Source organism: Pedobacter cryoconitis, from assembly GCF_014200605.1.
GTDB lineage: Bacteria > Bacteroidota > Bacteroidia > Sphingobacteriales > Sphingobacteriaceae > Pedobacter > Pedobacter cryoconitis_B.
On record NZ_JACHCE010000014.1, the window covers coordinates 57,672 to 105,224 of the forward strand.

The following is a 47,553-nucleotide window of genomic DNA, read 5'->3' on the forward strand; positions in this document are numbered from 1 at the left end:
TTAGGTGGCGGTATTGGTCTGGCTATGCGGGGCGGATGTGTGATTGACGGTACAGAAGTACTGGCCCTGTATATCAGTAAAAACAGTATGTTAACCGTTGGGAATATTATTCTTATTCTGAACATCATAATTTTTGGAATCGCAGCGATCTTTCTGGATATTGAAACCGCTATGTATGCTATCCTTACCTATTTATCAGCTTCGAAAACTATTGACTTCGTAGTCAACGGACTGGAGCAGTACATCGGAGTAACGATTATATCCGAGAAGAAAGAAGACATCAAATCATTCCTGATCAACGATATGAAAAGAGGTGTAACCATTTACAAAGGTGAAGGCGGATACGGAGAGAAGAAAGAAATTGATATTTTATATACAGTAGTTACAAAACTTGAAATGGGTAAACTGCAAAATGAAATCCGTCAGATAGATCCGGATGCTTTTATTGTGCAGCAGCAAATTTCTGACATTAAGGGTGGAGTAGTAAAAAGACATGCCCTGCATTAATTTAAAGATATTCCAATGAAAATATATAACCACCTTTCTGAATTTAAAAGGTTGAATAATGCGGTTGCAACCATAGGTACATTTGACGGCGTACATTTCGGACATCAAAAAATCATTAAAAGACTTTGTGAACTGGCCAAAGCTAAGGGCGGTGAAAGTGTAATCCTTACTTTTTTCCCTCATCCAAGGTTGATTATCGATCCTGAAAACCAGGACTTGAAAATGATCAATACCATTGAAGAAAAGGCTGGGATATTAGCAGGTTTAGGAGTTGATCACTTAATTATTACTCCATTTACCCGTGACTTCTCTAACCTTAGCCCTGCTGAATATATCAAGAACATTCTCGTAGATACGATCGGAATTAAACAGTTAATTGTCGGTTACGATCACCGTTTCGGGAAAGATCGTTCGGGAGGCATGACAGATCTGGTTGCCTTTTCTGGTCCATATGGTTATGAAATAGAAGAGATCAAAGAACAGGATATCAATGATGTTGCTGTAAGTTCTACTAAAATCAGGAAATCCCTACTGGAAGGACAGGTTGGTCTGGCTGCAAAATATCTTGGTTATAATTTCTCCCTTTATGGTCCCGTAATTAAAGGTGATAAGATAGGGCGTACCATCGGTTTTCCAACAGCAAACATATTTATAGAACAGCCTTATAAAATCATCCCTTCGGACGGAATTTATGCGGTAACTGTAGATATGGGAAATGAGACCTATAAAGGCATGGCCTATATTGGTCAGCGCCCAACCATTAATGGAATGACCAGAAATATAGAAGTCAATATCTTTGATTTTGATCAGGAAATATATGGGCAATACATCAAAATGAACTTTATGGAATTCCTGAGACATGATGTAAAATTCACTGGTTTGGAAGCTCTTAAATTACAATTACAAAAAGATAAAGAAGATACCTTAGCTTATTTCGAAAGTCACCGTTAATCAGGTACACCTTTTTCAGATCAGCGCATTCATCTTTGTTGAGCTGAACAGGCTTTTATTTATCATAAAAAACTCCATATCACTAAAGAAAACGCCTCTTTTTTTGTATATTTACAATAATGAGGCGTTTTCTAATGATTATCACAATCTTTTTCATAACGAATTCATGCTTTGCCTTAAAGCCTGGGCGTATTCGGGCTACCCATAATCAGGCTTTAGAAATAAAGTCTATTTCCCTTCATCATCAGTTCAGTAAAACACAGCACGAAGATGTATCCAACTTAAACGAGGATGATTTAGAGCACCCGACACTGATACAACATGGATTAAACAAACAATCTATCGTCTGTTTACAATTGTTCCGTCTGCCTGAAAGCAAATCAGTCAGAAATACAACGGTCAAAGTATACAATGCACAAACACATCTCCATTATAACTTCATATACGATTTCTTGTATCCAAATCACGTTTTCTGGTAAAGCCTTAACAGCATAATCAATAACCCGTTTTTTTTACAATTAAATACCATGTATGTTACACCTACCCGTATTAATAACTGATTTAGGCTTAATACTCGCAGCAGCTGGAATAACAACACTGCTTTTCAAAAAAATTAAACAACCATTAGTACTAGGCTATATTCTGGCCGGTTTACTGGTTGGACCCCATATTCAATTCATACCTACCGTAACCGATAATGAAAGCATCCATATCTGGGCTGAGATTGGAGTCATCTTTTTACTGTTCAGTCTTGGACTGGAATTCAGTTTCAAAAAACTGGTTAAAGTTGGCGGTTCAGCTTCCATAACCGCGATCGTAGAAGTCATTTGTATGCTTCTCATTGGTTTTGTCGCCGGAAAAGCAATGGGATGGAAAACCATGGACAGTATTTTCCTAGGTGGGATTTTGTCCGTTTCCTCTACAACAATCATTATCAGGGCCTTCGAAGAGCTTGGTGTTAAACACAAAAAGTTTGCAGGTCTGGTTTTCGGTGTCCTGATCGTCGAAGATCTTGTTGCCATTTTACTTTTAGTCTTACTTTCTACCCTGGCCGTGAGCCAGCAATTTGCCGGGACAGAGATGGTTTTCTCGATTCTGAAACTGCTCTTCTTCCTTATTCTATGGTTTATAGGTGGTATCTTCCTGGTTCCGTCATTTCTTAAAGCCACAAAGAAATTAATGAACGATGAGACTATGCTTATCGTTTCAATTGCCTTATGTCTGTTGATGGTATTACTAGCAGTCAAAGTTGGGTTCTCTCCCGCATTAGGTGCCTTTATTATGGGTTCTATCCTGGCTGAAACTACGCAGGCAGAAAAAATTGAGCACCTCACTAAATCAGTAAAAGATCTTTTTGCAGCCATATTCTTTGTATCTGTAGGGATGTTGATTGATCCAGGCATCCTCATTGATTATGCAGTGCCGATCCTGGTCATTACAATAGCTACAGTGCTGGGTAAATTTCTGAGTTCAGGCTTAGGTGCCCTGGTATCCGGTCAGCCCCTTAAAACATCTGTACAAACCGGAATGAGTTTAGCGCAGATCGGAGAATTCTCTTTCATTATAGCAACCCTTGGCCTGACCCTGAAAGTAACCAGTGATTTCCTTTACCCCATTGCAGTAGCAGTTTCTGCGATCACCACTTTTACTACCCCTTACCTGATTAAAGCATCGGAACCTTTTTATCTTTTTCTGGAGCGCAGGCTTCCAAAAAGCTGGGTAGCTGCCATTAACAGATACAGTTCCAGTACAGCAGGAATTACAACAATGAGTGATTGGAAGACCCTATTAAAATCATATACTTTCAATACGATTATCCATTCCGTAATCCTGATTGCCATTATCTTTCTGGGCTCAAGATACCTGCATCCCTTTATCACCAAAAACCTGATTAACGGAAATAAAGGAATCATCATTAGTCTGATTATTTCGCTGATCGTGATGGCTCCCTTTTTATGGGCATTAGCTATCCGGAGGATTGAGCGGAAGGCCCATTCTCATTTATGGCTGAATAAAAAATATACCCGTGGCCCGCTAATTGCCCTCGAGGTATTAAGAGTCGCGCTTGCTTTATTTGCCGTATGTTTCCTGATCTTTCAGTTCTATAATACCTGGATTGCTATGGTCATTGCACTCGCATTGATCATCACCGGAATGATCATCTTCTCCAGAAAACTTCAGGCTTTCTATGACCGTTTAGAACACCGTTTTCTTTACAATCTCAATGCAAGAGAGGAACAAAATAAACAGCCCGAAATCCTGCCCTGGGACACCCACTTAACAGAATTAACTATTGCTCCTGAATCCTCAATGGTAGGGAAGTCGCTGATAGAACTGGCCATCAGAGAAAAGTATGGTGTAAATATTGCCCTGATCGAGAGAGGCAATATGATGATTCCTACTCCCGGACGTGACGAAAGGCTATATCCAAATGATAAAGTCATGCTGATTGGTACCGACGACCAGCTGGCAGCAGTTGGCGAACTATTTAAGGGCACAACCAACGAAAATCAGGAAAGTGCATTCCCTAAAAAAGATATGACCCTTCAAAAGATTGTAATCAGTACCTCTTCACCAGTCTTTGCCCAGACCATCCGGGAATCTGGAATCCGCGAAAAGACACAGGGTTTAGTGGTAGGTATTGAACGCAATGGTGTACGTATTCTCAATCCCGATTCTGACCTCATGTTTGAGAATGAAGATATCGTCTGGATAGTAGGTAATAATAAAAAGATACCCGATCTGTTAAAGAAAGTCTAAATTAATTTTTTGTTTATTCAATTAAACCATTAGCTTCGTTAAGCCTGAACTCTGCAAAAAAACAAAGTTCAGGCTCAACTAGCTAAAAAATGAAGATAGACCAGGAAAAGAGTGACTTTTTAGATGAAATGCTTGACCATTGGAAGGAAGAAAATCTGCTTACCCCAACCGATGTTGATAAATTAAAGGCAAGCTACGAGGCTAAATCTTTTGACTGGCGCAGGCTTGCCCAATATTCCTTCTGGGTAGCGATGGCCTGTGGGGTAATCTCTCTTGGGGCCTTACTCATCGACAATAAATTTCTCAACTACTTAAAAAATCTATATGATACTCCTAACAGTATTATAAGTTTAATCTCAGCTATAGCCGCCGGGGTGCTTTATAAGATAAGCTTTACGCGAAAAAAGACAATGCCTATGCAGGTCTTCAGTAACGATGCAATTATCTTTACTGCCGTTATGCTAACCGCTAATGCCATTGCCTATCTTGGTAAAGCCTTTGACAAAGGAGACGGGAATATCTCTCTGCTCATCCTGTTTTCAGTATTCGTCTACGGTATATTAGCTTATCTCTTTAAATCACGTCTCATCTGGATTTTCGTATTAATTTCCCTTGGTGCATGGTTCGGAACAGAGACCGGCTATATGTCCCGCGATAATCTTTATTTTCTGGGGATGAATTACCCTTTACGGTTCGTCGCTTTTGGACTTGCCTTAACAGCAATCTCATTATCCCTGAAAAACGTAAAAATCTTCAAACAATTCTACGATACCACTTATATCTGCGGGATGATATATCTTTTCATATCCCTGTGGTTAATCTCCGTATTTGGTAATTTCGGGACGCTGGATAAATGGTATGGTATCAAACAAATAAGTCTTTTCTACTGGGCTATTATTTCGGCAGTTGCCTGCGTAGCAAGTATCTTCGCCGGCCTGAAATACAGGGATGATATCGCCAGGGAATTCGGGATAACTTTCTTATTCATCAACCTCTACACCCGTTACTTCGAATATTTTTGGGATAGCTGGCACAAAGCCCTCTTCTTTAGTGTTCTGGCGGCCTCCTTCTGGCTGATCGGGCGTAAAGCTGAAAAGATCTGGAACGTAGAGTTCCTGAAAAAATAAAACGGTTACTTCAGATAGACGAGGCTCAGTTTGATCACATGATAAGCTGAAAGTGCGAAGAAAAGAAGAGCGATGGCCCTATTGACGACATAACTGCTCAATGCAAACTTTGTCTGTATATACTGTGCAAATCTGGCAAAGCCGTACAAAGCTACCCCTGCGCCAATTCCCGATCCAATACTAAAAATAGTCAGGGAAAGATAGCCAATATCAATCCACTCATGTGAAATCAGGTAGGTCCCGACAAATAACCAATATGGGATCTGCATAGGATTAAGTACTCCAAGTAACATTCCATATCTGATACTATCCTTCTTCGAATAATCAGCTTTCGGCATTTCTTTCCTCGATCTCCAGGTAATCACCCCAAGAACAGTGAACATGACAATCATCGCCACATCGATATAATTACCTACTTTAATCTCGCTAGAAAGCCACTGAACAAATCTCATTACACCGAATGTGAACAGCACTTCAATACAGGAAAATGCAAGAATAAAATATAAAGCTTGTTTTATTCCCCTGGTAATAGTGATTTGTACTACCGTAAGGTTAATGTTTCCAGGTGGGATATAACCTATTGAATTAAGAAGTACTCCAAGGAATAGGGTTAGAAAAAGCATGCGCTAATATAAAGATTTAATTGATCTGTAGTATTTATCAAAATGGGTGTCCGATCAGTATTTGATCGGACACCCATTATATAACAACCTAACTATCAGCCAGAGAAGGCTTCAAATGAGGTAGTAAATATTTCGCTGTATAAGAATTTTTAGCATGAACAAGATCTTCAGGTGTTCCTTCGAAAACAACATTTCCACCTTTATCACCACCTTCCGGACCAATATCAATCACCCAGTCCGCAGATTTAATCATATCCATATTGTGCTCAATAACCAGGATTGTATTTCCCTGTTCAATAAGCGTATTCAAAGCAATCAGCAATTTCTTAATATCATGGAAGTGCAAGCCAGTAGTTGGTTCATCAAAAATGAACATTGTTTTACTTGCACTATTTCCTTTAATCAGAAAAGATGCCAGCTTAATTCTTTGTGCTTCACCACCTGACAGCGTATTAGAAGACTGGCCTAAATGAACGTAACCTAATCCAACATCAACAAGCGGCTGCAATTTATTTAAAATCTTAGGCTCATTCTTAAAGAATGATACTGCTTCATCAATGGTCAGATCCAGTATATCAGCAACATTTTTATCCTGATAAGTGATATCAAGAATCTGCTGTTTAAACCTGCGTCCTCCACAAGCTTCACAAGGCAGATAAATATCAGCCATGAACTGCATCTCTATTTTCACTTCACCTTCACCCTGACAAACATCACAGCGTCCGCCTTCCACATTAAAAGAAAATGCTGCAGGTTTTAATCCCGCCGCTTTAGCAGCAGGCAGAGCTGAAAACAAGGCACGCACATCATCCCATGCTTTCACATAAGTAACCGGATTTGACCTTGAAGAGCGGCCAATAGGATTCTGATCCACCATTTCAACCTGGCTAATCAGTTCATAATTGCCAAATATGCCATCATATAATCCTGTTTGTTCTCCTGCATAGTTACCAATTGCTTTTTGCAGTGCAGGATAAAGAATCTTTTTGATCAGACTTGTTTTCCCTGATCCCGAGACACCACTTACAACGGTAAAGACACCTAATGGGAATTTCACCTCAATATTTTTAAGGTTATTCTCCCGGGCACCTTTGATCAGAATATGGTCAGCCCATTTTCTGCGTGTTGCAGGAATCACTATATTTTCCTGACCTGACAAATATCTCCCTGTCAGACTCTTACTATCCTTAATAATTTCTTTATAGGTACCTGTAAACACAAGGTTCCCTCCTAAAGTACCAGCTTCGGGGCCAATATCAATAATATGGTCCGCAGCACGCATCATCTCCTCCTCATGTTCAACCACAATAACCGTGTTCCCAACATTACGTAAAGACTGCAATACCTCAATCAGTTTATTGGTATCCCTTGGGTGTAAACCAATACTAGGCTCATCCAATACATAAATCGACCCCACCAAACTACTACCCAACGAAGTTGCTAAATTAATCCGCTGCGATTCACCACCAGAAAGTGTATTAGATAATCTGTTCAGAGTCAGGTACCCCAAACCAACATTATTCAGATAAAGCACGCGGCTTGTAACTTCTGCCAGTAAACGTTTAGAAATCTTTTCATCAGTTTCAGAAAGCTCCAGATGATCAAAGAAATCCTGAATAACAGACAGCGGCATTAATACCACATCTATGATAGATTTCCCGCCAATCTTTACATAAGAAGCATCTTTACGTAATCTTGAACCCTTACAATCCGGACAAATCGTTTTCCCGCGGTAACGCGACAGCATTACCCTGTACTGAATTTTAAAAGTCTGCTGTTCCAATTCTTCAAAAAAGGCATCCAAACCTTCAAAATACTTATTTCCAGTCCAGATTAATTTCTGTTCCTTTTCTGTCAGCTCATTAAAAGGCCTGTGAATTGGAAAATCAAATTTCGAGGCATTCTTGATCAGCTTATTCAACCATTCACGCATTTTCTCGCCGCGCCATGGAGCGATAGCATTATCGTAAAGACTTTTACTTTTATCAGGAATGACCAGATCTTCATCAATACCGATTACATTTCCATAACCCTCACAGCGTTTACACGCACCATAGGGATTGTTAAAACTGAAAAAATTAGGTGTTGGCTCTTCAAAGCGAATTCCATCCAGTTCAAAGCGATCACAGAAATGAGTGATTTTACCCTCATGTTCTACATAACAATCACCCTTTCCTTCAAAAAATGCAGTCTGAACAGAATCAGCGAGCCTGCTCATTGTTTCATCATCTTCATGGAAAACAATACGGTCAATCAGGATCTTAATGGTCTGGGAATCTTTTAATTCAGTATCCTTAAACTGTTCATCTTCCAGAACATTTTCAATTTTATGAACCGTATCTCCGATATAAACCCGCAGAAATCCTTTTTGCAGTAATACAGCAAGTTCTTCTTTAATTGACCTGTTGTTATGCGGATGCAGCGGGCAAAAAATCGTTGCCACACTTTCTTCACCCAATCCGGATACAAAATCGACAACCGTACTTACCGTGTCTTTTTTAACAATCGCCCCGGATTCAGGAGAAATGGTTTTACCAATTCTCGAAAAGAGTAATTTCAGGTAATCATAAATCTCAGTTGAAGTTCCTACTGTAGATCTTGGATTGGATGTGATTACCTTTTGTTCAATTGCAATTGCAGGGGCAATACCTTTAATATAGTCAACATCAGGCTTATTCATCCGGCCCATAAACTGTCGGGCATAAGAAGAGAGACTTTCTACGTACCTTCTTTGGCCCTCCGCATACAGCGTGTCAAAAGCAAGGGAAGATTTCCCTGAACCCGACATTCCAGTGATGACTACCAGTTTATTTTTAGGTATTGCAACATCAATATTCTTGAGGTTATGCACCCTGGCGCCTTTGATAATAATGTTTTTATGTGGATCTTTCTCCGTTTCCTTACTCATTTACTTCCTTATAGGATTTGCTAATATAACCCAAAAAACACAAAATTAGTTTGTAGGGAGGATGCAAAAATACGGCTCTTTAAACTAATTTAATTTTTTTTACTACTTTTATTCTTGTAATCTGATAAAAAAATGCTTCTTTTGAACTTGTAAGCCAACCAATTAAATCAATATCTTAAAAAATCATAGGAGAACCACTATAGCAAAAACATCTACTCAATCTTTTTTAGCACAACCAAGCAAGGGAATTTAGTTTAGATAATCCTATGAAGTTACAATCATATAGTGATCAGGAATTAGTGAAGTTATACCTGAAAGGAAATGAATCAGTTCTCGAAGAACTTTTAAACAGATACAAATCCAAGATATACACTTCCATATATTTATTAGTCAAAGACCAGTATTTAGCAGAAGATATTTTTCAGGACGCTTTCATCAAAGTCATCAATACACTCCGTTCAGGAAGGTACAATGAAGAGGGTAAATTTTTGCCATGGGTAATGCGTATTGCCCACAATTTAGTTATCGATTACTTCAGACGTGAAAAACGTGCTCCGGTAATTACCAGTGCAGACGGAACTACTGATGTTCTTAATATGCTGCAAATCCATGAAGAAAATGCAGAAGATAAATTACTAAGAGAGCAAACCCACGCCGATCTGAGGGTATTAATCCAGTTACTTCCCGATGAGCAGAAAGAAGTACTTATTATGCGTCATTATGCGGATCTGAGTTTTAAAGAGATAGCAGATCTTACCGATGTCAGTATCAATACCGCTTTGGGCCGGATGAGATATGCGTTAAGCAATCTTCGTAAAATGATGAAGGTAAAGGAAGTAACCTAATAAGAGCTTTAATCAAAATCTGAAATATATTTTTGCACTCATAATGCGCTTGAGTACAAGAAAAATAGGAAAAAGGAAAAACAATATGTTCAGATGAAAATAAATGTTGAATTGTTTCGTTAAATTAGAAAACAAAAACAGTTTAATGCTTATGATAACAACCTCTACTCCTATTTCAAATTCCCACTACTTAAATCAGCATGCTGAAAATATAAGTAGTGAGTTTTTCAACGACCTTGATTTAATGTTTTACGAAAGCATTAAATCACAGATGGACCTGTTGAATAAGAACCCTGATGAGGAAACTATTTCCAAAATCCTGGCTTACTCCAAGTCCCTGTAATTGATTTAAAAAACTAAGCTGCCTTCAGGGCAGCTTTTTTTGTTTTATCTTTGTCCCATTATGCTCAAAAAAGAAAGATATAAACAATTTGTAGCCTATTTTTCTGCTAAACAGCCTGACGCTGAAACAGAACTTCATTACAATAATCCTTTTCAACTATTGGTAGCCGTGATTTTATCAGCACAATGCACAGATAAAAGAATCAATCAGATTACCCCTGCTTTGTTCCAGCGTTTTCCAAATGCAAAAGCACTGGCCGGGGTTACTCCGGATATTGTTTTTGATTATATCAGAAGTGTAAGTTACCCTAACAACAAAGCTAAACACCTTGTAGGCATGGCAAACATCCTGTTAAATGAATTTAACAATGTTGTGCCGTCAGATATTGATCAATTACAGAAAATGCCAGGAGTAGGGCGCAAAACTGCCAATGTTATAGCCTCAGTCATTTATAATGCACCGGCGATGGCAGTGGACACCCATGTTTTCCGTGTAGCTAACCGTATTGGGCTGACCAATGGCAAAACACCACTGGCTGTAGAAAAAGACCTGGTTAAATATCTGCCAGAGGAAACTATCCATGTGGCGCACCACTGGCTGATCCTTCATGGAAGATATGTATGTGTTGCCCGTTCTCCAAAATGCAATATCTGTGAAATCACATCTATTTGCAGATACTATGAAAAATTGAACAAACCAGCTAAAGCTATTAGCCAAGCCGAACACTAAATTCAATATTTTTAGATATTTTATTATTAATTGAAAAATATTACTTAATATTGCTAAATAAATTAGCACAACAATTACCACATATAGTTTTAAATATTTTATATTTACGGCCTAATTAAATAAGATGATCCCAAACCCAGATAAATTAAAAGCATTACAACTTACATTAGATAAGTTAGAAAAATCTTACGGTAAAGGTGCCGTGATGAAATTAGGTGAAACTCCGACTGAAACTATTGAGTCAATCTCAACCGGATCCATCACATTAGATATCGCTTTAGGTATTGGTGGTGTCCCAAAAGGACGTGTAATTGAAATTTACGGGCCGGAATCTTCAGGTAAAACTACTTTAGCAACACACATTATTGCAGAAGCACAGAAAAAAGGTGGTGTAGCTGCATTTATTGATGCAGAACATGCTTTCGATAAGTTTTATGCAAAAAAATTAGGTGTAGATGTAGACAATCTTTTAATTGCACAACCAGATAATGGTGAGCAGGCATTAGAGATTGCTGACAACCTGATCAGATCGGGAGCTATTGACGTAATCGTTATTGACTCTGTTGCAGCTTTAGTACCAAAAGCAGAGATTGAAGGTGAAATGGGTGATTCTAAAATGGGTCTTCAGGCACGTTTAATGTCACAGGCTTTAAGAAAATTAACAGGAACAATCGCTAAAACAGGATGCTGCTGTATTTTCATCAACCAGTTACGTGAAAAAATTGGTGTGATGTTCGGTAACCCGGAAACAACTACAGGTGGTAATGCTTTAAAGTTCTACGCGTCTGTACGTCTTGATATCCGCAGAACTTCTCAGATCAAAGATGCCGATGAAGTTTCTGGTAACAGGGTAAAAGTAAAAATCGTCAAAAACAAAGTTGCTCCTCCATTCCGAATTGCTGAGTTTGATATCATGTTCGGTCAGGGAATCTCTAAAGTTGGTGAGATCATCGATTTAGGTGTAGATTTCAACATTGTTAAAAAAGCAGGTTCATGGTTCTCTTACGGTGAAACTAAACTGGGACAAGGTAGAGATGCTGTTAAGCAATTGCTATTAGACAATCCAGAATTAGCTGATGAAATCGAGAAAAAAATCAGAGAAGAAGTAACTGGTGAGAAATTAGAAGAGTTATTGTAATCAAGAATAGCTGTATAAAAAAAAGCGATATGTCTGTCTGGACATATCGCTTTTTTTATGATAAGGCCTTCAGTAATTTATCCTGACCGCTATCAGATCAGCACACAGCTTCCTGCAATAACCTGCCAGCTGCTAGTGCCGCTAATATTTTTCCAGACCCTGGTATAACGATATTTACCATCAAGGTCATGTTTTCCAAAAGTTCCTTCCAACGCTATCGTAACAGCAACTACTGCAACGTCTCCAATAATATTGATCTGCTGATCTTGCGATCCGATATGGCTAACTTTCATCTCTCCAGAACGATATCCTTCCAGATCCATTTGCTTAGTAAGCGTTTGTCCCATTGGGTTTGTAAACAGTAAATCTTCATGAAGTAAATGGTCTAGTCTCTCCAGATCACTTTCCTTAATAGCAACCAGAAGTACTTCTTCACTTACTACAATCTCCAGTATCTCCTTTGAATCTTTCATCTGATAAAAATAAAACAACAATCCGGGTTACATACCTTATAGCTAAGCACTAACTTAAGGATTCATAAACTTCATATCCACGTTAACCGCTACATAAGCAGCAATAAATATAGCAGCAACCAAAACGACAAGGCCGATATAATTCTTATTTTTATCTTGTTTAATCATCCAGATCAACAACAAAATAAAAGGGATCAGCATCATGCCGAAAAACAAAAAACTCATTGAATTCATAACAAATTATTAGTATTTAAAACTCCATTCTCGATGCAGGTGCAATATCCTGACCAACGAACTCCTTATTTATAAACTTATAATGGGCGGCTATTGCGATCATTGCCGCATTATCTGTACAATATTCAAAAGCAGGAACAAAAACATTCCAGCCGAGCTCTACAGATTTTTCCTCCAAAGCTTTACGTAGTCCTGTATTTGCAGAAACCCCGCCAGCAATGGCAATATCCTTAATATTATATTGTTTTGCAGCTTTTTTCAACTTATTTAACAAGATATGAACAATGCTATGCTGTACCGAAGCACAGATATCGTTTAAATTCTCCTGAATAAATTCTGGATTCAATTTCTCCTGCGCCCTGATAAAATACAAGATAGCGGTCTTCAGGCCACTAAAACTATAATTCAAATCTTTGATCTGAGGTTCAGGAAACTTATAAGCCAGCGGATTCCCTTTTGCAGCATGCAAATCAATCAGGGGCCCACCCGGATAAGGGAGATTTAAAATCTTAGCTGTTTTATCAAATGCTTCACCAGCCGCATCATCCAATGATTCACCTATAATCTCCATATCAAAGAAGTCTTTAACCAGGACTATCTGCGTATGTCCGCCAGAAACCGTTAAACATAAAAACGGGAACGAAGGTTTAGGATCTTCAATAAAATGTGCGAGAATATGCGCATGCATATGGTTCACAGCGATTAGCGGTAAATCTAAAGCCAGTGCAAATGATTTAGCAAATGACACCCCTACCAGTAAAGATCCCAATAATCCGGGCCCCCTGGTAAAAGCTATTGCATTTATATCCTTTTTACTAACTTTAGCATCGATTAATGCTTGTTGAATAACTGGTACAATATTTTGCTGATGGACCCTTGAAGCTAATTCAGGAATTACACCACCATAATTTTGATGAATAGTTTGGTTTGCAATAACATTGGCAGTAATTTTGCCGTTATTACAAATAGCAACAGAAGTTTCATCACAAGAGGATTCGATAGCAAGTATTACTGACACGTTGATTATTATTAAGCTACAAAACTATCAAAAAACTATTAAAAATACTTCTTTGGTTTATTGCATCGATTCTGCTGCTACTCGCGATCATCTTATTTTCGCTTCAGTTCCGGCCTGTGCAGACATTTGTGGCAAAAAAAGCAGCAGCTTATCTTTCCAGCGAATTAAATACGACCATATCTTTACACAGTATTTACGTTAAACCGTTTAAATCTGTAGTCATTGAGGACCTTTTGGTACTTGATCAGCAAAAAGATACGCTGTTAAGCACCCCTAAATTTATTGTAGACCTTAACCTTTTGTCCTTTGACAAACGGATTATTGACATCAATACTGTACAGTTAAACAACGGTGCCTTCTTTCTAAAAAAATATAAAGGAAAAAATAAAGGAACAAATCTTGATTTTATCATTGACTATTTTCATTCGGGAACAACAACACCGGTTGTTAAGAAGAAAAATCCATATAAGATCACTTTTAACCGTGTAATCCTGAATAATATTCAGTTAAAATACAAAAACCTGAATGTTGATACCGTGATCAACGGGGTTAATTTCGAAGATGTAGAACTAACTGGTCTGAATGGTATTTTTGAAAAGCTGAATACTTCTGATCACCTGTTACAGGCCGATATAAAAAATCTGACTTTCAAAGAAAAAAGCGGTTTTTATCTTAAAAACCTAAGTGCATTTACCACGGTAGATACCAATCGTATTGAACTTAAAAAACTAACCCTTATTACCAATAAAAGTCATTTGACAGACTACTTCGAAATGAGGTTCCATGACTATGACGACTTTAATGACTATGTCAATAAAGTAAGAATGAAAGCTCATTTTAAAAACAGTCACCTGGAATCGAAAGATGTAGCCTATTTTGCATCAGAGGTTTCAAAAATGAACCTGAATATTGACATTGACGGGCAGATTACCGGTCTTGTTAATAACCTGAAAGCGAAAAAGCTTTCTGTAAAAGCTGGTAAAGCGACCTATATCAAAGGTGATTTCAACCTCAAAGGTTTACCTTATCTGGATGAAACTTTTATGGAAATGAAGGTTGACATGGCCTCTACCAATAAAAAGGATTTAGATGAGCTCGTAACTAATATTACCGGAAACCGGAAAAAGGTAATCCCTGTTATCGTCCAGAAATTTGGGGATATCTATTTCAATGGAAATTTCACCGGTTTCCAAAATGACTTTATTGCCTTTGGTGAATTTAAGACTAAACTGGGAAGAATTGTTTCAGATGTAAATATGAAAATCAGTAAAAAGGGTGTACCCTCTTATTCTGGTAATGTCAAAACATATGACTTTAATTTAGGTAACCTCATTGATGAAAACAGCCTGGGCAGAATAACTGCCTCCGTGTATGTAAAAGGTAAAGGAACGGAGCTCAATAGCCTGACAGAACAAATCAATGGTGATATTCAATATATAGACTTCAATGACTACCGCTATTCCAATGTCAAAATTGATGGTACTTTTGACAAAAAATATTTTGATGGTAAGCTAAGTATCAATGATAAAAACATACAGCTTGCGTTTGACGGAGGGGTAAACTTAAATCCCAGGCTGCCAGTATTTGACTTTAAGGCTTCTATCAGAAAAGCAAAACTCCGTAACCTGCACCTGTTTAAGGATTCGCTGATGGTTGATGCAAACTTTAGCACCAATTTTTCTGGAACCAACCTCAACAACATTCAGGGAGACCTCCTTATTGAGAAGATCAGGCTTAATAATGTCAAAGGAATATATAATATTGACTCCATACAGCTGCAAGCCAAAGGCATTGGAGCTGACAGGACGTTAAAAGTCAACTCTGATGTACTTGAAGCGAGTATCCAGGGGCAGTATGACCTGAATACACTTCCATCCTACTATAAATCGCTGGCCAAAACCTATATTCCATCTCTTAAAGCCGATATCGTCAATTTCAGAAACCAGATATTCAAATTCCGGCTTAAAATTAAACGTTTCGAGCCTGTTGCCGAATTAATTGCCCCAGGCCTGGAAATAGATGACACAGCCGAATTATATGGGGATTTTGATTCTGAAAAGAAAATTGCCATCCTGAACGGTTATATCAAAAAACTAAAATATAAAGGTGTTATAGCCAATAACATCATCATAGATGAAAATACGACAAGTAATCAGCTGCAGGCTATTATTACATCAGACCGCGTAGATCTGAATGATAGTTTATATATCAAAAACGTCAATATTTCAAACGTCCTGCGTAATGACAGTCTTGCACTTAACGTAAAATTATCGAATGCAGATGATGCCAATCAGCTGGATTTAAACGGTCTGGTTGAATTTGGTAAAGACAGCACGCGGATCAGTATCCTGCCATCCTTACTTAAAATCAACAGTGAAGACTGGGCTATACAGGATAAAGTAAAGATCAGTTTTAAAGAAGGTAAAACAGAAATCAGTAATTTCGATCTGCGAAACGGCAATCAGCTGTTAACTGTTGATGGTATTTTATCCGAAAATTCAAAAGACGCCTTAAAAGTTGGCTTTAAAGCTTTCAGTCTAAAAACTTTAAATCCATTCCTAAAAACTGTAGGGGTACAATTATCCGGTAATGTCAATGGGAAGACTAAACTTTATGGATTGCTTAAATCAGTCAGGATAAATGACGATGTTAAAATTGACTCCCTAAATTTCAACGACACTTATATCGGCTCACTGACAGATACCTCTTCTTATAGCCAGGAATCTAATCTTGCTAATATATTTACGCGCATCAACAGAGATGGAAAAGAGACCCTTAATGTAAACGGAAATCTCAATCTTAAAGAGAAAAACATAGACCTTACGGTTAAAATGGATGAGAGTGAGCTTACCGTACTATCTCCGTTTGTAAGTGATCTGGTATCTAATCTTAAAGGGCTTATTTCTACCGATCTCACCATAAAAGGAGCTTTTAACGCCCCAAAAATAGATGGGAGTATCACGCTCGATAAAGCACAGCTTACAGTTAATTATTTAAAGACAGCCTATACCATCACGCACAAAGTAACAGTAGAAAACAGTGTGATCAATGTTGATGACCTTGATTTAAAAGATTCTGGTGGTAATATTGCAACAGCACATGGTACCGTAGATCTAAACAACATTAACACCCCAACCCTTGATGTTAACATTAAAGCCAAAGATTTTATGGCTTTAAATACCACCATAAAAGATAATGAGCTTTACTTCGGTCAGGCCTTTGCTACCGGTACTTTCATTTTCCGCGGGCCAACAAATAAGCTTTTTATTGGGATAGATGCAAAAACAGAAAAAGGAACGGTCTTTAATCTTCCTTTAAACAGTTCTGAAACTGTATCAAATAAAGATTTCATCACCTTCCTCAATAAGGATACAGCTACAAACGTCAAAAAAGCAATAAATTTTGATGGTATAACCATGAGCTTTAAACTGCAGGTAGACCCTCAGAGTACAACCAACCTGTTTACTAATCTGGGTAATCTAAGTGGAAAAGGTAATGCAGACCTTAATCTGGAGATCAATAGTCTTGGAGATTTCGAAATGTCCGGAGATTACATTATTGAATCAGGCAGCTTTGATTTTACAGCACAAGAAATTATCAATAAAAAATTCAATATCAGACAAGGCGGGACAGTCAGGTGGACAGGTAACCCAACACAGGCCCAAATACAGCTTAAGGCTGTCTATGAGCTAAGAGCAGGTCTTTCTGATCTCTATGGTGCAGCGAACAGAGATTTTAGCAGTAATGCTAATTTAAGGGTCCCTGTGGAAGTAGAAATGGGGCTCAGTGGATTGTTATTGCAGCCAGACATCAAACTGGATCTTTTCTTCCCTTCAAATCCATCTATCAAAGAAGAGCTGCAAGCCTATTTCAGTGATCCGAACAATCTGAACCTCCAGGCATTCAGTTTAATCATCAGAAGAAGTTTTGCGCCTGGCACTGGTAAAGAAGATTTAGGTAAACAAGTAACATCTGGTGTTGCCAGTACAGCAACAGAGCTTCTTTTCAACCAGTTCAACAACGTTCTTTCGTCACTTAACCTTGATTTCGTAGATATCAATATCCGCTCTCTGAGTGAAGCCAGTGCCTCATTCAAATTCTTCAACAACCGGGTGATCGTCAATGCAGGTGTCATCGACAACAGAAGTACGAGTGATCTTTCTCCTATAGGTTTTTCAAGAAACAGCGTGGGTAGTGAGGTTGAGATTCTGGCACTCATCCGAAAAGATGGTACACTGACTGGTAAGCTGGCTAATAAGCCACCTACACAGCAAAGTATTTTTGTAAATACCGGAATAAATCAGAACATGAATGTAACTTCATTCGGACTGATCTATTCACAGCAATTTGATAATTTCAGAGAGTTTGTTCAAAAGGTGACCGGAAAGTACCGCAAAAACCAAAAGAAAAAACTGGAAGACCCGCATCCTCATAAAAGCACAAAACAGTCTGTTAATAAAGATGCGGTCACTGAAGAACAAAAGAGGTTACTACAAAATGTAACTCCTCCTAGCCCTTCATTATAGTATGGCCCATCTTATCCCTTTTAGTTTTCAGGTAAGTTTCGTTATGGGAGTTGCTTAAAATCTCAATCGGGATATTTTCTACAACTTCTAAACCATAGCCAATTAATCCTGCTCTTTTAGTTGGGTTATTAGACATCAGACGCATTTTACGAACACCCTGCGCCCTTAAAATCTGTGCACCAACACCATAATCACGTTCATCACCTTTAAAGCCTAACTTAATATTTGCTTCAACAGTATCAAAACCGGCATCCTGGAGATTATACGATAATAGTTTATTTACAAGACCAATACCACGGCCTTCCTGATTCATATATACAACAATCCCTTTACCTTCTTTCTCGATCATCTGCAAGGCTTTATGAAGCTGAGGCCCGCAATCACAACGGCAGGAACCAAAAATATCACCTGTAACACAAGAACTATGCACTCTGACCAGGATAGCTTCATCAGCAGTCCACTCCCCCTTACTTAAAGCAAGGTGTGTTGCATTATTCTCCAGCTGTGTATAAGCAGTCATTTTGAAATCACCCCATTCTGTTGGCAGGTTAATTGTAACCTCCTCTTTAATCAGGCTATCATTTTTCAGACGATAAGCAATCAGATCTTTAATTGAAATTATTTTAAGCTGGTGCTGTGCTGCTATCTTCATCAGATCCGGCAGCCTTGCCATTTCTCCATCTTCTTTCATGATCTCTACAAGCACACCTGCAGGTTCCATTCCAGCCAGTCTGGCTAAATCCACAGCAGCTTCTGTATGTCCGGCACGTCTAAGCACACCGCCATCTTTGGCACGTAAAGGGAATATATGTCCTGGTCTGCCCAGTTCATCGGGATTAGTATCCGGATTGATTAATGCCAGTATAGTTTTAGAACGGTCTGATGCAGAAATACCAGTGGTACAGCCATGACCTATCAGATCTACAGAAACTGTAAAGTTAGTCTCATAAGCCGCAGTATTTTTACCTACCATCAGCTCCAGGTTCAATTCATCACATCTTTCTTCGGTAATTGCCGCACAAATAAGGCCCCTTCCGTGAGTGGCCATAAAATTGATTACTTCGGGTGTTGCATTGGCAGCAGCAGTAAGGAAGTCACCCTCATTTTCACGATCTTCATCGTCTACAACAATAACAACTTTACCGGCTTTTATATCTGCAACAGCATCTTCTATTGCGTTCAGTTTAATTTCCATTTTTTGTCAAACCACTTAAACAAAGGACATATCATTAAATCCAGTTTAAGATCATAAACAAAGTTACAACCTTCCACGGATAATATATATTTAAAATATCATCGTTAAGTAAGTTGTGTTTAATGGAAGCTGAATTTATAAATCCTTGATTTTAGGTTCTTTTTTCTTCTTAAACAGATTTGTGATCAGCGACTTATAATAAGTAATATCAAAGAGTGCAGAATCGACTGTAGCCTTATAAGTTAAAAATGCCCCAACAGGTGACAAGACTATAATTGCCATCCAGATCCCCACTACAGGGTGGATATTTCCCTGATTAGCAGACTTCTCTGCTACTGTAGAAATGATGTGATAAAACAAGAAGAAAACGATAGCCATAACAACTGGCAAACCAAGTCCGCCCTTTCTGATAATTGCCCCCAGTGGCGCACCTATAAAAAACAGCATCAGACAGGAAAATGCAAGTGTAAACTTTCGCTGATATTCTATTCTGATCCTGATCAGGTTTGTAACCCGGTCTTCATGATCAGGTATTCTGCCTTCGACAGTTTGTTTAATAGAGTTAGCCTGATCCAGGGCAGCCTGAACAGTATTGGCTCTTTTGTCCTCCGGAATGTTATTCAGAATAGCCGCGTCAATTTTAACAGGAGTAACTTTACGCTTTGTATATCCTTTAGTATAATTGTTCTGTTTATAATAACTGCTTACCGTAGATCTTGCATAGCGGTTTACACTATCCAGCTCTTTTGTTAAAGAGTCTCTTTTATGGTTCAGTCCTTCAAGATTGAGCATTTGGTTATTTGACCTGAAACTATTTTCATCAGTCCTGTTCATTTTAAAACTGGAAAGATCAAACTTCTGCTCAGTTTGCACAAAACGCATCCGGGTTAGATGCTGTCTGGGATCATAACCAGAATTCTGTCCGCTGGACTCTTCATACCTGACACCATTATTTAGCTTTAAGATCAGGTATTGCTTATCTTTTGTGGTATTCATCGTACCATCTTTAGCTACAATAATCTTTGCGACCCCATTATTCCCGGTATGATCGTAAATCATGATACCTTTCAAATTGGTGCCGTCTTTTCCCTTTTCATCCACACGGATTGAATATCCGGGGATACTATTATTAAATACACCTTCCTTAATCAGAAAAGACAATTTTTTATTTCTTACATCCCACAAGAGAGAGCCAAATTTAAGATTGGCTTTCGGAAGCATATATTCAGAAAACAGAAAAGAAGAAAAAGCTATACCTATAATTAGCACCAATAACGGGCGCATAGCCTTTTGAAGGGATATACCTGCCGATTTTATGGCGACAAGCTCATAGTTCTCCCCTAATGTCCCGAAGGTCATAATAGAAGACAGTAATATTGCCAGTGGCAAAGCCATGGATACATTCGCGGCAGAAGCATAAAACATCAGCTCTACGATTGTATACCATTCAAATCCTTTTCCTATGAGATCGTCAACGTATTTGAACAGGAAAAACATCAGCAAAATAAACATCACAATAAAAAATGTGACGATAAATGGTCTTATGAATGCTTTAAGAAGCAGTATATGGATCTTTTTCAATGTACAAATGTAGGCAATGCAACTGAAATACTATGCACCAATTACAATACTATGCTCCGATTACGCTATGCAGGTAAGTAATCTGGTTATCCCAAATCTGTGTTCTTTCTTTAAGTGTTTCTTCTGTTGCAAAATCAGTAATAGACAGGGCTACATCATTTGTCAATTCATCCTGTACAATTTCCATTTCAAAATAACAGTGTGGTTCGTCATCAATCCATTTGAACTTAACCATCTTATTTTCTTTAAAACTTAACATTTTCGCTTTTTGGACTTCATCATCCCAGGTAAAAGTATATACCTGATCACGAAAAACTACATCATCAGCAAACCATTGAGACAGGCCGTTCGGCTCACTTATAAAACTAAACAAAATACGCGGAGACGATTTCAACTCATATTCTAGGGTAAATTTTTTCTTTTCTGACATCTTAAATCGCTTATATCTTGTTATTTGTAAATTATTTTTATTTTTTTTCCTAAAGAAAAGTATTTTATTCTATATTTGCAACTCTTTAAAAATAAGACGCCCATGGCGGGGTAGCTCAGATGGTTAGAGCGCAGGATTCATAACCCTGAGGTCGGCAGTTCGATCCTGCTCCCCGCTACTTGATAATCAAACCTTTAGATGAAATACTCTAGAGGTTTTTTTATGTCCTAACGTTTCTTATCAAGCTTTTTCTGTGCATTCGCACCAAAAAACCCCTATTTCAAATATAGTATAATAACTGAGAAACAAGCAGAATAAACATATTTCCATATATTTAGTGCTGAGGAACTGTGAGAACCCGTTCGAAAACGGGTTCTCACAAATAATAGTTATTTATTCAAATCTGACACCCACCTGTTCTTCAAGCCAAACGATTCAGAAGGCTGATCGGCTGCAGTAATCACCAATTTTCCACCCTTCATGATTTCGTCATGCGTAATCCAGTTCCGGTCCAGTATTTTGCCGTTCAGCGTTACCTTTTCCACATATTTTCGGTTTTCCACATAGTTATCCACATATATGTTAAGAACTTTTCCTCCGGGCCATTTAAAAGAAACCGTTTTAAATAAAGGAACATTCAAATAGTAAACAGGGGACCCCACACAGGCTGGAGAAAACCCACAGGCTGCAAATACATACCAGGCAGACATTGCTCCGGCATCATCATCCATAGTACGGATATACGCATCAGGCTGGTTTTTATAAATCCTGTCAATAAAAGGATCGATCCCCCTGCTGTTATCGTTAAAATAATACTGAATAACAGTATCTACTGCCAGATGATTTACCAAAGCCTGCGATTTCCAGGGTTTAGAAGAAGCATTGTACATAAAAGGGGCCTGGATGTCTGGTTCATTTGCATGGTTATACTGATCATTATCAAAGAAATGATCCAGCTGCCTGATATAAGCAGCATCTCCGCCCATCAATTCAATCAACCCTTTCAGGTCAAAGGGAGCAAACCAGCGGTATTGCAGAATAGTCCCCTGATATAATCCTCTTGCAGATACACGGTCCACATCGTTTTTAGTCAAATCTTCAAAATCTTTCTTCCAGTGCGTCTTATATTCAGCGGCTTTCTGCAGATATTTTTTACTTAGTTCATCTTTTTTCAGCACTTTCAGGATCTGTGAAAGTGCCCATGCATCATAACTTGATTCCAGTGCTTTATCAGGTTGGCTGTAATCCAGACGGTCCACATCTTTAACCAGTGAATCGCAGATCGTTGCAAAATCAACCTGATATCCTTTACGGTAAGCATCCAGCAGTACAACTATAGCATGTTCAGTTCTCACCGTATTAGAAGGTTCATGCTGAGTTGCATAGTCCTTTTTACCATAAGTATAAAGGTTAGCTATAGAATTAACCATTCCACTATATTTTTCCGGCAATACAATAGACAATAAAGGCAGCTGTGTCCGGTAATTATCCCAAATCGCCCAGCCATTATATATCTTTTCTCTGGAATGCTGTAAACTGCCATCCGTTGCACGATAACTACCATCCTGCTCAGAGATCATATAGGGCGACTGCATTGTACGGTATAATAAAGAATAGAAAAGTTTAGTCCTTTGCTGATCTCCTTCAACCTGGATACGCCCCAGCACCTCATTCCAGCCTTGAGATGCTAAAGATTTCATCCTGGCAAATGAGAAGTTATTTAATCCTCCCTTTGCATGTGCCACATCTACAGAAGAAAAAGAGACCCTGATCTCTGCACTGCTTTCAGCTGCATTCAGTACAGCGGTCAATTTATGATTTGCACTGTCTGTCCATTTTACAGGTTTATCAACAGCAATAAAATAATATATCTTATACGTTCCTGCATTACAGGTCGTCTTCGCCTCTACATATCCACTGATACTTTGTCCATTAATTTCATGTTTCTCACTAACAAAACGGTTGGCCAGTGTATGGCTCAGATCGAAATAAAACCCTTTTGCTCCAGCCGGAAAATCATAATGTTCCAAACCCTGCTTTTCCACAACCGCAAAGGCTGCTTTAATCCCATTAGAAAAAGCGACCGCATAAGTACCTGGCGCAGCAGATTCGGAAGCCTTAATTAACGTAGAAGCCGAAGGCTGAGCGCCCAAATAAGGTTTAATCAAAATATTCCCGCCGCTTCCTTCACAGCCTACCCCTTCAAAGCGGTTATGCGTAAAACCAAGGAATTTCTTTGCGTTATATTCATATCCGGCATGTAATTTAGGATAGGTTTGCGGCCCGATACTTAACATACTAAACGGGTAACTGGCCGCAGGAGACATTTGTCCGTGATCTCCCGATGAACCTAAAAATGTATTGACCAATGCTGCAGGGTCTTTCACCGCAGCAGTTTGAGCGCTTAAACCAAACGGAAAAAGCAGCAGCATAAAAAAGTACTTCATTACCTATAAAATTAGAGTTAGGATAAAAAAATAAAACCAACCCTCCATCTGACAGTCTTTAAGCAATTGACAGTCTAAACAGAGGATTGGTTTTTAAAACTTAACCCGGATTAGTATCCCGGGTTCTGATACATTTTCTGAGGATCAAGTTTATACTCATCAAAAGGAATCGGGAAAAACCTATCCTTAGTATTGAAGTTAGCCAGTTTTGCATTTCCAAAAGTAGCTTGTGATTTTGCTTTGAAGAAAGCAACCAGTTCAGGAGTAGTAAAGAACCTGATCAGATCAAACCAGCGCTGATGCTCAAAAGCAAGCTCCACTCTGCGCTCATGTAAGATCGCCAGTTTCAGTGTAGGATATTTAGCCGAATAATTTGCATCCTTAATCGCATCAGCATATAATGGCATACCTGCCCTTGCACGTACCATATCAAGATATTGAATCGCAACTCCAGTATTACCCTGATCCATATTCACTTCAGCAAGCATCAGGATGATGTCTGCAAAACGCATCAGTGGCGTATCATTTCCTCCATAACCATTTTTACCGGCTCCATCACTCGCATCACGATATTTAGTAATAAACCAATCCTGTACCTGTGTATTTGCAGCATATTTTACAGAAAAAGTTTTCCTTGGATCATTCGCTTCATAATCATTGATTAAATCTGGTGTAACATTTCCTCCAACACCCTGACCGTCTTTAAGCGAGTTGATCGTTTCTCCGATAGGTTGGTTACTGGCAGCAATATTTGAACTGTAAGTAATATCACCCTGCTTATTTACGATTGACAGAATCGTCTCAGGATTATTTGTTTTTTTAACCACATCAAATACATCAGCATAGGGAATATCCTTCAGGTTTGCAAATGGGCGCATTGCATAAGCAGCAGTCAGGTAAGTATTCGCATTGGTCAGGTTATCTGATTTATTGTTATCCAATGTAGAAGCCATAGTTAAATATACCTGTCCCAATAATCCATTGATTGCTGCTTTAGATACCCGCCCAGCATTAGCGCCTGTCTGTAAAGGAGGCAAATTACTGGCCAGTGCATCTTTCAGATCAGCTACAATCTGTGCATATACATTTGCTTGTGGCTGACGGTAAGTATTTGCCGTAATTTCGGCAGTGGTCGTTAAAGTTTTAGTCACCAAAGGTACATCACCCCACTTTCTCACTAAATGGAAATACATTAACGCCCTGATAAATTTAGTCTCTGCCAGATACTGTACTTTAGTATCATTATTGGCGAAAGTTACTTTATCAATATTCGTTGTAATACTGTTACACTGAGCTATCGTTGCATACAAACTTGACCAGTGTGCCTTTAAATAAGTATTACTTGGTAAAATACTAAAATTACCAAACTGGAAAGGTTCCCCTGAATTTGATTGTGAATCATTCGTACCTGTATCATCAGAGCGCTCATCAGTAAATAAACCACTGTTTTCGCCAATATTATTACCACTTCTTAAGGAAGTATAAGCACCATTTACTGCCAGTAAAACACTATTTTCAGACTTAAAGAAATCAGTTACTGCTGTCGCATTTGGATTATTCTGTTCCAGGAAGCTCTTTTTACAAGAAGTTAGTGTTACAAGACCCAGGAAAAATATGACCGTATATCTTTTCATTGCTATATTTTTATATTAATTATTCTTAGAATGTTAATTTGATACCCAGATTATATGCTCTGGCTATCGGATAATTTCCATAATCCACACCCGGAGCTAAGTTTGCACCATTTGCATTAATGTTATAATCTACATCCGGGTTATACCCTTTGTATTTTGTTAAGGTGAATGCATTATCCACACTTGCAAAAACCCTGATATTTTCAACTTTCAGACGTTTACTCAATAGCTTAGGGATATTATAACCTATAGTCGCATTGGTCATTCTCAGATAAGATCCATCCTGCAGATAGAATGAAGACAAACGCGTGCTGTTACTTTGTGTTCCTGCACGTGAAGCACGATAGTTTAAACCACTTCCCGGCTGATCAGGAGATACATATCTGTCTGCAACCTGCACATACTGATTACCCGAACCTTCGAAATTATACAGGTAATAATCCTGTCCGTCCAGCACTTTATTTCCATAAGAACCATTGAATGAAGCACGGAAGTCAAAAGATTTATAAGTAGCAGTTATTGCAAACCCATAGGTAAATTTAGCATAAGGGCTACCGATAACAGTTTTATCATTATCGTCAATCACGCCATCATGGTTCACATCTTCAAAATAAAGGTCACCTATTTTAGCAGGGTTAGAAGAAGAAGCCGAAGGCGCAACTTTGCCTATATTCTCAGCTGTTATTCTTCCCAATGCTTTAAGGCCGTAAAACATACCTACCGGTTGTCCCTTTTCTGTAATGTGGGTTTTATAAGAACGTTCTGCTCCGGCAGTAATGATTGTACTTGCACCACCAAGGTCAAGAACCTTATTTCTGTTTAGCGAGATATTTCCACTCAGACCTAAAGTAAAATCCTTATTCTGAATAACCCGGCCATCTAACTGGAAGTCGAACCCTTTATTTTGAACCTTGCTGTCTTTTAGATTCGTCAGGATCGATGTAGCACCTGATACTGCCGAAATTGGCTGGTTGAACAATAAATTATAAGAACGGCTCAGGTAATAGTTCACAATAAATGACAAACGGTTTTTAAAAATCGTCACATCAGTACCCACGTTATATTGTGAAGTAGATTCCCAGCCAAGATTCTGATCTTTAACATTTCCAGTTAAAACAGCAGAAGAAATAGCACCTGCTCCAAATACTGCTCCGGTAGGAGAATTTACAGTTTGTATGGCATTATAATTACCAATATTATTGTTTCCGCTCAAACCCCAGCTGGCTCTCATTTTAACAGTTGACTGCTCACCCAAAAAGTCATGGTACCAATTCTCTTGTGACAGGCTCCATCCAGCAGATACGGAAGGGAATGTTCCCCATTTATTTAAAGGCCCGAATCTTGATGAACCATCCGTACGAAGTGATCCTGTAAGAAAATACCTTCCATCATAATTGTAACTCAAACGACCGAAATAAGACAAAAGCGTATTGACAGATTTACCCGTTAAAGGATCGAGCGTAAATAAACTCGGATCTGCCCCTTTATCTGTAATTTCCCCTATCGCATCACTTGTAAAGCCTTTAGCATTCAGCCTGATCAGATCTGTATTCGTTTGCTGCGCAGAATAACCACCCAGCAAATTAAAGTTGTGTTTACCAATTTTCTTATCGTAGTTTAAGGTAAATTCTGCCAGTTTATCTACTTGTGTCAGCGTTTGGGCAATTGCATTCGCCGCTGCAATAGCAGATGGAGAATAAGGTGGATTTCCACCTCCGTTACTTAAACTGGTAGGCAGATAATAATCATATTTTTCATTATAGGCCTGCGTACCCAGGTTAGCTTTGAAAGAAAGTCCGTCAAGGATCTGATAAGTTGCATTTGCATTGATCGTACTTCTGTAACCTAACCTGTTACTTTTGGTTTCTTCAACCGAAGCCAATGGATTTTCTATTCCCTGGAAACCAAACTGGTTAGCCAGTCCGGCCATTCCATATTTTATCGGGGCACCATTTGCATCTCTTGCAGGCAAATAAGGAATATAAAGTAATGCAGCCATCATTGGACTGAAACGTCCTTCTGCTACTTCTTTACTCGAAGTTTGTGTATAAGATATATTAGCACCTACTTTTAATCTTTTACTAACATTTGCTTCAATATTAGACCGGAAGTTCAGTGTTTTCATTGAAGTATTATCTACAATACCATCCTGATCCTGGTAACCGCCACTCATAAAATACCTGATATCACTGTTACCTCCAGAGAAGGCAAGATTATGACGCTGAAAGAATGCATTTTTATATAATTCATCCTGCCAGTCTGTATTGTATTTAGGCGCGATCTTTTGCTGGGTAGCAAAGTTGTAGATATCCTCAGGAATACTCACAGAAGATCCGTTACTTACCTTGGCAATCCTGGTATTATTATCATCAGAGTACATGGCATCGTTCCAGACATTACCTTTATTCACCCAAAGATCTTTGTAAGAGTTATTACGTGCGTTGATCACCAGGTCTTCAAACTGATCTGCATTTAATAATTTTATCTTTTTACCTAATTGGGTAATACCAGCCTGGACATCATATTCAAATCTGCCCTTACCATCTTTACCTTTTTTAGTCGTGATCATCACTACACCGCCCGAAGCCCTTGATCCGTAGATCGCTGCCGATGCCGCATCTTTCAAAATGTCGATCGTTTCGATATCCTCAGGGTTAACGAAAACATTATTTCCTGCAGGATATCCATCAATCACATATAAAGGATCTGAACTTGCATTCAATGAACCAATACCACGAACACGGATTTTTGTACCGGCATATGGGGCGCCGCTTGTTTGTGAAACCTGCACACCGGCTATTTTACCTACCAATGCCTGACCTAAAGTTGGTGCTGATAAGTTTAATTCTGCAGCTTTCACACTACCGATTGCGCCTGTAACATCAGATTTACGTATTTTCTGATAACCAATAGCCACAACTTCCTGCAATGAATTGCTTGATTCTTTCAGTTTTATATTGACAACAGTCTGATTAGTGATCAGCACTTCCTGTTTATCATAACCGATATAGTTGAAACTCAGCTTTGACCCTGAAGCTACACTGATCGCATACCTTCCTTCCACATCTGTACCTGCTTTTTTACCTGAAGACAGGTCCACAACAGTTACACCAGGCAAAGGCAGGCCATTCATATCCGTTACTACACCTCTTACCTCAACCTGTACAGTTGATACAACTGGCTTTACAGGAACTACAGCGGCTACTTCTTCCTGCTTCTGTACCTTGATTAGTACGTGGTTATTATCCACCTGGGTAATACTGCCTTTATATTCCTTCAGGAGTTGTTTTAATATAAAATAAACCGATTTAGCGTCTACAGTTAAAGAAACTTTCTTCTTAGTGTCAATCACATTATCATAACCGATCAGAAAATTAGATTTACGCTCAATAATCTTAAACACCTCTCTCAAAGTGACATTATTTGCAGTAAATGAAATATTAGTGTTATTAATAGTCTGTGCTTCGGCTGCTACCGCAGGAAGACTAAGCTGGATAAAAAACGTAATTGCCAGCATTAATTTCACCATTCCGGATTTCACACCTGATTTAGTGGATTTTAAGGATGGGATAAGATAAAATTTTTGCATTTTTGAGTTAAATAAATAATTTGAACGATTATTGAATTTTTGTGCCTTTCAGGCAAAACATCAATGGGGGTCTGGTTGCACAGTCCCCATTGTTAAACTGCTTTCTCTTTTACATTTTTCTTAAGATTTCTTAGGGTTAATAATCACTATCCTTCCATTCATAGTATAAGTCATACCGGTTAAGTTTGATAAAACATTAAGGACTTTATCTGCCCGTTCATTATAAAAACTAAGTGTATATCGCTTTAAATCATGATGTGCTGTTAGCGTAACATCCAGGTTATACCAGCGGCCCAGAGAACGGGCAATCTCCTCATAAGAAGCATTTTCAAAAATCAAATGATTGGTACGCCACGAACTGACAGAGTCCGAATTTACAGTGGTCACCAGGTGACTGTCTTTCACCCTATTGTAAACCAGTGCCTGGTTATGTGTTAAAGCTTTGGCATATAATGCCGGTTTTGAAGATGTTCCTTTGCCTTCTACCTTCACTCTTCCGGTAGCCACACTGATCTTCATCTGCTCATCTTCGGGATAAGCCCTGATATCGAAAGAAGTTCCCAGGACAGTAGTCTGCAATTTCCCCGAATGGATAACAAATGGTTTAGTGGCATCATGATGCACCTGGAAAAAGGCTTCTCCTGTTAACTTCACCTCTCTTTTGTTCTCCCCAAACCTGGAAGAAATAAAAATACTGGAACCTGAATTTAAGAAGACAGTAGTTCCGTCCTTCAGTGTGATTTCTTTTTTCACTCCTCTGAGTGAACTAATCTCAGTAAAAGTTTCCGGCTGTATAATCTTCTTTGTAAACCTGTTTCTCATTAGAAAGCCTGAAACCAGCAGCGTAAAAAATACTGCAGCAATCTGTAACCAGCGGAAATTCATTTTACGTACGGGGACCTCTTCTGCCAGAAAAGTATTTATTCTTGAATCCAGATCTTCAAAAACTGATATTTCTTCATCACGACTCAGCTTCTTACCCTGCTGCCCATCATGGTGCTCAAACCAGGTTTCTACCAAATTGCGTTCTTCGGCTGTAACTGTACCTTCCTGGTACCTCTTAAATAATACTCTGATCCTTTCGTCCAAAACTGTGCTTTATTATAGCTCGCGTTCAGGCACAGAATGTCCTTTAAGGAATTGTTAACTTTACATTAGGTTTTTGATCAGCCCGAATAAGGCCCGGGACAACGGGATTTTGCTGCCTTGCGATCCGGCAATTGTATTATTTGATAAAAAACAGGAACAACGCAAAGATCTCAGGATGGCTCTCTTTTAAAGTCAGCCTTAAGCGTTTGAGTGCTTCAGAAATATTATTGCGGACAGTTTTCTCCGAAATATTCAGCATATCTGCAATCTCCCTGTTCTTCTTTCCTTCATGTTTACTGAGCTGGTAGCACTGGCGCGTAGTTTCAGGAAGCTTTTCTACAATAACATTAATTTGCTGGTGCAGTTCTCTTGCCATCGTATTTTCCTCCGCAGAATAATCAAGTGTATTTAAACCTTCCAATAAAAGGCCTTCATTTTTTAACTGGATATTTTTTCTTCTGAAGGCAGATATGACCTGGTTTCGGGCAACGACATATAAATAAGGTTGAATATCACGGATATCTGCTAACGTATCTCTTTTAAGCCATAGCTCCAGAAAGATCTCCTGCACTACATCTTTTGCATCTTCCAGATCAGGAAGCCGCAGATTTACGATAGCAAAAACACTTTTCTTATGCTGTTGATAAAATTCTTGAAATAAGTATTTATCCATTATGATTATTCTTCAAGCCCACGTCTCTGCCAAAAGTAGATTTACCGTATATGCCCCAGATTAAATTCATGTTAACAATATGTTAATTAGATGAAATACAGTAACTTACTCAATACACGACTATACCTATAGGCCGATTTGCTCATTAAAAGCAAGTTATAAGGGGCAAATGGCTTGATTTACCTCCCGGCTTTCTGAAAATTTACTAATTTCTGTATATTTAGCCATATTGAATTAAAAATTTCAATCAGACACAGGTTCCTGTCTTCATATACTATCTTTAAAAATGCATCATCAAGAATTTGAGTCTCCTGAAGAGTTAAAAGATACCATAAAGTGTTTTTGGTACAACAAAAGAGATTCAGGAGAGCTGTCATCAAGTTTTGAGATACTGCCAGACGGTTACGCTGAAATTATTTTTCATTTCGGAAGCGTATCCAGCATTACTTACGACGGGACCTTGCAACCATTGCCATCCCCTTTTATTATGGGCCTGCTTAATCAGCCTGTTCTGCTAAGCACAAAAAACCGTTTAGAAATCATTGCGATCAGATGTTTCCCCTGGACTGTATTCGATTTGCTCGGATTACCATCCGGTAAAGAAGAAGTGTCCATACTTGAACATCCTATCGCCCATCTTCAATCCATATTGAAAAAGTTAGTCCATGCGGGTAAAATAGATGAAGCGATTGCTCAGGTAACACAGTATTTTTTAAATACACAGTCACAGATTGCTATAGAAAACAATATGCTGTTCAAAGCGGGGGTTGCTATGCGGAAAGCTAAAGGCACTGTTCCGGTAAGCCAGATAGCAGAGGCAGCTCATACTACAGTGCGTACATTAGAAAGAAAATTCAAGCAATCTTCTGGTCATACGGTAAAAGACGTGTCTGCTGTCATGCGCTTTGAGCAAGTACGAAACCAATTATGGACTTATCCGGATTCAAACCTTGCCGGCCTTGCCCATGAACTGGGCTATACAGATCAATCCCATCTCAGCAGAGAGTTTAAGCGTTACAGCGGTACTACACCAGCAGCATTTGCGCGAAAAGCGAAGAAAGAGAAACAGGCCATCAACAAAGATTTTGTCGTCTTTATACAAGTCTGACAAGGGACTATTTCAGAATTTTGTATTTCAATCATTCTATATGAAAACAACAACTGAAAATAATAAATCCATATCAGATAATTCTATTTACGACGTAATCATTTCCGGTGCTGGGCCTGTGGGACTATTCCTCGCCTGTGAACTGGCGCTGGCCAAATGTTCAGTACTGATACTCGAAAAAACAGAAAACCCACACTCGCCCCTGAAACAAATGCCTTTTGGGATACGGGGACTGTCTGCGCCTACTATTGAAGCACTTGACCGTCGTGGCCTGCTAGAAAAACTGGAACTCCATAAACGCGTTAAAAAACCACACGCAACAGCAGCACAGGGAGCTGGCCGTCAGGCAGGACACTTTGCCGGCATTCCATTTCATGAAGATAATATTGACACCTCACAGTGGAAATATCGTCTGCCAAGCTCAACAGCGCCTGTTTTAGTGTCCGAAATGGAAGAACTTGAATCTATACTTACCGGCCGTGCAAATGACCTGGGTGTAGTTATCAGGCGTGGCATTGCCATCACCGGCTTTCATCAAACCTTAGATGAGGTCACAGTTGAGTCAGGTGACCAGTCTTTTCAGGGTAAATGGCTTATAGGATGTGATGGAAGCCGCAGTATTGTCCGCAAACTGAGCGGATTTGAGTTTGCTGGTACAGAGCCGGAATTTACCGGCTATACTGCTAAGGTTGACTTTGCAGACCCGGAAAAACTCAGCCCGGGCCGGAACGTGACACCAACAGGCATGTACCTTCAATCTCAGCCGGGTTATCTGGCTATACAAGAGTTTGATCACGGCGCATTTCATAATTCAAAAAACCCAATCACGCCTGAACATGTGCAGGAGGTTTTACGCCGCATCTCGAACACTGATGTTACGATCACCGCCTTACATATGGCCACCACCTGGACCGACCGGTCAAGACAAGCGACCAGCTACCGCAAAGGGCGGATACTTTTAGCCGGTGATGCCGCGCACATTCATGCACCATTGGGTGGCCAGGGGCTTAACCTTGGATTAGGTGATGCCATGAACCTTGGCTGGAAACTCGCAGCAACTATCCAGGGTAAGGCCCCGGAAGGTTTACTGGACACTTATTTCACCGAAAGGCACCCCATTGGTTCAAAGGTGCTGGATTGGTCACGCGCTCAGGTTGCCATCATGAAACCAGATCCGGACTCGCGTGCGCTTTATGCAATTGTCCGTGACCTGATGAACACCCGCGATGGTGCCACCTATTTTGCAGCAACAGTATGGGGTGTTTTAACAAAATATGATTTTGGTACAGGCCACCCTGTAACAGGTCACAGCATTCCCAACTTTGAGTTCGGAGATGGTGTAACAATTAGCAGCTTAATGCACAATGGCCAGGGCATATTACTTGATTTTGAAAAGGATGCTTCACTTCAGGCTTTAGCAGATCAATATAGCGGCCAGATCAGGTATATTTCAGGCAATCCAAAAATTCGATTGGGTATAAGCGCCCTCTTAATACGTCCTGATGGGGTTATCGCCTGGGCATCTGACCAGCATCCGGATTACAGCGAACTCAAAAAGGCTGCAGATCGCTGGTTTGTTTGCAATTAGAAACGGGTTCCTGTTTTATCTATTCATTTCGTATTTTTGAATCTGAAATTCAGCTGATGAAAACACAACAAGAGCTATCAAACGGAGAGAACATAATCGATACGATCGAGATCTCCACCCCGCTGGGCCCCATGCTGGCTGGGGCTACATCTCAGGGTGTTTGTATCCTGGAATTTATTAACCGGATTAAATTGGAAAAAGAAATCCTTGATTTGCAAAAACTGCTCAATGCAGTTATGCTACCCGGAAATAACCCCCATTTAGATCAATTAGCAAATGAACTGACAGAATATTTTGAAGGCAGGCGAAAAGTATTCTCAGTTCCTTTACATATACCAGGAAATGAATTTTCACAGGCCGTCTGGAAGACATTGCAGGAAATTCCATATGGGCAGACCTGTTCCTATAAACAACAGGCCGATAAAATGAATAATCCAAAAGCGATCCGTGCAATTGCAACAACCAATGGCCGGAACCGCCTGGCCATTATCGTCCCCTGTCATCGTGTAATAGGCAGTGATGGCAAAATGATTGGATATGCCGCTGGAGTAGAAAAGAAAAAGTGGCTGCTTAAATTTGAAAGAAGTCATTCAGAAATACCGGCAGATAGTTTATTTTAGTAAAATGCAAACTTACAAAGACTTCAAAATCGGCCAGTGGGTAAAATCATATGGAAAGGGATTTCACAGAATAGAAGAGTTCATCCCTATTGAATATGAAGAATATCATTCTTTTGTTATGGGAGATTGGGAAACAGGTGCAATTACCAAAAGTCAGATTGGGACCTTACAGGAAGAACCCCTCGTTAAATTAAAACGTCTTTTTAACTCAAAATTCAAGAAGCAGCTTGGTGCAGACTATTGCTCGGGGTATTATTTAAAGAATTTAACAAAAGACGAACTGAAAAACATTGAAGAACAACTCCAGTTAAATCCAAAATATATAACCGATTTTGACCGGTATGTTCTCCCGAAATTTGAAACCCGTTACGGATTAAGTTTTTTATTAACAGCAGAAACTATTCCCATGGTTAAAGAACTGGCACAATTGCTCAGGAAGGATGAAGGTAAGACCTTTACCGAAATCTTTGATTGGCTGGATCATAAGAATTACAAACAGCTTCTTTATAAACAGCAATCACCAGCCGATAACAAAGGATATTACCTGCAATTCATCAATTGGGATTACCAGGTAAAAGACAACAGGTTATTATTTACCGATCTGCTTGCCTTCACGCCAGAATTTGCAAAAATAGACACCATTTAGTACCTATTTAAATGAGGAAAATAATATTAATTGCGGGATTTCTAATTGCAGGAATTACTGTATCTGCTCAGACGCGGCCAGACTTACAACAAATCGCTCTTTGGGGCAACCGTATTCCTGATGGGCCAGGCCCGCAGGGAGAAGAAAAAGTATCAGCTTCCGGTTCGGTAACGAATGTATCAAATCCCAGGCTGATTGTCCATAAACCAGTCAGACCAAATGGGACAGCCATATTAGTTATCAGTGGTGGCGGCTATGCCCATATTGAATTAGGAAAAGAAAGTACACCGGCAGCAGACTGGCTTCAATCTCATGGTATCACTGCCTTTGAACTTGTTTACCGATTACCGCAGGAAGGCTGGAGAACAACCAATGTACCTTTTCAGGATGCACAGCGGGCAATGAGAATAATCAGAAGTTTAGCTGCACAATATGGAATAGACCCTGCTAAAATTGGCATACTGGGCTTCTCGGCAGGCGGACATCTGGCTGGAATGACTGCAAGTCAGCCAGATAAAAAATTCTACAAACACCAGGATGCTACAGATGCTTTATCAGCGAGACCAGATTTTGAAGGGCTCATTTATCCTGTCATCACCATGCTTCCTCCTTTCAATAAGACACATTCCAAAAAGAGCATTCTGGGAGCAGATCCTGGCCGCCCAAAAGAAGAAGAATACTCAGTAGAAGTTCAGGTTACAAGTAATACACCCACAACTTTTATTACCCAGGCCATTGACGACCCTATTTCTCCAATAGACAATACTTATTTAATGAGCGCAGCTTTAGAAAAAGCAGGTGTACCGGTTGAAAAACATATTTTTCAAACCGGTGGCCATGGCTGGGGTATGGGTAAAAAAGATTCACCCGTTTCGGCATGGCCAAAGCTTTTCCAAACGTGGGCGAAATCTAATGGATTCTGGAAATAATTCTCATTGTGTGTTTCACACCTGAGATAAAAAAAGGCCGGAGAAAAATTATTCTCTGGCCTGGGGAGCCTGGTTTATATTCTGCCAGGCAATTTTGATACGTTTCTAATTTGCATATGCATGAAAAGCTATTCCTTCTTTTCTAAAATTAACATCATTTCCAATAAAAGGTTGATCGTTAGGGGTAAAATACCGGTCACCATTTCTTGAATTACGATAAGCAAAAACAGGAACAGTTCCTTCAGCTGGCGCCGCAAACGCGTAAAAAGCTATTCCCTCTTTTCTAAAATTAACATCATTTCCAATAAAAGGTTTGTCATCCGGGGTAAAGTACCGATCGCCATTTCTTGAATTACGGTAAGCATTTACAGGAACAGCTCCTTCCGTTGGTTTCGAAAATGCGTAAAAGGAAATCCCTTCTTTTCTAAAATTAACATCATTTCCAATAAAGGGTTTGTCGTCAGGTGTAAAGTAGCGGTCTCCATTTGATGAGTTACGATAAGCATAAACAGGCACTTCACCTAATTCTTTAGGCTGACTATCTTTGATATGTTTTTCAACTGCTGCCTTAACTTGTTCTTTTTTAACCGGATCGGCAATAAAATCATAAAGAAAAACAGCTTTCCCTACATCAAGTAACGCGGCATTTCTGTCGTTAATACTCTGTTGCCAGCTTGCAATATTTATGTTTTCAGTCGTATTTCCATCTTTATCAATGGATACACTTCTTCCCGAGTTTGTCCCTCCATAAAATTTACCGGTATATTCTCTATTACGCGTCTCGGTCGTAATTTTAGTAACTTCTTCTTTACTCATATCCGAATTGATATTAACGCCAATCAATTTCAGCACACTAAATCCTAATCCTGCTTTTACGGATTTAGTTTTTTTGTTAGAGTCACTTGCGTTTTCTATATAACCGCTATAATTAAACCTTAAGCGCCCCCCAATACTAATATCCAGCATGACATGGGTACCATATCTTTTCACTAAATCATCTGCACTCTTAGTGGCCACATTATTTACAAACTCTGGCGTTAAATATTGCATCAATGATTCCATGCTAACATCACCATTGAATCTTATTCTTTTTACCCTTTGGGATACCTCGTATGTTGCGTATGAATATTTACTGGAAAAAGTTTTTATGTTCTGGTCAGAACTATTTTTACTCAAACTTCCTGTAAAGATATTTTTGCCACCGGCTGCCTGCTCAGCGTCAGTGCCACCAAAACCAAAATTCCCACTAATTCCCAATGATTTTTTTGTTGTGATATCCTTCAGGTAATCCAGGGCTGAATATCCACCGTAATATTTTTCTGTACCTTCTGTTGTAGTATTTACATCAATTTTGCTGAGCAGGTCAGTTTCAATTCTTTTCATGTCAAAGATTGAGACATCAGATACACTCGAAATGTCAAGTAAGTCGCGGGTAACATCTAATCCATAGCCTAATACATCCCATTTTCCATCCCCTGCCGAATTTACACTGCTTTTTACAGATACATCCGACCCGGATTTAGAAATTTCATTCTTCTTGCAACCACTCACTATAGCTACAAAAGCTAAGATCAAATAGGCCATTTTTGTTTGTTTTCTCATAGTTAAATATTGATTTTAGATAATTATTTTTATTAACAGATGCCATTAACTTCAAAAAGTTATATCAGTATAAGGCCAGAAGTTTTTATTCAGGGAATTTTATAGCAATATGATCCTGATTCCCCTTTGAATATGGGACCTGAACTGATATGCCAAATAAAAAGCAGGAGATTTTGAGGAGATTTGAGTGCGCAATTTTCTTTCTGATTTCATTTACATTCCACTTACTAAACAATCATTAGATATAATTATTTAAATATAATAACATAATATTAAATAACAATTATTATTAGAATAAAATTTAACAAATTAATACTTATATTTCTTTAAAGTCTTATTAAAGTATTTATATACTCTTAAAACAGAAATATTCAGGAAAAGATATAGTTTCTTTAACCTGCGATTTGATAAATTCAGAGGACTGTTGTAAGCAATTTTACCTGCTACATGAACCCGGCAATAAAGAATATGCCATTTATGATCACGATATAGAATAGATCATGATAGTATAGAAAAAATTGTAAAAGCAGGTTCCCTAAAGAAACCTGCATATAGTTAATTCACTATTACGGGGCGATAATAGTAAAAAGGTACACTGCAAAGATGACCAGCAGTACTATGCCCTGTAATATATTGGTACGGCCGGTAGCCAGTGAAAGCATAATCGTAAACTGTGCCAATAGCAACAATACGGTTGCTTTCATATCAATTCCCAAAGTAATACTCATACCAGTTACAATAGCTACAATAGCTACAGCAGGTATCGTCAATCCTATACTTGCCAGTGCAGATCCCAAAGCCAGGTTAAGACTGGTTTGTAAACGGTTCTTTTTAGCAGCACGATAAGCAGCCAATCCTTCAGGTAATAATACGACAGCTGCAATAATTACACCAACTAAAGATTTTGGGGCACCCAAATTGATCACGGTATTCTCTATATCCGGAGCTAAAGCTTTAGCCAGTAATACCACAATACCTAAACATAAAACCAATAGAAATGCACTCATCAAAGCCACTTTTCCTGTTGGCGGCTCAGCATGTACATCCTCATTTCCATCGGCTTCAGGAGGCAAAAAATAGTCACGGTGTCTGACTGCCTGAACCATAACAAACGAACCATATAATACCAGGCAAATTACAGCCACAAAAATCAATTGTACCTGGGTATATTCCGGGCCAGGTTTACTTGTGGTATAATTTGGAAGAATTAAAGTAAGTACCATAATCGCTGTAAGTGTAACCAGTGCCGCACTTACCCCTGGTAAACTAAATACCTGTTCTTTAAATTTAGCACCTCCCACAAGCAGACTTAGCCCAACAATTCCTGTTAAAATAATCATCACAGCAGCAAGCACAGTATCTCTGGCAAGCGATGCGACATCAGGCCCTCCGGTCAGCATCAGAGAAACAATCAGCGCGACCTCTATAATAGTAATAGCGAGTGCAAGTAATAAAGTACCAAAAGGCTCACCTACCCGGTGTGCAACAACTTCTGCATGATGTACAGCGGCCAGTACTCCACCAATTAGTACAGCTGCAAGAAAAAAAGTATAAAGTACCCCAAGATCAAAAGAAATTCCAAAATAAGCCAGCCAGGCTAAAACAGGCGTTACAATTGTCCATAATGGCAGCGGTAATGTTTGTTTCATAGTTTTCTAGTTTATTATGTAATTGTGAAAATTATAAACAAGCAATTATGGTGCTAGATAAATAAACAATCCATTATTTACATATACTTAACAAAAGTTAATATCAATAATTTGTAAACTAAGTTTAGTTTTACTACACTTACAAAAAAACAAATAGCCATGAAAAAATTAATATTAGCCCTGACTATCCTTTTTACGGGATTTCAACTTAAGGCACAACCTAACCATGTCAAACACATTATTCTGATTGGCTGTGATGGGTTTGGCGCTTACGCTATTCCGGATGCAAAAATGCCCAACCTGAAACAATTAATTAATACAGGCTCCTGGTCACTAAAGGCACGTTGCGTATTGCCATCATCCAGCGCGGTAAACTGGGCTTCTATGTTAATGGGTGCAGGGCCTACCGAACATGGTTATACAGAATGGAACAGTGCTGTTCCTGAAATCCCTTCCGCTATAAAATCCCGGTACGGATTGTTCCCAGGAATCTTCACCTTAATTAAAGAACAAAAACCCAAAGCAAAAACAGCTGTAATTTATAGCTGGCAGGGTATCGGCCCATTAATTGAAAAAGATGCAATCACTTTTGTAGTTCCGGGGCCAAATGGTGATAATGATAATTTTTGCGCGGATACTGCAGCGTCAATAATTATCAGGGAAAAACCTTTATTGACTTTTATACATTTTTCAGAACCCGATGGAACCGGACACAATATTGGCCACCGCACCCCTGCTTATTATAAAGAATTGGAAAACGTGGATAAACGCATAGGGATAATCATTAATGCAGTAAAAAAAGCAGGCATAGCTAATGAAACAGTAATTATTGTTTCAGCAGATCATGGCGGCACGGGCAAAGGTCATGGTGGTAAATCATTGGATGAAGTTCAGATTCCCTGGATTGCAAACGGTGCCGGAGTATCAAGAGGGCACGAAATCAAAAACGTAATTATTACTTACGATACTGCAGCTACAATTGCATGGTTATTAGGATTGAAAGAGCCTCAAAGCTGGAGAGGAAAACCGGTTATTGAAGCATTTAACAGTAAATGATAAAAATTTAACAATAATATAACATTGCAAATGTTTACCAATATTAAACAAAGTTCTATAATTGTAAACAAACAAAATTATAAGTAATGTCAATAAAACTAGTAGTGTTTGATATGGCGGGTACAACCGTAAGCGATGAAAATTATGTAGCCATATCATTTCAGCAAGCAATGAAACAACATGGATATACCGTAGCATTGGAAGACGTAAATCCGATGATGGGATATGAGAAACCACTTGCAATCAAGATGATGCTGGATAAATACGAAACAAATGTAAAGAAAATCGATGAAGACATTATCCATAAGATACATACTGATTTTGTAGATATAATGATTGACTTTTATAAGCACTCTACAGCTATTAAACCATTGCCAAACGCAGAAAACACTTTTAGTCAGTTGAGAAGCATGGATATTAAAATTGGTCTGGACACAGGATTCTCCAGGAACATAGCAGAACTGATTATCAGTCGTCTTGGCTGGGAAGATAAAATTGATATTATGGTAGCGAGCGACGACGTAAAAAATGGACGTCCTTATCCGGATATGATAGATCTGATGAAAGCCAAATTAAATATACTGCCTGCTGATGAAGTAGTTAAGATTGGGGATACAGAAGTTGATATCAATGAGGGAATAAATGCAGGTTGTAAATATGTCATTGGAATAACTACAGGAGCCTTCCAAAGACATGAGCTGGAGCCTTATCATCCAACACATATTATTGATAATCTCTCAGAAGTTATCACTATTATCAATTCATAAAATCATAAGGTCCGTTTCTTAGAACAATTTAACATAGTTTTAACTGATAAACTCTGTTGAATTTCTTAAGTTTGGACAATTGCGGTTTTATGGAAGAGAATATTATACTTAAGATAAGTAACAGAATAAAAGAAATAAGAAGAGACAGAAATACAACGGTACAGGAACTCGCCGATCTGGCAGGTGTAAGCAAAGGTTTAATTTCACAAATTGAAAATAATCGTACTGTACCTTCTCTAATGGTACTTATAGATATAATCAGCGCCCTGGATGTAGATTTGAATCAGTTTTTCAAAGATATCTCTGCAAATAGCCAGCTTAGCCCTGTGATTATTAAACGAAAAGAAGAATATCAATCTTTTGAAAAAGAACAGGCCCTTGGATTTTTGTATCAGCGTATTTTCACAAAGACCTTTAAAAACTCTACAGTTGATATTGTCTTGCTTGAACTTGAGCCAAATGCAACCAGGCCAATGGTCGTTACCGAGGCTTATGAATACAAATATATCTTATCCGGGAAAGTAGATTATATTTTTGAGGATCAGACTTACAGTCTTTCAGACGGCGATTCTATGCTTTTTGACGGACGTTTACCCCATACACCTAAAAATACCACAGCTCAAAAAGCTGTTATGCTGATCATCTATTTCTTTGAGCAAAACGGAAATAGTAATGGAAAATAAAAAAAAGGCAAAAGACGATCAGTCTTTTGCCTTTTTTTTATTTTAATGCCATTGCATTTCACCAGTATTCACTTTTGCGCTTAATTCAAGGGCCATTAAAAACCTGGCATTAGGATAATGCTTCTTTAATGCCGCAATTAAACCTGCAGAAGTCTTCTCTTTCTTTAATTCCTGTTCGTAAACTTCAAGATATTCTTTAGTATAATGAACAGATGCAAGATTCAAAGATGCATCTGCAGCCGCATGTGCCGGAATAACTACTTCGGGTTTTAAAAAATTGATTTGATTAAGAACAGCAATCCATTCCGTCCTTTTTTCTGTAGTAGCATCATCAGCAAGCCATACATGAAAATTATCACCAAATACATTAATACCGCCAATAACTGCTTTGATTGATGGTATCCACACAAATGATCTTTCAGGTGAAGCTTCAGTGCTTAATATCTCCAATTTCTGTCCTTCCAGCTCCAGGCTGTTACCTTTCAGTATTTGTGGTAAAACAATATTTTTTGGTGCTGCACTTTTCAACTGCGGCCCCCAGACATCAAGTTTCCCCTGTGCGGTTGCTTTGATATGATCCACTGTCTGTGCAGTAGCAAATACAGTTACCTCCGGATAATATTTTTTGATAACCTCCAGGCCAAAATAAAAGTCAGGATCACCATGACTAATATACACAGCTTTCAGATTTTTACCTGTCTTTTTTAATTCAGCAACAACCTGCTCTGCATCTGGCAAAGTAAATTGTGCATCTACAAGAATGGCATCTGTTTTACCACTAACAATTACAGAGGCAACTCCTAAACTAGTTTCAGGTGCATTGTAAACGGTTAATTTTAATGGATTAGTTTCTATTTTTCTAATACTTTGTGCCTCTGTTTTCGAAACGATGGACATCAGTAGCAATGCTGTAATAATGAGATTTACTTTCATAGATTTATTGTTTTTTGTCAGATGAATCCGGCAGAATTAAAATAATTATTGAATACGTATTGCATTTATTTCTCCGATCAGAAGATCGATGTTCTTAGTAATTTCTGCTAAAGAAGAGTATCCCTGTTCTAATAAAGTCAGCTGATCCTGCTCTTCAAACAGCAAAGTAGGATAAGAAGATGCATACTCCATCGCTGTAGAAAAAGCAGATTGAGTAATTACTTTCATATTTTCACTATTGAAATGAACCAGGAACTCAGCGCCGTCAATTCCAAGCAGGGTACAGATTTCCAGGTATGTATTTTCCATATTCAGATCTTTACCTGCTCTGTATCTTGCCTGCTGTAAAGCCACCATGAAAGGTACATTCAGAGCATTCCAGAATTTTTGTACTGTGACAATAGCCCTTGATGGTATTTCACTATCCAGTTTCACTTCCTGCTGGCGGATAAATTTAAAATACGCATCCCCAAACTCAGTGCCGGTAAGCTGTGCTATTCTTTGATCATGTTTTTCAAAATAACCAGCCATTTGAGGGGATTGCATTCTTACATTTGGCCCTGCCCACATCCCACCGGGTACAATTACAAAGTCAAGTATATTTTTATAGGCTTCAAAAAGAGCCAGCGTGTGGTTACTATTACCGTAACACCAGCCGCATAGCGGGTCCATTACATAAATCAATTTCATTTATTATTTCTTTGTCTAATTAAGCTTTACTAGTTCAATACAAAATTAGACCTTCCCCTGATCGGGAAAGTTGAACTAGTTCAAAAAAGACAGGTTATCTTAATCTGGAAATCTTTTTCCTGATTTTACTTAGAAATTCATGGGAAATCCCCAGATAGGCTGCCATCTGCTGCTGAGAAAGCCTTTGTTCAAGTTGCGGATACTTAGTAATAAATTCCAGATATCGCTTATCAGCTGTATTGCTTAACGAAGAAATCATCCTGCGCTGCAAGGCAGCATGTGTTTTTTGCGTCATCACCCTAAATAGTTTTTCAACTTTGGGCAATGTTTCGTACAATATATTTTTATACGGATAAGTGATCATCAGGATTTCGCTGTCTTCCAATGCTTCAATATTTAATATGGAAGCGGTCTGATTCGTAAAGCTATCAATATCTGTAATCCACCAACCTTCTACTGCAAAATACAGAACCTTTTCAAAGCCCGATTCATCCAGATAATAGACTCTCAGACAGCCCTTATTCACGAAGCCTTCAAACTTACAAACCTCGCCTTCACGTAACAGCATCTGCTTCTTTTCTGCGTGCTGTAAATAGAACGGAGCAGAAAATTGCGCAAATTCTTCATCTGTAAGATGAATATGCTTTTCTATATTTTCACGAAGTAAAGTGTACATATTGAGGACAATGAAGTAGCTGAAAAATATCGGATATGTCTAAAATAGGCAATATTATTCAGATGTGTTTTAAAGCATCATTTTGCGCTCTATTTTTACAAAATTACTTTTGTAACTTTACCATTGCAAATCTCTTAATAAGATAGAATTAATGCCACTTACAGCACAAATGAAACTTAGTTTAACTACCGGTTTAACTAAACTTTTTAATAACCGGTTATTCATCCTCAGTTTTTTTATCTTATTACCAGCAATTACCACATACAGGCAATATCATACTGGTGCATCACATAATAATTATCTGATTTTCATTTACACGTATTTTCATGCGAATGATCACCTGTCTTTATTTGCCAGGTATCCTGAATATGGGGATATGAATCATTATGGGCCTTTATTCGCTTTGATTATTGCCCCATTTGCAATGCTGCCCGAATTTATAGGCATGTTCTTCTGGGAACTGGCAAATAGTTTATTTCTATACTTTGCCATCAGGAGTTTACCGCTCAAAGAAGCGAAGGTTAACGCAGTTTACTGGATTATTGCCCATGAGTTGCTTACAGCCTTATTTGCCTGCCAGATTAACCCGTCTATCACAGCTATCATCGTTTTAAGCTATACTTTAATTGATAAAAAACAGAATTTCTGGGCCGCATGTCTGATTCTGCTGGGTACATTTATCAAATTATATGGTATTGTTGGTCTCGCTTTCTTCTTTTTTGTGAAAGAAAAACCAAAATTCATTGCCTATTGTATCTTTTGGGCCCTGCTATTTTTTGCACTGCCGATGCTCTTCTATGGGCAAGAATATATTATCTCCCAATATAAAGAATGGTATCTTTCATTAAGTGCTAAACAACTTGAAAATGCGACGCTGGTTTCGTGGCAGGATATCTCTGTTATGGGAATATTCAGACGGATTAGTGGCAATGCTGATATCCCAAACCTGCCTTTCCTGGTTACAGGGATCATTCTTTTTGGTCTGCCATACCTGAGAATTAAGCAATATAAATCACAGGACTTCAGGCTCATGTATCTGGCCTCTACTTTAATATTTACGGTAATATTCAGCAATTCATCTGAATCCCCGACCTATATTCTCGCATTTACAGGTGTTGCTATCTGGTTTGTACTGCAGGAAAAACCTATTCAACCTATAGTAATCGCTCTTTTTGTATTTGCTATCCTGCTTACCACCCTGGCTCCTTCAGACTTCTATCCACGGTATATCCGGGAACAATATATTATGAGGTACTCTTTAAAAGCTCTTCCGTGTGTGCTGATATGGCTATTTATTACTTATCAAATGATGTTTAAACGATTTGATTTCAAAACAATCTCCAACTAATGAAGAAACTGGTTTCAGTTGTGATTCCTGCCTTCAATGAAGCAGAGAATTTAACCGTCATCATTGACAGGTTAGAAAACGTTTTCAGCAAAACACCATACGATGTAGAGTTTATCCTCGTTGATGATGGCAGTAAGGATAAGACTCTGGCTATTCTTAAAACAATGGCAACAGTAAAGCCTAATTTATTCTATATAGAGTTTTCCAGGAATTTCGGGCATCAGTTAGCCTTAAAAGCCGGATTGGATAAAGCTAACGGGGATTGCGTGATATCTCTGGATGCTGATCTTCAGCATCCGCCAGAATTGATTACTCAAATGCTGGAAAAATGGGAAGAAGGTAATGAAGTAGTTTATACCAGAAGACTAGAGGATAAAAGCTTGCCTTTTGGTAAAAGAAAGTCTTCCGTACTTTTTTATAAATTACTTAATGTTTTATCCAGCATTAAAATCGAAGACGGAACAGCCGATTTCAGGCTGATGGATAAAAAAGTAATCGATGTATTTAAAAACTTCGAAGAAAATGAGCCTTTTATCAGAGGACTGATCCAATGGATGGGGTATCAGCAGATTGCTATTGATTATACCCCTAGCAAGCGCTATTCTGGATCAAGTAAATATAATGTAAGAAAGATGATGGGTTTTGCTTTACAGGGTGTCACATCCTTTAGTATAAAGCCACTTTATACAGCCGTCTACCTTGGATTCTCATTTTCGATGTTATCCATTCTCTATGTTCCTTATGTTTTTTATGCAGTATATAGCGGTATAGAAGTAGATGGATGGGCATCAACCATTATGACTATTGTCTTTTTTGGCGGGCTACAGCTTATTATTATGGGTATTATAGGAATCTATATCGGAAAGATGTTTATGCAGTCTAAAAACCGCCCTAATTACATTATTAAATCAACAAATTTAGTTCAACCTACATAAGATATGGTATTACTCAGTTTTGATATTGAAGAGTTTGATATGCCTTTCGAATATGAGAAAACTATCACTTTCGAAGAACAGATCAGCATTTCAACTAAAGGCACTAAGATCATACTGGATTTATTACTAAAACATCAGCTTAAAGCTACTTTTTTCAGTACAGTTACTTTTGCTAAAAATGCAGATGCACTGATCAAACGTATACTTCATGAAGGTCACGAATTAGCCTCACATGGTGTGTATCACTCTGACTTTAAAAAAGAACATTTACTGGAATCCCGTTTGGCTTTAGAAGAGCTTTCTGGTGTAAAAGTAACAGGTTACAGAATGGCAAGGATGATGCCCGTAGACGAGCAGGAAATACAAAAAGCAGGATATCTTTATAACAGCTCTATAAACCCAACCTGGTTACCAGGAAGGTACAATAACCGTCATATCTCCAGAACATACTTTTATCAGAGCCAGGTTTTACAAATACCTGCATCTGTAAGTCCAATTTCCCGTTTTCCTCTTTTTTGGTTATCATTTCATAATCTACCGCTATGGTTCTATAAACACCTTGCAAAAAGAACCTATCAGAAAGACAACTATCTTAATATTTATTTCCATCCCTGGGAATTTACAGATCTGACAGATAAAGAACGTTTTGGTTTCCCTGGTTATGTTAGTAAAAACAGTGGCCGGGATATGATCAAAAGGATGGATGAGTTTATGAGCTGGATTAATCAACAAGGTTATCCTTCAGGAACCATATCACAGTTCACAAAGAATATCCCTGCAGGATAAAAATCAGGTTTTATTTTCCCTTTTGATTCAAGCCTAAATGTCCGGTTCAGGCTCTCTCCCTGAAAGTAACATAAGATTGGAAGAAATAGCTGAATGCGGACATCAGAACAATTATAAAAGCTTGTGAAGGCGTTGCCCACAAGCCGAAATATCCCACCAGTAAATGCAGTAAACCATAATTCATCAGGAGTGAACTTCCCGTTACAAATCCGTATAGGATGAGCTGCTGAACGCCCCGGCCTTCCCGCTGAAAAACCAGGTATTTATTTAATAAAAAACCTACTGGAAAACTTACTGAAAGTGCCATCAGATCGGCAGCGATATAAGAGGTAATCGTTAAACTCCCAATTCTTAGATCCTGCCCTATTAAAACATAATTATAGCTCAGATAGAATATAATAAGATTCAGCAATGCATTACTTCCACCCGTCACGCCATACCTGAATGTCTTTACAGGAATAAATCTTGAAAAGGGTGGGTAAAAGAAATCTATTAGCTTAATAAGTGGATTCTTGAGCAAGTCTGATAAGTTATGTAATGCAAATAGTAAATAGTATACCAGACAAATATAAGACTCTGTTTAAACATCCAGCTACAGATCATTAAGAATAAACTTGCTATTAAAAACCCCTATAAACAAGAAAAGCCTGTAGTTTCCTACAGGCTTTCTTTAAGATTTGGCACCGACCTACTCTCCCACGTGTTACCGCAGTACCA

General features: G+C 38.6%; 40 protein-coding genes and 1 tRNA gene (1 of these 41 cut by a window edge). 22 read left to right on the top strand and 19 right to left on the bottom strand.

Features of this window, described 5'->3' with window-relative positions; genetic code table 11:
* From HDE68_RS26060 to HDE68_RS26080, 5 genes are all read left to right on the top strand, one after another.
* A protein-coding gene (locus HDE68_RS26060) for a YitT family protein (RefSeq protein ID WP_183885615.1) crosses the window boundary here: on the top strand, positions 1-507 show its 3' portion. Its footprint begins 357 nt before the window's first position; 507 of the gene's 864 nt are visible here — the last part of the coding sequence; its start codon lies off the left edge, out of view; the stop codon is at positions 505-507.
* Positions 508-522: 15 nt separating this feature from the next.
* A complete protein-coding gene (locus HDE68_RS26065; protein ID WP_183885617.1) occupies positions 523-1,458 on the top strand; it encodes a bifunctional riboflavin kinase/FAD synthetase in 936 nt (311 codons plus the stop codon).
* 119 nt (positions 1,459-1,577) lie between these two features.
* Positions 1,578-1,937, top strand: coding sequence for a hypothetical protein (locus tag HDE68_RS26070; protein WP_183885619.1), 360 nt, complete (start codon positions 1,578-1,580; stop codon positions 1,935-1,937).
* A gap of 52 nt (positions 1,938-1,989) precedes the next feature.
* Positions 1,990-4,218, top strand: coding sequence for a cation:proton antiporter (locus tag HDE68_RS26075; RefSeq protein ID WP_183885621.1), 2,229 nt, complete (start codon positions 1,990-1,992; stop codon positions 4,216-4,218).
* An 89-nt stretch (positions 4,219-4,307) separates the two neighbouring features.
* Complete coding sequence (locus HDE68_RS26080) at positions 4,308-5,345, top strand: DUF2157 domain-containing protein (RefSeq protein WP_183885623.1); 1,038 nt, start codon at positions 4,308-4,310, stop codon at positions 5,343-5,345.
* 5 nt (positions 5,346-5,350) lie between these two features.
* On the opposite strand, the gene HDE68_RS26085 is transcribed toward HDE68_RS26080, so the two are convergent.
* Both HDE68_RS26085 and uvrA read right to left on the bottom strand, forming a co-directional pair.
* Positions 5,351-5,968, bottom strand: a complete 618-nt coding sequence (locus HDE68_RS26085; RefSeq protein ID WP_183885625.1) for a LysE family transporter — start codon at positions 5,966-5,968, stop codon at positions 5,351-5,353.
* A gap of 88 nt (positions 5,969-6,056) precedes the next feature.
* Positions 6,057-8,876, bottom strand: a complete 2,820-nt coding sequence (gene uvrA, locus HDE68_RS26090) for an excinuclease ABC subunit UvrA (RefSeq protein WP_183885627.1) — start codon at positions 8,874-8,876, stop codon at positions 6,057-6,059.
* Positions 8,877-9,142: 266 nt separating this feature from the next.
* Between uvrA and HDE68_RS26095 the strand changes: the two genes are divergently transcribed.
* From HDE68_RS26095 to recA, 4 genes are all read left to right on the top strand, one after another.
* Positions 9,143-9,721, top strand: coding sequence for an RNA polymerase sigma factor (locus HDE68_RS26095; RefSeq protein ID WP_183885629.1), 579 nt, complete (start codon positions 9,143-9,145; stop codon positions 9,719-9,721).
* Between the two features lie 145 nt (positions 9,722-9,866).
* Positions 9,867-10,064: a hypothetical protein gene (locus HDE68_RS26100; protein ID WP_183868473.1), complete on the top strand. Its 198-nt coding sequence runs from the start codon at positions 9,867-9,869 to the stop codon at positions 10,062-10,064.
* Positions 10,065-10,124: 60 nt separating this feature from the next.
* Positions 10,125-10,793 carry an endonuclease III gene (gene nth, locus HDE68_RS26105; RefSeq protein WP_183885632.1) on the top strand — a complete coding sequence of 223 codons (669 nt, stop codon included), beginning with the start codon at positions 10,125-10,127 and terminating at the stop codon, positions 10,791-10,793.
* A 124-nt stretch (positions 10,794-10,917) separates the two neighbouring features.
* A complete protein-coding gene (gene recA, locus HDE68_RS26110; RefSeq protein ID WP_183885634.1) occupies positions 10,918-11,931 on the top strand; it encodes a recombinase RecA in 1,014 nt (337 codons plus the stop codon).
* Positions 11,932-12,023: 92 nt separating this feature from the next.
* On the opposite strand, the gene HDE68_RS26115 is transcribed toward recA, so the two are convergent.
* Genes HDE68_RS26115 through tsaD form a run of 3 tightly spaced genes read right to left on the bottom strand, consistent with a single transcriptional unit; the run spans position 12,024 to position 13,656 of the window.
* Positions 12,024-12,404, bottom strand: coding sequence for a nuclear transport factor 2 family protein (locus HDE68_RS26115; protein WP_183885636.1), 381 nt, complete (start codon positions 12,402-12,404; stop codon positions 12,024-12,026).
* Positions 12,405-12,458: 54 nt separating this feature from the next.
* Positions 12,459-12,638 (bottom strand): hypothetical protein, encoded by a 180-nt coding sequence (locus HDE68_RS26120; RefSeq protein ID WP_183885638.1) that lies wholly within the window; start codon positions 12,636-12,638, stop codon positions 12,459-12,461.
* 16 nt (positions 12,639-12,654) lie between these two features.
* Positions 12,655-13,656 carry a tRNA (adenosine(37)-N6)-threonylcarbamoyltransferase complex transferase subunit TsaD gene (gene tsaD, locus HDE68_RS26125; RefSeq protein WP_183885640.1) on the bottom strand — a complete coding sequence of 334 codons (1,002 nt, stop codon included), beginning with the start codon at positions 13,654-13,656 and terminating at the stop codon, positions 12,655-12,657.
* A gap of 128 nt (positions 13,657-13,784) precedes the next feature.
* Between tsaD and HDE68_RS26130 the strand changes: the two genes are divergently transcribed.
* Positions 13,785-18,182, top strand: coding sequence for a translocation/assembly module TamB domain-containing protein (locus HDE68_RS26130; RefSeq protein ID WP_317617741.1), 4,398 nt, complete (start codon positions 13,785-13,787; stop codon positions 18,180-18,182).
* Here the strand turns inward: HDE68_RS26130 and HDE68_RS26135 are convergent.
* The 3 genes from HDE68_RS26135 to HDE68_RS26145 all read right to left on the bottom strand — a co-directional run bounded on the left by HDE68_RS26135 (position 18,166) and on the right by HDE68_RS26145 (position 21,388).
* Complete coding sequence (locus tag HDE68_RS26135) at positions 18,166-19,377, bottom strand: bifunctional 3,4-dihydroxy-2-butanone-4-phosphate synthase/GTP cyclohydrolase II (RefSeq protein ID WP_183885644.1); 1,212 nt, start codon at positions 19,375-19,377, stop codon at positions 18,166-18,168. The two genes, HDE68_RS26130 and HDE68_RS26135, sit on opposite strands and share 17 nt — an antisense overlap.
* Before the next feature lie 135 nt (positions 19,378-19,512).
* Complete coding sequence (locus HDE68_RS26140) at positions 19,513-20,958, bottom strand: LptF/LptG family permease (RefSeq protein WP_183885646.1); 1,446 nt, start codon at positions 20,956-20,958, stop codon at positions 19,513-19,515.
* A 49-nt stretch (positions 20,959-21,007) separates the two neighbouring features.
* Entirely contained in the window at positions 21,008-21,388 is a 381-nt protein-coding gene (locus HDE68_RS26145; RefSeq protein WP_041882351.1) for an START-like domain-containing protein, read from the bottom strand.
* 104 nt (positions 21,389-21,492) lie between these two features.
* Between HDE68_RS26145 and HDE68_RS26150 the strand changes: the two genes are divergently transcribed.
* Positions 21,493-21,566 (top strand) — tRNA-Met (locus HDE68_RS26150).
* Between the two features lie 211 nt (positions 21,567-21,777).
* Here HDE68_RS26150 and HDE68_RS26155 read toward each other — a convergent pair.
* The 5 genes from HDE68_RS26155 to HDE68_RS26175 form a co-directional block, all read right to left on the bottom strand.
* Positions 21,778-23,835 (bottom strand): glycoside hydrolase domain-containing protein, encoded by a 2,058-nt coding sequence (locus HDE68_RS26155; protein WP_183885648.1) that lies wholly within the window; start codon positions 23,833-23,835, stop codon positions 21,778-21,780.
* 110 nt (positions 23,836-23,945) lie between these two features.
* On the bottom strand, positions 23,946-25,469 hold the full coding sequence (locus HDE68_RS26160; RefSeq protein ID WP_183885651.1) for a RagB/SusD family nutrient uptake outer membrane protein: 1,524 nt from the start codon (positions 25,467-25,469) through the stop codon (positions 23,946-23,948).
* A gap of 25 nt (positions 25,470-25,494) precedes the next feature.
* On the bottom strand, positions 25,495-29,058 hold the full coding sequence (locus HDE68_RS26165) for a SusC/RagA family TonB-linked outer membrane protein (RefSeq protein WP_260171874.1): 3,564 nt from the start codon (positions 29,056-29,058) through the stop codon (positions 25,495-25,497).
* Positions 29,059-29,178: 120 nt separating this feature from the next.
* Entirely contained in the window at positions 29,179-30,147 is a 969-nt protein-coding gene (locus tag HDE68_RS26170) for a FecR family protein (protein ID WP_183885653.1), read from the bottom strand.
* 136 nt (positions 30,148-30,283) lie between these two features.
* Positions 30,284-30,820, bottom strand: coding sequence for an RNA polymerase sigma factor (locus tag HDE68_RS26175; protein ID WP_221300967.1), 537 nt, complete (start codon positions 30,818-30,820; stop codon positions 30,284-30,286).
* A gap of 286 nt (positions 30,821-31,106) precedes the next feature.
* Between HDE68_RS26175 and HDE68_RS26180 the strand changes: the two genes are divergently transcribed.
* The 5 genes from HDE68_RS26180 to HDE68_RS26200 all read left to right on the top strand — a co-directional run bounded on the left by HDE68_RS26180 (position 31,107) and on the right by HDE68_RS26200 (position 35,711).
* Entirely contained in the window at positions 31,107-31,928 is an 822-nt protein-coding gene (locus tag HDE68_RS26180; RefSeq protein ID WP_183885655.1) for a helix-turn-helix domain-containing protein, read from the top strand.
* A gap of 118 nt (positions 31,929-32,046) precedes the next feature.
* The gene (locus HDE68_RS26185) at positions 32,047-33,516 is read left to right on the top strand and encodes an FAD-dependent monooxygenase (RefSeq protein ID WP_221300974.1); all 1,470 of its coding nucleotides are present in this window, start codon (positions 32,047-32,049) and stop codon (positions 33,514-33,516) included.
* A gap of 56 nt (positions 33,517-33,572) precedes the next feature.
* The gene (locus tag HDE68_RS26190) at positions 33,573-34,136 is read left to right on the top strand and encodes a methylated-DNA--[protein]-cysteine S-methyltransferase (protein WP_183885657.1); all 564 of its coding nucleotides are present in this window, start codon (positions 33,573-33,575) and stop codon (positions 34,134-34,136) included.
* Positions 34,137-34,140: 4 nt separating this feature from the next.
* Positions 34,141-34,782 carry a hypothetical protein gene (locus HDE68_RS26195; RefSeq protein ID WP_183885659.1) on the top strand — a complete coding sequence of 214 codons (642 nt, stop codon included), beginning with the start codon at positions 34,141-34,143 and terminating at the stop codon, positions 34,780-34,782.
* A gap of 11 nt (positions 34,783-34,793) precedes the next feature.
* Positions 34,794-35,711 carry an alpha/beta hydrolase gene (locus tag HDE68_RS26200; protein WP_183885661.1) on the top strand — a complete coding sequence of 306 codons (918 nt, stop codon included), beginning with the start codon at positions 34,794-34,796 and terminating at the stop codon, positions 35,709-35,711.
* Positions 35,712-35,816: 105 nt separating this feature from the next.
* Here the strand turns inward: HDE68_RS26200 and HDE68_RS26205 are convergent, their stop codons facing one another.
* On the bottom strand, positions 35,817-37,313 hold the full coding sequence (locus HDE68_RS26205) for an MAC/perforin domain-containing protein (RefSeq protein WP_183885663.1): 1,497 nt from the start codon (positions 37,311-37,313) through the stop codon (positions 35,817-35,819).
* A gap of 566 nt (positions 37,314-37,879) precedes the next feature.
* A complete protein-coding gene (locus HDE68_RS26210) occupies positions 37,880-38,962 on the bottom strand; it encodes a calcium:proton antiporter (protein WP_183885665.1) in 1,083 nt (360 codons plus the stop codon).
* Between the two features lie 159 nt (positions 38,963-39,121).
* Here HDE68_RS26210 and HDE68_RS26215 point away from each other — a divergent pair, with 159 nt between their 5' ends.
* The 3 genes from HDE68_RS26215 to HDE68_RS26225 all read left to right on the top strand — a co-directional run bounded on the left by HDE68_RS26215 (position 39,122) and on the right by HDE68_RS26225 (position 41,468).
* Positions 39,122-40,018 (top strand): alkaline phosphatase, encoded by an 897-nt coding sequence (locus HDE68_RS26215; protein ID WP_183885666.1) that lies wholly within the window; start codon positions 39,122-39,124, stop codon positions 40,016-40,018.
* 86 nt (positions 40,019-40,104) lie between these two features.
* Positions 40,105-40,785 carry an HAD-IA family hydrolase gene (locus tag HDE68_RS26220; RefSeq protein ID WP_183885668.1) on the top strand — a complete coding sequence of 227 codons (681 nt, stop codon included), beginning with the start codon at positions 40,105-40,107 and terminating at the stop codon, positions 40,783-40,785.
* A gap of 89 nt (positions 40,786-40,874) precedes the next feature.
* On the top strand, positions 40,875-41,468 hold the full coding sequence (locus HDE68_RS26225) for a helix-turn-helix domain-containing protein (protein ID WP_183885670.1): 594 nt from the start codon (positions 40,875-40,877) through the stop codon (positions 41,466-41,468).
* Between the two features lie 42 nt (positions 41,469-41,510).
* On the opposite strand, the gene HDE68_RS26230 is transcribed toward HDE68_RS26225, so the two are convergent.
* The 3 genes from HDE68_RS26230 to HDE68_RS26240 all read right to left on the bottom strand — a co-directional run bounded on the left by HDE68_RS26230 (position 41,511) and on the right by HDE68_RS26240 (position 43,767).
* Positions 41,511-42,401, bottom strand: a complete 891-nt coding sequence (locus tag HDE68_RS26230) for an MBL fold metallo-hydrolase (protein ID WP_183885672.1) — start codon at positions 42,399-42,401, stop codon at positions 41,511-41,513.
* A gap of 45 nt (positions 42,402-42,446) precedes the next feature.
* Positions 42,447-43,091: a DsbA family protein gene (locus tag HDE68_RS26235; RefSeq protein ID WP_221300975.1), complete on the bottom strand. Its 645-nt coding sequence runs from the start codon at positions 43,089-43,091 to the stop codon at positions 42,447-42,449.
* A gap of 94 nt (positions 43,092-43,185) precedes the next feature.
* On the bottom strand, positions 43,186-43,767 hold the full coding sequence (locus tag HDE68_RS26240) for a Crp/Fnr family transcriptional regulator (RefSeq protein ID WP_183885674.1): 582 nt from the start codon (positions 43,765-43,767) through the stop codon (positions 43,186-43,188).
* A gap of 169 nt (positions 43,768-43,936) precedes the next feature.
* Here HDE68_RS26240 and HDE68_RS26245 point away from each other — a divergent pair, with 169 nt between their 5' ends.
* The 3 genes from HDE68_RS26245 to HDE68_RS26255 are packed head-to-tail and all read left to right on the top strand — an operon-like array spanning position 43,937 to position 46,836.
* Positions 43,937-45,115 carry a glycosyltransferase family 87 protein gene (locus HDE68_RS26245; RefSeq protein WP_183885676.1) on the top strand — a complete coding sequence of 393 codons (1,179 nt, stop codon included), beginning with the start codon at positions 43,937-43,939 and terminating at the stop codon, positions 45,113-45,115.
* On the top strand, positions 45,115-46,050 hold the full coding sequence (locus HDE68_RS26250) for a glycosyltransferase family 2 protein (RefSeq protein WP_183885677.1): 936 nt from the start codon (positions 45,115-45,117) through the stop codon (positions 46,048-46,050). Before HDE68_RS26245 ends, HDE68_RS26250 begins: the two co-directional genes overlap by 1 nt.
* A 3-nt stretch (positions 46,051-46,053) precedes the next feature.
* Entirely contained in the window at positions 46,054-46,836 is a 783-nt protein-coding gene (locus HDE68_RS26255) for a polysaccharide deacetylase family protein (RefSeq protein WP_183885679.1), read from the top strand.
* 46 nt (positions 46,837-46,882) lie between these two features.
* Here the strand turns inward: HDE68_RS26255 and HDE68_RS26260 are convergent, their stop codons facing one another.
* Complete coding sequence (locus tag HDE68_RS26260; RefSeq protein WP_183885681.1) at positions 46,883-47,356, bottom strand: GtrA family protein; 474 nt, start codon at positions 47,354-47,356, stop codon at positions 46,883-46,885.
* Between the last annotated feature and the right edge of the window lie 197 nt (positions 47,357-47,553).

What these genes read in the sequence shown, in the direction of transcription:
- HDE68_RS26115 (WP_183885636.1), bottom strand. Translation starts at nt 12,404, where the DNA reads ATGAAAGATTCAAAGGAGATACTGGAGATTGTAGTAAGTGAAGAAGTA.
- HDE68_RS26240 (WP_183885674.1), bottom strand. Translation starts at nt 43,767, where the DNA reads ATGTACACTTTACTTCGTGAAAATATAGAAAAGCATATTCATCTTACA.
- HDE68_RS26200 (WP_183885661.1), top strand. Translation starts at nt 34,794, where the DNA reads ATGAGGAAAATAATATTAATTGCGGGATTTCTAATTGCAGGAATTACT.
- HDE68_RS26245 (WP_183885676.1), top strand. Translation starts at nt 43,937, where the DNA reads ATGAAACTTAGTTTAACTACCGGTTTAACTAAACTTTTTAATAACCGG.
- nth (WP_183885632.1), top strand. Translation starts at nt 10,125, where the DNA reads ATGCTCAAAAAAGAAAGATATAAACAATTTGTAGCCTATTTTTCTGCT.
- HDE68_RS26065 (WP_183885617.1), top strand. Translation starts at nt 523, where the DNA reads ATGAAAATATATAACCACCTTTCTGAATTTAAAAGGTTGAATAATGCG.
- HDE68_RS26215 (WP_183885666.1), top strand. Translation starts at nt 39,122, where the DNA reads ATGAAAAAATTAATATTAGCCCTGACTATCCTTTTTACGGGATTTCAA.
- HDE68_RS26180 (WP_183885655.1), top strand. Translation starts at nt 31,107, where the DNA reads ATGCATCATCAAGAATTTGAGTCTCCTGAAGAGTTAAAAGATACCATA.
- HDE68_RS26100 (WP_183868473.1), top strand. Translation starts at nt 9,867, where the DNA reads ATGCTTATGATAACAACCTCTACTCCTATTTCAAATTCCCACTACTTA.
- HDE68_RS26095 (WP_183885629.1), top strand. Translation starts at nt 9,143, where the DNA reads ATGAAGTTACAATCATATAGTGATCAGGAATTAGTGAAGTTATACCTG.
- HDE68_RS26155 (WP_183885648.1), bottom strand. Translation starts at nt 23,835, where the DNA reads ATGAAGTACTTTTTTATGCTGCTGCTTTTTCCGTTTGGTTTAAGCGCT.
- HDE68_RS26145 (WP_041882351.1), bottom strand. Translation starts at nt 21,388, where the DNA reads ATGTCAGAAAAGAAAAAATTTACCCTAGAATATGAGTTGAAATCGTCT.
- HDE68_RS26135 (WP_183885644.1), bottom strand. Translation starts at nt 19,377, where the DNA reads ATGGAAATTAAACTGAACGCAATAGAAGATGCTGTTGCAGATATAAAA.
- HDE68_RS26210 (WP_183885665.1), bottom strand. Translation starts at nt 38,962, where the DNA reads ATGAAACAAACATTACCGCTGCCATTATGGACAATTGTAACGCCTGTT.
- HDE68_RS26120 (WP_183885638.1), bottom strand. Translation starts at nt 12,638, where the DNA reads ATGAATTCAATGAGTTTTTTGTTTTTCGGCATGATGCTGATCCCTTTT.
- recA (WP_183885634.1), top strand. Translation starts at nt 10,918, where the DNA reads ATGATCCCAAACCCAGATAAATTAAAAGCATTACAACTTACATTAGAT.
- HDE68_RS26225 (WP_183885670.1), top strand. Translation starts at nt 40,875, where the DNA reads ATGGAAGAGAATATTATACTTAAGATAAGTAACAGAATAAAAGAAATA.
- HDE68_RS26195 (WP_183885659.1), top strand. Translation starts at nt 34,141, where the DNA reads ATGCAAACTTACAAAGACTTCAAAATCGGCCAGTGGGTAAAATCATAT.
- HDE68_RS26220 (WP_183885668.1), top strand. Translation starts at nt 40,105, where the DNA reads ATGTCAATAAAACTAGTAGTGTTTGATATGGCGGGTACAACCGTAAGC.
- HDE68_RS26080 (WP_183885623.1), top strand. Translation starts at nt 4,308, where the DNA reads ATGAAGATAGACCAGGAAAAGAGTGACTTTTTAGATGAAATGCTTGAC.
- HDE68_RS26070 (WP_183885619.1), top strand. Translation starts at nt 1,578, where the DNA reads ATGAGGCGTTTTCTAATGATTATCACAATCTTTTTCATAACGAATTCA.
- HDE68_RS26085 (WP_183885625.1), bottom strand. Translation starts at nt 5,968, where the DNA reads ATGCTTTTTCTAACCCTATTCCTTGGAGTACTTCTTAATTCAATAGGT.
- HDE68_RS26235 (WP_221300975.1), bottom strand. Translation starts at nt 43,091, where the DNA reads ATGAAATTGATTTATGTAATGGACCCGCTATGCGGCTGGTGTTACGGT.
- HDE68_RS26165 (WP_260171874.1), bottom strand. Translation starts at nt 29,058, where the DNA reads ATGCAAAAATTTTATCTTATCCCATCCTTAAAATCCACTAAATCAGGT.
- uvrA (WP_183885627.1), bottom strand. Translation starts at nt 8,876, where the DNA reads ATGAGTAAGGAAACGGAGAAAGATCCACATAAAAACATTATTATCAAA.
- HDE68_RS26230 (WP_183885672.1), bottom strand. Translation starts at nt 42,401, where the DNA reads ATGAAAGTAAATCTCATTATTACAGCATTGCTACTGATGTCCATCGTT.
- HDE68_RS26175 (WP_221300967.1), bottom strand. Translation starts at nt 30,820, where the DNA reads ATGGATAAATACTTATTTCAAGAATTTTATCAACAGCATAAGAAAAGT.
- HDE68_RS26250 (WP_183885677.1), top strand. Translation starts at nt 45,115, where the DNA reads ATGAAGAAACTGGTTTCAGTTGTGATTCCTGCCTTCAATGAAGCAGAG.
- HDE68_RS26160 (WP_183885651.1), bottom strand. Translation starts at nt 25,469, where the DNA reads ATGAAAAGATATACGGTCATATTTTTCCTGGGTCTTGTAACACTAACT.
- HDE68_RS26190 (WP_183885657.1), top strand. Translation starts at nt 33,573, where the DNA reads ATGAAAACACAACAAGAGCTATCAAACGGAGAGAACATAATCGATACG.
- HDE68_RS26075 (WP_183885621.1), top strand. Translation starts at nt 1,990, where the DNA reads ATGTTACACCTACCCGTATTAATAACTGATTTAGGCTTAATACTCGCA.
- HDE68_RS26255 (WP_183885679.1), top strand. Translation starts at nt 46,054, where the DNA reads ATGGTATTACTCAGTTTTGATATTGAAGAGTTTGATATGCCTTTCGAA.
- HDE68_RS26205 (WP_183885663.1), bottom strand. Translation starts at nt 37,313, where the DNA reads ATGAGAAAACAAACAAAAATGGCCTATTTGATCTTAGCTTTTGTAGCT.